This window comes from Paractinoplanes rishiriensis, from assembly GCF_016862375.1.
Lineage (GTDB): Bacteria > Actinomycetota > Actinomycetes > Mycobacteriales > Micromonosporaceae > Actinoplanes > Actinoplanes rishiriensis.
Genome location: NZ_BOMV01000048.1, coordinates 111304 through 168974 on the forward strand (window position 1 = coordinate 111304; position 57671 = coordinate 168974).

At 71.2% G+C, this 57671-nt stretch carries 44 protein-coding genes (1 of these 44 running past the window's edge); 17 read left to right on the forward strand and 27 right to left on the reverse strand.

The features are described 5' to 3' along the window. Nucleotides 1-9: 9 nt before the first annotated feature. On the reverse strand, nucleotides 10-2760 hold the full coding sequence (locus Ari01nite_RS20265) for an AfsR/SARP family transcriptional regulator (RefSeq protein ID WP_239162873.1): 2751 nt from the start codon (nucleotides 2758-2760) through the stop codon (nucleotides 10-12). A 112-nt stretch (nucleotides 2761-2872) separates the two neighbouring features. Here Ari01nite_RS20265 and Ari01nite_RS20270 point away from each other — a divergent pair, with 112 nt between their 5' ends. The 3 genes from Ari01nite_RS20270 (at nucleotide 2873) to Ari01nite_RS20280 (ending at nucleotide 7280) form a co-directional block, all read left to right on the forward strand. Beyond that, entirely contained in the window at nucleotides 2873-3391 is a 519-nt protein-coding gene (locus tag Ari01nite_RS20270; protein ID WP_203782834.1) for a DUF2690 domain-containing protein, read from the forward strand. A gap of 227 nt (nucleotides 3392-3618) precedes the next feature. Next, nucleotides 3619-6612, forward strand: a complete 2994-nt coding sequence (fxsT, locus tag Ari01nite_RS20275; RefSeq protein ID WP_369076771.1) for an FxSxx-COOH system tetratricopeptide repeat protein — start codon at nucleotides 3619-3621, stop codon at nucleotides 6610-6612. Nucleotides 6613-7016: 404 nt separating this feature from the next. After that, nucleotides 7017-7280: a hypothetical protein gene (locus tag Ari01nite_RS20280; RefSeq protein WP_203782836.1), complete on the forward strand. Its 264-nt coding sequence runs from the start codon at nucleotides 7017-7019 to the stop codon at nucleotides 7278-7280. 120 nt (nucleotides 7281-7400) lie between these two features. Here Ari01nite_RS20280 and Ari01nite_RS20285 read toward each other — a convergent pair whose 3' ends face one another. The 4 genes from Ari01nite_RS20285 to fxsT (Ari01nite_RS20300) form a co-directional block, all read right to left on the reverse strand. Further along, nucleotides 7401-7583, reverse strand: coding sequence for a hypothetical protein (locus Ari01nite_RS20285; protein WP_203782837.1), 183 nt, complete (start codon nucleotides 7581-7583; stop codon nucleotides 7401-7403). Nucleotides 7584-8167: 584 nt separating this feature from the next. After that, nucleotides 8168-9388, reverse strand: a complete 1221-nt coding sequence (locus tag Ari01nite_RS20290) for an HEXXH motif domain-containing protein (protein WP_203782838.1) — start codon at nucleotides 9386-9388, stop codon at nucleotides 8168-8170. Continuing rightward, nucleotides 9385-10617 (reverse strand): FxsB family cyclophane-forming radical SAM/SPASM peptide maturase, encoded by a 1233-nt coding sequence (locus Ari01nite_RS20295; RefSeq protein ID WP_203782839.1) that lies wholly within the window; start codon nucleotides 10615-10617, stop codon nucleotides 9385-9387. The genes Ari01nite_RS20290 and Ari01nite_RS20295 overlap by 4 nt, the downstream gene beginning before the upstream one ends. Nucleotides 10618-10672: 55 nt before the next feature. Next, entirely contained in the window at nucleotides 10673-13516 is a 2844-nt protein-coding gene (gene fxsT, locus Ari01nite_RS20300) for an FxSxx-COOH system tetratricopeptide repeat protein (protein ID WP_203782840.1), read from the reverse strand. 553 nt (nucleotides 13517-14069) lie between these two features. On the opposite strand from fxsT (Ari01nite_RS20300), the gene Ari01nite_RS20305 reads away from it, so the two are divergent. Then, entirely contained in the window at nucleotides 14070-17099 is a 3030-nt protein-coding gene (locus Ari01nite_RS20305; protein WP_203782841.1) for a COR domain-containing protein, read from the forward strand. A gap of 377 nt (nucleotides 17100-17476) precedes the next feature. Here the strand turns inward: Ari01nite_RS20305 and Ari01nite_RS20310 are convergent, their stop codons facing one another. The 3 genes from Ari01nite_RS20310 to Ari01nite_RS20320 form a co-directional block, all read right to left on the reverse strand. After that, on the reverse strand, nucleotides 17477-20281 hold the full coding sequence (locus Ari01nite_RS20310; protein WP_203782842.1) for an AfsR/SARP family transcriptional regulator: 2805 nt from the start codon (nucleotides 20279-20281) through the stop codon (nucleotides 17477-17479). Nucleotides 20282-20413: 132 nt separating this feature from the next. Beyond that, nucleotides 20414-21901 carry a dienelactone hydrolase family protein gene (locus Ari01nite_RS20315; protein WP_203782843.1) on the reverse strand — a complete coding sequence of 496 codons (1488 nt, stop codon included), beginning with the start codon at nucleotides 21899-21901 and terminating at the stop codon, nucleotides 20414-20416. Nucleotides 21902-21941: 40 nt separating this feature from the next. Continuing rightward, nucleotides 21942-22352, reverse strand: a complete 411-nt coding sequence (locus Ari01nite_RS20320) for an SRPBCC family protein (RefSeq protein ID WP_203782844.1) — start codon at nucleotides 22350-22352, stop codon at nucleotides 21942-21944. Nucleotides 22353-22383: 31 nt separating this feature from the next. On the opposite strand from Ari01nite_RS20320, the gene Ari01nite_RS20325 reads away from it, so the two are divergent. Beyond that, complete coding sequence (locus Ari01nite_RS20325; protein ID WP_203782845.1) at nucleotides 22384-23232, forward strand: carbohydrate kinase family protein; 849 nt, start codon at nucleotides 22384-22386, stop codon at nucleotides 23230-23232. Nucleotides 23233-23362: 130 nt separating this feature from the next. After that, nucleotides 23363-24646 carry a cellulose-binding domain-containing protein gene (locus Ari01nite_RS20330; RefSeq protein WP_203782846.1) on the forward strand — a complete coding sequence of 428 codons (1284 nt, stop codon included), beginning with the start codon at nucleotides 23363-23365 and terminating at the stop codon, nucleotides 24644-24646. Here the strand turns inward: Ari01nite_RS20330 and Ari01nite_RS20335 are convergent. The 11 genes from Ari01nite_RS20335 to Ari01nite_RS20385 all read right to left on the reverse strand — a co-directional run bounded on the left by Ari01nite_RS20335 (nucleotide 24634) and on the right by Ari01nite_RS20385 (nucleotide 36222). Then, nucleotides 24634-25890, reverse strand: coding sequence for a benzoate/H(+) symporter BenE family transporter (locus tag Ari01nite_RS20335; RefSeq protein ID WP_203782847.1), 1257 nt, complete (start codon nucleotides 25888-25890; stop codon nucleotides 24634-24636). The two genes, Ari01nite_RS20330 and Ari01nite_RS20335, sit on opposite strands and share 13 nt — an antisense overlap. A 176-nt stretch (nucleotides 25891-26066) precedes the next feature. Then, a complete protein-coding gene (locus Ari01nite_RS20340) occupies nucleotides 26067-27602 on the reverse strand; it encodes a HoxN/HupN/NixA family nickel/cobalt transporter (protein ID WP_203782848.1) in 1536 nt (511 codons plus the stop codon). Continuing rightward, a complete protein-coding gene (locus Ari01nite_RS20345; protein ID WP_203782849.1) occupies nucleotides 27599-28891 on the reverse strand; it encodes a tetratricopeptide repeat protein in 1293 nt (430 codons plus the stop codon). Before Ari01nite_RS20345 ends, Ari01nite_RS20340 begins: the two co-directional genes overlap by 4 nt. Before the next feature lie 59 nt (nucleotides 28892-28950). After that, complete coding sequence (locus tag Ari01nite_RS20350) at nucleotides 28951-30702, reverse strand: DUF4331 domain-containing protein (RefSeq protein WP_203782850.1); 1752 nt, start codon at nucleotides 30700-30702, stop codon at nucleotides 28951-28953. 184 nt (nucleotides 30703-30886) lie between these two features. Further along, complete coding sequence (locus tag Ari01nite_RS20355; RefSeq protein ID WP_203782851.1) at nucleotides 30887-31141, reverse strand: hypothetical protein; 255 nt, start codon at nucleotides 31139-31141, stop codon at nucleotides 30887-30889. A gap of 506 nt (nucleotides 31142-31647) precedes the next feature. Next, a complete protein-coding gene (locus Ari01nite_RS20360) occupies nucleotides 31648-32391 on the reverse strand; it encodes an energy-coupling factor ABC transporter ATP-binding protein (protein WP_203782852.1) in 744 nt (247 codons plus the stop codon). Then, nucleotides 32388-33149 (reverse strand): cobalt ECF transporter T component CbiQ, encoded by a 762-nt coding sequence (gene cbiQ / locus Ari01nite_RS20365; protein ID WP_203782853.1) that lies wholly within the window; start codon nucleotides 33147-33149, stop codon nucleotides 32388-32390. The genes Ari01nite_RS20360 and cbiQ overlap by 4 nt, the downstream gene beginning before the upstream one ends. Before the next feature lies 1 nt (nucleotide 33150). Next, complete coding sequence (locus tag Ari01nite_RS20370) at nucleotides 33151-33492, reverse strand: PDGLE domain-containing protein (protein WP_203782854.1); 342 nt, start codon at nucleotides 33490-33492, stop codon at nucleotides 33151-33153. Then, complete coding sequence (locus Ari01nite_RS20375) at nucleotides 33489-34181, reverse strand: energy-coupling factor ABC transporter permease (protein ID WP_203782855.1); 693 nt, start codon at nucleotides 34179-34181, stop codon at nucleotides 33489-33491. Before Ari01nite_RS20375 ends, Ari01nite_RS20370 begins: the two co-directional genes overlap by 4 nt. A gap of 177 nt (nucleotides 34182-34358) precedes the next feature. Continuing rightward, a complete protein-coding gene (locus Ari01nite_RS20380) occupies nucleotides 34359-34991 on the reverse strand; it encodes a response regulator (protein WP_239162874.1) in 633 nt (210 codons plus the stop codon). 61 nt (nucleotides 34992-35052) lie between these two features. Continuing rightward, complete coding sequence (locus tag Ari01nite_RS20385; RefSeq protein ID WP_239162875.1) at nucleotides 35053-36222, reverse strand: sensor histidine kinase; 1170 nt, start codon at nucleotides 36220-36222, stop codon at nucleotides 35053-35055. Between the two features lie 171 nt (nucleotides 36223-36393). On the opposite strand from Ari01nite_RS20385, the gene Ari01nite_RS20390 reads away from it, so the two are divergent. Continuing rightward, complete coding sequence (locus Ari01nite_RS20390) at nucleotides 36394-37650, forward strand: hypothetical protein (RefSeq protein ID WP_203782858.1); 1257 nt, start codon at nucleotides 36394-36396, stop codon at nucleotides 37648-37650. Here the strand turns inward: Ari01nite_RS20390 and Ari01nite_RS20395 are convergent, their stop codons facing one another. Continuing rightward, complete coding sequence (locus tag Ari01nite_RS20395; RefSeq protein ID WP_203782859.1) at nucleotides 37651-38826, reverse strand: sensor histidine kinase; 1176 nt, start codon at nucleotides 38824-38826, stop codon at nucleotides 37651-37653. 7 nt (nucleotides 38827-38833) lie between these two features. Further along, on the reverse strand, nucleotides 38834-39481 hold the full coding sequence (locus tag Ari01nite_RS20400) for a response regulator transcription factor (protein ID WP_203782860.1): 648 nt from the start codon (nucleotides 39479-39481) through the stop codon (nucleotides 38834-38836). 87 nt (nucleotides 39482-39568) lie between these two features. Here Ari01nite_RS20400 and Ari01nite_RS20405 point away from each other — a divergent pair, with 87 nt between their 5' ends. The 4 genes from Ari01nite_RS20405 to Ari01nite_RS20420 are packed head-to-tail and all read left to right on the forward strand — an operon-like array spanning nucleotide 39569 to nucleotide 42981. Beyond that, complete coding sequence (locus Ari01nite_RS20405) at nucleotides 39569-40054, forward strand: hypothetical protein (RefSeq protein WP_203782861.1); 486 nt, start codon at nucleotides 39569-39571, stop codon at nucleotides 40052-40054. Continuing rightward, nucleotides 40051-41094: an efflux RND transporter periplasmic adaptor subunit gene (locus tag Ari01nite_RS20410; RefSeq protein ID WP_203782862.1), complete on the forward strand. Its 1044-nt coding sequence runs from the start codon at nucleotides 40051-40053 to the stop codon at nucleotides 41092-41094. The genes Ari01nite_RS20405 and Ari01nite_RS20410 overlap by 4 nt, the downstream gene beginning before the upstream one ends. Continuing rightward, nucleotides 41091-41792 (forward strand): ABC transporter ATP-binding protein, encoded by a 702-nt coding sequence (locus Ari01nite_RS20415; protein ID WP_203782863.1) that lies wholly within the window; start codon nucleotides 41091-41093, stop codon nucleotides 41790-41792. Before Ari01nite_RS20410 ends, Ari01nite_RS20415 begins: the two co-directional genes overlap by 4 nt. After that, complete coding sequence (locus tag Ari01nite_RS20420) at nucleotides 41773-42981, forward strand: ABC transporter permease (RefSeq protein WP_239162869.1); 1209 nt, start codon at nucleotides 41773-41775, stop codon at nucleotides 42979-42981. Before Ari01nite_RS20415 ends, Ari01nite_RS20420 begins: the two co-directional genes overlap by 20 nt. Before the next feature lie 5 nt (nucleotides 42982-42986). Here the strand turns inward: Ari01nite_RS20420 and Ari01nite_RS20425 are convergent, their stop codons facing one another. From Ari01nite_RS20425 to Ari01nite_RS20435, 3 genes are read right to left on the reverse strand one after another with little or no spacing between them, the layout of a single operon-like run. Continuing rightward, a complete protein-coding gene (locus Ari01nite_RS20425; RefSeq protein WP_203782864.1) occupies nucleotides 42987-47825 on the reverse strand; it encodes a DNA repair ATPase in 4839 nt (1612 codons plus the stop codon). After that, complete coding sequence (locus Ari01nite_RS20430) at nucleotides 47822-49819, reverse strand: flotillin family protein (protein WP_203782865.1); 1998 nt, start codon at nucleotides 49817-49819, stop codon at nucleotides 47822-47824. The genes Ari01nite_RS20425 and Ari01nite_RS20430 overlap by 4 nt, the downstream gene beginning before the upstream one ends. Next, nucleotides 49819-50316, reverse strand: a complete 498-nt coding sequence (locus tag Ari01nite_RS20435; RefSeq protein WP_239162870.1) for a hypothetical protein — start codon at nucleotides 50314-50316, stop codon at nucleotides 49819-49821. Before Ari01nite_RS20435 ends, Ari01nite_RS20430 begins: the two co-directional genes overlap by 1 nt. Nucleotides 50317-50560: 244 nt before the next feature. On the opposite strand from Ari01nite_RS20435, the gene Ari01nite_RS20440 reads away from it, so the two are divergent. Both Ari01nite_RS20440 and Ari01nite_RS20445 read left to right on the forward strand, forming a co-directional pair. Next, nucleotides 50561-51787 carry an acyltransferase family protein gene (locus Ari01nite_RS20440; protein ID WP_203782867.1) on the forward strand — a complete coding sequence of 409 codons (1227 nt, stop codon included), beginning with the start codon at nucleotides 50561-50563 and terminating at the stop codon, nucleotides 51785-51787. After that, the gene (locus Ari01nite_RS20445; RefSeq protein ID WP_203782868.1) at nucleotides 51774-52763 is read left to right on the forward strand and encodes an SGNH hydrolase domain-containing protein; all 990 of its coding nucleotides are present in this window, start codon (nucleotides 51774-51776) and stop codon (nucleotides 52761-52763) included. Before Ari01nite_RS20440 ends, Ari01nite_RS20445 begins: the two co-directional genes overlap by 14 nt. A gap of 56 nt (nucleotides 52764-52819) precedes the next feature. Here Ari01nite_RS20445 and Ari01nite_RS20450 read toward each other — a convergent pair whose 3' ends face one another. From Ari01nite_RS20450 to Ari01nite_RS20460, 3 genes are read right to left on the reverse strand one after another with little or no spacing between them, the layout of a single operon-like run. Next, a complete protein-coding gene (locus Ari01nite_RS20450; protein WP_203782869.1) occupies nucleotides 52820-53464 on the reverse strand; it encodes a DUF3618 domain-containing protein in 645 nt (214 codons plus the stop codon). Further along, entirely contained in the window at nucleotides 53461-53871 is a 411-nt protein-coding gene (locus Ari01nite_RS20455; RefSeq protein WP_203782870.1) for a phage holin family protein, read from the reverse strand. Before Ari01nite_RS20455 ends, Ari01nite_RS20450 begins: the two co-directional genes overlap by 4 nt. A 60-nt stretch (nucleotides 53872-53931) precedes the next feature. Further along, complete coding sequence (locus Ari01nite_RS20460; protein ID WP_203782871.1) at nucleotides 53932-54522, reverse strand: DNA mismatch repair protein MutL; 591 nt, start codon at nucleotides 54520-54522, stop codon at nucleotides 53932-53934. Between the two features lie 36 nt (nucleotides 54523-54558). Between Ari01nite_RS20460 and Ari01nite_RS20465 the strand changes: the two genes are divergently transcribed. From Ari01nite_RS20465 to Ari01nite_RS20480, 4 genes are all read left to right on the forward strand, one after another. Further along, on the forward strand, nucleotides 54559-55245 hold the full coding sequence (locus Ari01nite_RS20465; RefSeq protein WP_203782872.1) for a response regulator transcription factor: 687 nt from the start codon (nucleotides 54559-54561) through the stop codon (nucleotides 55243-55245). 38 nt (nucleotides 55246-55283) lie between these two features. Further along, nucleotides 55284-56564: a sensor histidine kinase gene (locus Ari01nite_RS20470; RefSeq protein WP_203782873.1), complete on the forward strand. Its 1281-nt coding sequence runs from the start codon at nucleotides 55284-55286 to the stop codon at nucleotides 56562-56564. 87 nt (nucleotides 56565-56651) lie between these two features. Then, nucleotides 56652-57416 (forward strand): lytic polysaccharide monooxygenase, encoded by a 765-nt coding sequence (locus Ari01nite_RS20475; protein WP_203782874.1) that lies wholly within the window; start codon nucleotides 56652-56654, stop codon nucleotides 57414-57416. Between the two features lie 38 nt (nucleotides 57417-57454). Then, nucleotides 57455-57671 carry the start of a DUF305 domain-containing protein gene (locus Ari01nite_RS20480; RefSeq protein WP_203782891.1) on the forward strand. It continues 344 nt past the right edge of the window, so 217 of the gene's 561 nt are visible here — the first part of the coding sequence; it begins with the start codon at nucleotides 57455-57457; the stop codon falls past the right edge of the window.

A 57671-nucleotide genomic window follows, 5' to 3' on the forward strand; every position in this document is an offset into this window, starting at 1 on the left:
GGCTTGTTGCTAGAAGCTGGACCTCAGCTTGACGTGGATGTCGGTGGCGCCCTGCTGGTCCTGTTCGTCGAGGATGTCCACCGCCGCCTGCCACGCCACCCGGGCCGCCTTGGCGTCGCCCGCCGCGTCGTGGGTGTCGCCAAGGCGGTCCAGGGTGTCCGCCTCGCCGCGCCGGTCGCCGAGCCGGCGGTAGAGGTCGATGGCCCGGCCGTAGTCGGCGATCGCATCCGGGTATTCGCCCAGGTGGTGCCGGGCGTAGCCGAGGCTGTCCCAGGTCGCGGCCGCGCCGGGCAGGTTGCCGATCTCCTCGTCCAGGACCAGGGCCTGCTTGCAGATGGTCAGCGCCGACTCGTGCTCGCCGCGCTGGATGTGGCACCAGGCGGCGGCGCTCAGGGCGTCCGCCTCGCCGGCTCGGCGGCCGTTGGCGCGGTACAGGGCGATCGCCTGGCCCAGGCTGTCCAGCGCCGTGTCGTACTCGCCCTGTTCGGCATAGCTGTGCGCCAGCGTCATGTGCGCGAACGCGGCGAGAGGGCCGGCGCCCAGTTCACCGGCCAGCGCGATGGTCTGCCGCAGGTGCGTACGGGCCTCGTCGAGACGGCCGAGCCGGATCGCCGCGGTGGCCAGGAACCGGTGCCCGTGCACCTGGCCGGTCCGGTCGTCCGCGTCGCGGGCGGCCGCCAGACCGATCTGCTGTGCCGCGAACCATTCCTGCCAGTGGCCCTGGCGTTCCATGAAGGTGGCCAGCGCCCAGACGAGCTGCCAGGAGTGCACGGGAAGCCCGATCGCGGCGGCCTGTTCCACCGCGGCGAGCAGCACCGCGCGCTCGGCGACGAACCAGGTCAGGGCTTCGGCGTGGTCCGTGAAGCGTTCCGCCGTCACGCCGGGGTCGGCCGCCACCAGCGCGATCTGATTCCGGTGGCGATTGAGCAGCATGGTGGCCGCGCTTGCCGAGTGCAGGAGATGACCGAGTACGCGGCGCTGCGCCGCGAGCCGGTCGGCCGGGGCGTCCAGCGACCCCGAAAGCTCGGTCGCATAGGCGCGCAGCAGGTCGTGCATCGCGTACCTGGCCTGGGAATGCTCAGCCACGAGATGAGCGCGAGTGAGCTCCACCAGCAGTGGCCGCACCTCGCTCGTCGGAACGCCGGCCAGACTGGCCGCGGCGGCGAGCGAGAGATCGGGGCCGGCCCGCAGCCCGAGCAGGCGGAACAGCCGGCCGGCCGCGGGACTGAGGATGCGGTACGACCAGGAGAACACCGCGCGGACGTCGGCCACCCGCTCGCCGCCGTCGAACGCGTCGAGCCCACCCAGGTCCGCGGCGAGCACGCCCAGCGACCGGACCGGGTTGGTGACCGCGCGGGCCGCCACGATCGCCAGGGCCAGCGGCAGTCGCGCGCAGGACGCGGCGATGCGGTCCACGGCTTCCGGCTCGGCCGCGGCGCGAGTCGTGCCCAGCCGGCCGGCGAGCAGTTCCCGGGCCTCGTCCGCCGGCAGCAGGTCGAGCGGCACCGGGTGCGCGCCCTCGATGGCGACCAGCCCGGACAGCTGGTCGCGGCTGGTCACCACGACCAGGCAGCCGGGCGTGCCGGGCAGCAGCGGGCGGACCTGCTCGGCCTCCCGGGCGTTGTCCAGCACCACCAGCACCCGGCGGCCGGCGAACATGCTGCGGTACAGGCTTTCCTGCGCGGCCGGCGAGCTCGGGATCCGCTGCGGCGGCACCTGCCAGCCGTCCAGGAAGGCGCGGACCGCCTCGGCCGGCCGCATCGCCGAGCCGCCCGGGTCGAAGCCGCGCAGGTTCAGATAGAGCTGCCCGTCCGGGAAACGCGCGGCGACCTGATGGGCCCAGTGCACGGCCAGCGCGGTCTTGCCCACGCCCGCGGTGCCGGACACCACGCAGATCGGCACGGCGGGTGGCGTGCTGCCGGCCAGGACCGCGTTCAGCTCGGCCAGCGCCTCGGTGCGGCCGGTGAACCCCCGCACGCCTACCGGCAGCTGGGCGGGCACGTCGGCCCGGGGCTTCGCCGGCGACTCCAGGTCGCCGCGGAGGATCGCCTGGTGCAGTTGCCGCAGCTCAGTGCCCGGATCGGTGCCCAGCTCCTCGGCCAGCTGCTGCCGGACGGTCGTGTAGTGGTCGAGTGCCTCCGCCGCGCGCCCGGCCGCGTACTGTGCCCGCATCAAGGCCGCTGCCAGCGGCTCCACCAGCGGATACTCGGTGACCAGCCCGCTCAGCCGGGCGATCACCGCGCCCGGGTTTCCGGCCCGGGTCTCGGCCGGTCCCCAGTCCACGACGGCGTCCAGCCACTGCTGCCGCCAGCTTTCCCGCATCCGGTCGGCCCAGGCTCCGGTGAGTCCGGCGAGAGGTTCGGAAGACCACAGATCCAATGCCGTACGCAGCAGCACTGCGCGCTCCGGATCGTCCGGGTCGAGCCGGCGTGCCCGGTCGACGAGGCGCTGGAACCGGTGCAGGTCGACGGTGTCCGGCTCGGTGTCGAGCAGGTAGCCGCCGGCCCCGCGCAGCAGCCGGACCGGTTCGGCACCGTCCGCCGCCGCCTCCAGCAACCGCCGGATCCGGGTGATGTGCGTGTGCAGCGTCCGGCGGGCCTGCGGCGGCGGCTGCCCGTCCCAGACCCGGTCGACCAGCGTGTCGACCGGCACCGCCCGCCCGGCGTCGACCACGAGGACGGCCAGCACCGCGAGCTGCTGCCGGCGCGCCGCCTGACCGCACACGAGGGTGTCAAGCGGGCCCAGAATCCGGAAATCCATCCTCACCCATCGATAGTTAACAAATGGTCAAGCGTTCGGCCCACACATCCGTCGCAAGGTTTACATCGGCGGAGCCACGGGGGTTCCGCCGACTCGTGAGGGGAACACCACCATGAAGTGGTTCCGCCTACCGCTCGCTCTGCTCAGTTGTCTCGCCATGGCCGGGGCCGCCGCCACCACCGTCGTCGTCGCCACGGCCGGCCCGGCCAGCGCCGCGACCTGCTCCGGCAACGGCTGCAACGGCACCGACCCGCAGGCCACCGGCTGCTCCGCGAACGCCATCACGCTGTCCTCGGCCCGCATGATCACCATCCGTACCGGCGACGACGTCGGCTCGATCGAGATGCGCTACAGCCGCACCTGCCGCACCCAGTGGATCCGGGTGACGAGCCGGATCACCGACTGCTCGGGCGACCCGTGCACGAACATGGCTCGCGTCCGGCGGCCCGCGGGCGCCGACGGCGGGGCGATCTCGTACCAGGACAACGGGCGGCCCAACTCGGGCGCGGTGAGCCAGTGGTCCCGGCAGGTCTACACCCCGAACACCCGATCGTGCGGGACGGGCGCGATCGATACCGGGAACGACACCGGTGTTCCCAACCGCGTGAACGGCGCGGAGATCTGCGGCTGACCGGCCGGGGGGGGGTCACGCCGGCCGGAGCCTGCCACGAGCGGGCCCCGGCCGGCGGCTGTCAGATTGTCCACAGTAGAGAATTGGACGGGTTACGCGAAAGGCCAGGTCAGGCGCATCCTTTCGGGTACCCGACCCGTTGTACCGCCGAGTAGTCACCGACCTGGACAAAAAGGAGAGCCTTTCAGGGGTTCCCTCAATCATGATCCAAATTGGATACTCATCGGGTGAAAGACTCGGCGCGAGTATCCGCTGAGGCCGGCCGCGACGCTTTGGCGCGCCTGTTGGCCGCAGTTCCAGCAGCCCAGTTGGCAGCCGTCGCGCGCGACATCTTCCCGTTCCTGCCACTCCCAGCGGCGTTCGACTGGACCGACGGCCGGGTCGTCGTTGACAAGATCGCCTCGCTGGACCCGCCGTTCACCGGCGTGCCCCCGCTGGTGGCCTATGCGACGCGCCTCTCGCACGAGGTCGGGCGGCTGGACGCGGTAGGCCTCGGGCGCTGGGCCGACGCGGCCGGGCGTGAGGCCGGCATGAGCGAGGAACGGGTCCGGCAGCTGTACGCCGAAACAAGTCCCGCGAGTCGAAGTCCCGATCCCGCCCTGTCCGCAACCGCAGAAGGTTATCCTACTAAAGGCCATAAAACGGACATAGATTCGCGGAGCGAGGACTTGGTGTCACCCCTCAGCACGATTTCCGGCTCCGCCACCGCTGCGGTGGAGCAGTCGGACTCCGGGCGCATCTGGGGCAACGTCCCACCGCGCAACCCGGACTTCACCGGCCGAGAGAGCCTTCTGCTCAACCTGCAGCGCTCCCTGGAGGCCAAATCCAAGGCGTCGGTGCTGCCGCACGCGCTGCACGGCTCGGGCGGGGTCGGCAAGACCCAGCTGGCCGTCGAGTTCGCGTACCGGTTCGGTGAGCGCTACGACCTGGTCTGGTGGATCCCGGCGGAGCAACAGACGCTGGTGCTGCAGTCACTGGCCGAACTCGGCCAGAAACTGCGCATCCCGGGCACCCAGGAGTTCACCCAGGCGGCCTCGCTGGTGATCGAGGCGCTGGCCCGCACCGACCTGCGCTGGCTGCTGGTCTTCGACAACGCGAACGACCCGAACGAGCTGGCACACCTGATCCCGTCGTCGGGCGGGCACGTGATCCTGACGTCGCGGAACCCGGCGTGGCTCGACGTCTGGGACGCGGTCAAGGTCGACGTCTTCGACCGGCCGGAGAGCATCGAGCTGGTTCAGCGCCGGGGCACCGACATCACCGATGCGGACGCCGACCGGCTGGCCGAAAAGCTCGGCGACCTGCCGCTGGCCCTCGACCAGGCGGCGTCCTGGCAGACCGCCACCGGGATGACCATCACCGAATACCTCGACCTGTTCGACCAGCACCACGGTGAGCTGGTCGCGCGCGGACGCGACATCAACTACCCGGTCAGCATCGCCGCGCTGGTCAAGCTGGCGCTGGAGCGGCTGCAACGGGACTCGCCGGCGCTCGCCCAGCTGCTCGAGATGTTTGCGGTGTTCGGTGCCGAGCCGGTCTCCGTCGGCCTGCTGCGCCGGGGCCGGCTCGGTGACATCGCCCCACCGCTCGGCCGTGCCCTGCGTGACTCGACCAGGCTCGACCGGATGGCTCGTGACCTGCGAAAATTCGGACTCGCCAAGGTCGACGTCGAAAACCGGATCCAGGTGCACCGCCTGCTGCAGGTGGCGCTGCGCGACGTCCTCGACGGCGAGCGGCTCAACCGGGCCCGGACGAACGTCCACCGGCTGCTCGGTGCGGCCAACCCCGGTGACCCGAACGTCGACAGCACCCTCGAGCTGCACGCCGAGATCGCCCCGCACGTCAACCCGTCGGGCCTGATCTACGCGGCCGAGGAGGACAGCCGCCGCATCGCCCTCGACCAGATCCGGTACCTCTGGATCATCGGTGACAACGAGGGTTCCCGCCGGTTGGGCGAGGCCGCGGTCAAGGCCTGGCGCGAACGGGCCGACCAGCCCGATCTCGGCCCGGACGGCGAGCTGACGCTGCTCGCGACCCGGCACCTGAGCACCACGCTGCTCTCCCTGGGCATCAACGACCGGGCGCGGGAGCTGGCGGAATCGACCCTGGACCGGCTCCGCAACAATCCGGACTTCGGACCGGACCACGAGCACACGCTCTGGACCGCGGCCACCGTCTCGGCGGCGCTGCGGGTGGCGGGCGAGTTCCAGAAGGCGCTCGAACTCGAACGCGAGAACGTCGAGCTGTACGTGGAGGTCTTCGGCGCCGAGGACGTCCAGACGCTGCGTAACCGGGGCAACCTCGCGGTCAACCTGCGCATGCTCAGCGACTTCCAGGGCGCCTTCGAGATCGACGAGGAGATCGTCCAGCGGCTCGACGAGACGCTGACCGAGCAGGCCCGTCCGCTGCTGTTCGCCCAGTCCAACCTCGTGCGCGACCTTTACGGCCTGGGCAAGTACGACGAGGCACTGGCGCTGCAGCGGCGCACTCTGCCGACGTACCGCCGGACGATGACCGACCGGCACCCGGAGGTCCTGCTCGCGACCCGCACCTTCGCCATGGCGCTCCGCAAGACCGGTAAGTACGACGAAGCCCTCCAGGTCGCGCGGGACAACTACCGCGACTGCGTGGCCCGGTACGGCGAGGCACACCAGCACGCGCTGGCCGCGACGATGACGTACGCCAACACGTTGCGTGTCGCCGGCAGCCTGAGCGAGGCCCGCGGCCTGGCGATGGACGCGCTGGCCCGATACCGCCGGACCTTCGGCGACCGGCACCCACTGACCCTGGTGGCGCAGGTCAACGCCGCGGTGATCCAGCGCAGCATGAAAAACCTGGCCGAGGCGCAAAAGCTCGACAGGGACGCGTACGAGGCCATGGCCGACATCCTGGGTGTCAACCACGGTTACACGCTGTGCGCGGCGAGCGGGCTGGCCAACGACCTGGCCCTCGTCGGCGATGTCCAGGGCGCCTACCGCTGGTCGAGCGAGACGTTGGGCATCTCCCAGCAGTCGCGCGGTCCGGACCACCCCTACACGCTGCTGTGCGCGGTAAACGCCGCCTTCGACCGGATCGAGGTCGGCGAGGCCGCGGAGGGCGAGGAAGACCTGGCCACGGCGGTCGAGGCGCTGGGCGAACTGCTCGGTGCCACTCACCCCGAGACCCTCGACGCCCGGATGGGCCGGCGCGCCGAGTGCGACATCGAGCCGCCGCCCACCTGACGGCCGTTCGCGACGTTCCCGCAGGCTGATCCGGCCTGCGGGACCTCATCGCGCCCGCTTCACGGGTCCGTAACGACGCTACGGACCCGTTCCATCGCTCAAGCGCTGCCGACTTCCAGGAATGCGGAAGCCGCCAGGCTGCCCTCTCGCGAAGCCGTCCCCACCTGCGCATATGCGGGTCGCGGACGAGCATGTGCGCTTCGCGGGGTTCCTGCCTCATGATCCATATTGGATAATTGGTTGAGGCGTCCAGCGGTGTGATCCGCCGCTGAGGTTGACCGCGACGCTTTGGCGCGCCAGCTCCCGATGGACGGGAGCGACCCCCCGGCCAGGAGGTCGCTCCCTGTCCGCACGAATCCATGACAAGGCCCGCAGAAGACCAGTCGACAAGATACGGACGGAATATGGGCACGGTATCGAAACAGGATGACCCGAGCCAAGGGAACGACCACAAGAGGCAGGTGGTCACCTTGGTGATCACCCTCGGTTTCGTGGTCCTCGTGGTGGTCGCGGGCACCGCGTTCGGGCTCAGCGGCACCGACATCGGCGCGATCCTCGCCGGAACGGGAGCCCTCCTCGCAGCCCTCATCGGCACCGGCATCCATCAGGGCCGGGGCGGCGGAAACGGCGCGCCGCGAGGGGCGACCGACGGGCGTGGTGACCGCTGAGGCGGACGACCTCCGCGTGCCGGCCCGTGCCGGCGGTGCAGGGCGTCACCGTGAAGCCGCCTACCCAGCGTTACCGAGGTAGGCGGCCGATCGGTCAGGCCCGGGGTGACCAGCCAGAAATCAGGGCGCGTTGCCGAACGCTGCGTATTTCTCGTCCTTCGCTGCTTCTTCGGTCACGCGGCGTACAGAATTCCCGAGGACGTCGCCGCTGTTATTCAGTAACTCTTGTAAAGATTCGGCGGAAACGTTGAGAAGCCGTGGGGAGTCGTTCGATTCCGGCGACGGTGGAACGTTTTCGGACATGCTGCCTCCACTGCCTTTGCGGCGACCAGCGGCTCAACACCCGACAACCTCGGCGACCTCGGCGAATGCCGGCGCGATGTGCCTCCCGACTGCGACGCAACCGCCGCCCGGAGACCTGGCGGCATCGCATCAGCGTGGCGACCCGTCCGACTCCGAACCCCACGATACTTTGACGTTCAGCTCTTTCCCACCCCTCGCCTGATCCGGTGTTTCGGTCGGATCCATAACGGGACTGCTGCTGTGCGCCGCGTAGTTCTGTGCCCCGTACGACGCCTCTTGCCGGACCCGCTCAACCGCCCTGTCGAACGCGGTGTCTTTACGGTCGATAAGGTTTTCCAGCGGGACGTCAAGTAGTCGCGGGAGTGCGGTCACCTCATCGTCGAGGGGACGGTCGGAAGATGACACGATGATCCTTTCCGAGCTCGGCGATCGCCCGTGCAGGCGACCGGACAACGAGGTCGTATGAAAGGCGTTCCGGCTCTGGGAATCCGGGACGCTCGATGTACACAGCTACGAAGAGGCCGACGTGCTAGATCACAAGGATGACGCACGTTTTGCTTCTGGTGTTGCCGCTTGGGTAACGATCAGCAGGGCCCGGCGCGCCCGGGGGTGACCGGCGCGTCGAGAAGCCGTCGCAATGAGGTACCCAGGACCTCCACGAACTCGGCGCCGGCCACGGTCAGCTCTCGTGAAGCCGCCAGTGACCGGTAGGCGACGCTTACCTGCTCGCGCAGTTCAGTGAACTGGGCGCACGCCACCTCGGCCAAGTCGGGCTCGGCGGCGAGGCGCCGCCACGCCTCGGCGACGTGCAGGAAGGCGAAGACTCCTTGGAAGAGCCCCGAGGTGGGTCGTTTGTCCTTCTTCCAAGGAGCGTGGTGCCGTTCGGTACCGCCCGGCCGGTAGAGCGGCTCGACGTCGATCACCGCGCTCAGCTTGGAGTGGGCGAACTCGTGCACGATCGTGACGGCGAAGTCCTCGGCTGAGGCCGGCCGGCTCACCCCCATGGCGCCGACCGACTCGCGGGCTGTCGCGCTGCGTGACGACCGGTCGCGCATGTCGGCAAGCGGCACCACGGCCCGTAACCCGAGCGCGATCTCGGTGGCGCGTTCCGGCAGGTACCGGCAGATCAGCTGCCAGGCGCGGTCGAACTGTTCCTGCCAGTAGGCGGCCTCGGCGTCGTCGAGCCGCTCGCTGGGGGGCGCGTGGTAGCCGTCGCGATACGGACTCGCGTCCTCAAGGCGTACCGAACACTCCTGTCCGCCGTGCCGGGCGCGCAACCGGCGCAGCGGCCACCACGTGACGCCCTCGACGAGGGCGGTGGCGACACCCGAGGCACTCGTCACCGTGAGGCCGCCCGAGGTGTCGATGCGGACCGGCCCGGACGCCTCGTCGTCGAGAACGGCCGTACCCAGGGTGGGCAGCACCATCCGGCCCCGGTGCGCCCAGCCGGTCACCCGGCAGCCGCGACCGGACTCCACGGCGGCGGCCGCGGCGAGGTTGCCCAGCTGGAGGAATTCCCCCGGACGAGATTTCTCCCGGCTTGTCCGGCTCAGCCACGCGCCGACCATCGGGTCGCCGATCAGCCGCGCGATCCGGTCCGGGTCGGCGTCCTGGCAGGCGGCCAGCACGGCCACCGCGGTGTCGCGCTCCGCCGGCTCGCCGAGCCAGCTTCTGACGATGTGGACGAGAAGCAGCAGGTGAATGCTGACCCGGCTGGCATTCAGCTCGGCGATCGCCGATACGTCACCGGCGCCGCCGGCCAGTGCCGCGAGCTGATCCGAGGTCAGGCGGTGGTAGTCGTTCACGCCGGATCGTGCGTGGGAAGCCGTTCCAGGTCGGCGATGACACACGTCCGGATGTGCCGAATCAGCTCGAGCATGTCAGCACAGTAGACGGAAGGGTTTCGGAACCCGCGTCCGGCTCGGTACCTGTGCGCGTAGTGACCGCCGCCACAAATCTCACGTGACGGGCAAGCGCGGCAGGTGTCGCCGAGCGCGGCCAGACCGATCTGGCGAGCCACGATACCCGGGTGGTCGAGCGCCGCGTCGAAGGAGTCGGTCAGCACGTTCAGTCCGGTGTCGCAGGCGCCCGGGAAGGCCGACTTGAGCGAGTCGACCTGCTCGATCGCGCCGTCCGTCTCGACCACGACGACCGCGACCGGGCTGAGACCGACCTGTTCGGACCGGCTCGTGCCGCCGAGGAGGAGCGCCAGCACGTCCTCGAACAGGCGGATGCCGACCTCCTGCCGCGGCGCCCGATACCACCGATCAAAAACGGCGATCAACCAATCGGCGTACGGGGTGGGCCCGGCGCCCGGCGGGCGGGCCGGCGGTGTCTGCCAGTTGGCGTGCGGCAACAGAAGGTCAAGTGTCGGCGGCCGGTAGTCGAGCAGCGCCTCGTAGGTGGCAATCGGATCGGTCGCCGGGTCGATCGTGCACAGCAACCCGGCGAACGAGTCGCGGTGTTCCTCGCCGGCGAGCAGACGCAGCGCGCGGTCCACGGCGTCGAAGCTGCCCCGCCCGTTGGCGTGGCGTCGCCGCCGGTCGTGATCGGCCCGGGCGCCGTCCAGGCTTACGCCGATCTCGACCCGGTGGTCCCGCAGCGCGTCCAGGGTGGCCCGGTCGAGCAGTACGCCGTTCGTCTGCATCTGGACCCGCAGATCGACACCGTCGCAGGCGGTCCGGAAGCCGGTGATCAGGGTCGCCAGCCGGTCCATCCCGGTGAGCAGCGGCTCCCCACCGTGTAGCACGAGCCGCATCCGGTCGAGCCGATGCGTGCGGGCGAACGCGCCCATCCGGTCGGCGGCCGCCCGCCAGACCGGCTCCGCCATGAACACCGGCTTGGTGCGCCAGGACTGGTCGGCCATCTCGTACACGTAGCAGTAGTCACAGGCCAGATTGCAGCGCTGATGGACCTTCAGCACCACGTCCCGGAAAGGGACCGGCGTGTGCCCGGCCGGGACGTCGAGCCCCCGGAACGGCCACTCGGATGCCCCGGTGACCAGGGGCAGCACCGAGGAACGTTCGGTGGGCATGATGTCCCTCTCTGGCCGTCGGCGTCCGATTAGAGCTTACGGGCGGCGGTCCATGCTAGAACGGCGGCGGCTCGATGTCGCACTCCCCACGTTCCCCCCGCGCCGCCGCCCGCACCTGCGGATGCTCCGGGCCCAGCGCCGTACGCAGAGCGTTGAGAGCGGGCTCGAGGAGCGCGTTGGCGCCCTGCGGGTCCTGCTCCCGGGTGATGATCCCCAGGTTGATCGCGCAGATGAGCATGTCGGGGTGCTGGTCGCGCTTGGCCGCGCGGGCGTTCTCCAGCGTGGTGCGCAGCAGCCGGGCGGCCCCCTCGACGTCGTTGTTCACCACCAGGTCGTTCGCGAGCCCGACCGCCGCGGCGTGCACGTACGGGTGGCTGACGCCGACCCCGTCCAGCAGCTGCCGGTACGCGGACTCGCAGGTGCGGCGGGCGGTGTTCCGCTCGCCCATCATCCGCAGGATGATCGCGTGGTTGACCGCGGCGGCCAGGGCCACCGGGTTGGTCTCACCGAACCGGGCGCGATAGGTGTTCACCGTGCGCAGGCTGGTGGTGTACGTGAGCAGAGGTGCATCGGGCAGCCGGGCGGCCACCGCAACCCGGACCGCGTTCGCGTACGACATCGCGGCGGCCAGGGTGTTGCCGTTCTCGGAGCCCCACTCGCCCTGGCAGATCAGGTGATGCTGCTGGCTGGCCTTCAGGGCCTCGGCGATCCGGCCGGCCTTACGCAGCGCGATCGCGGTCGTCCGCGCGGCCAGCATCACGCTCGGGTGCCGCTCGCCCAGCTGGTCGCGCATCGCCGGGAGCATGTCCTCCTGCAGCTGCAGCACCTGCTCGTACTTGCCGAGGCCGAACAGGTCGCGGGCCAGGTTGGAGATGGCGAAGTGGGTGCGGTAGTCGTTCTCGCCGTGCGCCTGCCGCCAGAGGCGTACCAGGTCCTCGTCGATCTCCCGAGCCTTGTCGAACTCGCCGATCGCGCGGTGGCACAGGGCCATGTTGCTCCGGGCGCGCAGCAGCTCGACGTTGTTCGCGCCGCGGGTCCGCTGGTAGTACTCGATGCGGTAGCGCTCCAGGTTGGCGGCCTTGCCGTAGCTGCCGAGAATCCGGCTCACCATGGCCACGCCGTTCGCGGTCCGGGCGGTCCGGTCGTTGTTGGCGCCGAACCTCTCGTGGTTGTTGAGCCGGGTCCAGGCCATGTCGTAGAGCCGTTCGGCCTCGGCGTAGCGACCGAGAGCGACCAGGTTGAGCGCGTACCGGTCGATGCAGGCGAAGGTCTCGTCGTCGTCCCAGACATCGCCGGGGCCGGCCCACGCGCGCCGGGCCTCCGCGGTCAGCCGCAGGCTGCCGTCGAAGTCGCCGAGCAGGTACAGGTACCGGATCTGGTCGAGCACGACCCGGCGCATCGGCCGAGCCGCGTTCTCCACCAGGCCGGTCGGACCGATGTGCTGGCCGATCTGGGCGTGCATCTCCCAGGTCAGCGGATCGTCGGGGTCGTGCGGGTTGGCGGCGACCAGCAGCCGGCGGGCGTTGTCGTAGGCGAGCTGCCGGTCCGGGCCGAGCAGCGAGTCGCGGACGACCAGCTGGACCAGCCGGTGTACCTGCACCTTCTGGCCGCCGTCGGCCGCGGTGAGCAGGCCGTACCGCTCGAGCAGCTGCAGCGCCGCCTCCAGCTGGGCGTCCTGGGCGAGCACCCGGCCCAGCGGCGGCGGGATGGAGTGCTCCGCCGCGGTACGCAGTAGGGCCGGCGAAACCGGCTCGGCGCTCAGGCAGGACAGCATCGCGAGCAGCTGGCCCGCACCCGCCGAGACCCGTTTCACCTCGTCGAACGCGAGGCCGAAGGCGCCGGCCACGGTCTCCGGGTAGTCCCGTGCCTGACCCTGGCTCAGCACCGCGGTGGCCTGGCGGTCGAGCCGTCGCAGGTATTCCGGCACCGAGACGTTGGTGGCCGCTCGCATCGCGGACGCCTGCTCGAGCGCCAGCGGCAGGTCGCCCAGCCGGTCGGCGAGCAGGTCGGCGTCGTCGAAGCTGATCCGGCTGTTGCGTTGCAGCAGGGCGATGCTGTCCTGCCGGGGCAGGACGCCGACCGGCACGGTGCGGCCGTACTCGTTCCAGCTGCCGTCGCGGGTCGTCACGATCACGGTGCCCCGGCCGGCGGTCGGCAGGAGTTCGCGGATCTGCTCCGGCCCGATCGCGTTGTCGTAGACCAGCAGCCAGCTGAACGAGGCGCTCTCCAGCGCACCGAGGAGGTTGAGCACGGTCTGCCCGATGTCGGACTGGCTGATCTCGACCGTCTCGGACAGGCGGTCGGCCAGCGCCGCCAGCGCCGAGCGGGTCCGCGCCACCTGCTCGGCGACGATCCACCAGACCACGTCGTAGTGGTGACCCTCGCGGTGCACGAACTCGGCGGCCAGGCTCGTCTTGCCGACACCGCTGAGGCCGTGCAGGATCATCGGCCGCCAGGACTCGGAGTCGGACTCCGAGTCGGACTCCGGCGCGGACTTCATGCGTTCGAGCAGGTCCTCGCGGCCGGTGAAGCCGGGTTTGCGGGGCGGCACCGAACCGTTCGGCAGTTCCGTCGGGTGCGGTGTCTCGGGCTCGACAGTGGCGACCGGGCTCGGCGGCGCGCTGGCCCGGCTCTCGTTCCACAGGGCGAGGAAGCGCTGCACCTCGGCCTGCGGGTCGGGACGGTGCGCGGCCATCTCGGCCAGCACCCGGACCACCGGCTCCACCTTGCTCCATTTCGGGGTGGCGGTGCCGCTCAGCAGACCGTTCACCGTTTCGTGGCTGACCTTCTCGGTCATCTCGTCCCGATCGCGGATTTCACCGCTGATCCGGCGGTACGACGGTTGACCGGCGGCCCGCCAGAGAATGCGTAACTGCGCAACGAGATCTTCATGCGGCACCTGTCACGCTCCCCATAAGTACGCCCGCCCGCCACGCCGGACCACCGCTCGTCAGCGGTTGCGAGGAGCGGATTGCCCGCCCTCGCCACTCCGTGCCAGAAACTGTCAAGTTCTGAAAAGCAGCATTCCACAAGAGAGCGTTCCGACGACAGCCCGTAAAGTTTCGGCAGTTAGCGATTAGGACGTCTCCGTTGACCGCCGTCGATCTTTGGTGGCGCTGATCACTTCGCTGGCCGGGCACGCTTCCTGCCGTCCCGACCAGGACTTTTCCCTCTGCTGCCGATCTTTCCGGCCGCCTTTTCGATCTCGGTTCGCAACAGAACCGGAGCGATTCCCAGAGCACCCTCGTTCGGCTCCTTCGGTACGTCCTGTGGTGGACGGACGGGGGGTCGCCGGGCCGGGAAGGGCCTGGTCTCCGGTACTGAACGCCCGGACACTCGTCCCCCGCAACCCCGCGATGTCGGCCAATCGGGCAAATCACGCCGACTGTCAAGCAACGACAAGTGGATGAGGGCGGCCGATGCATGTGGACAGTCACCGGTACGGTCGGTGGGTGGTAGATGACTGGGCGTCCTCGTCCCGATTCGAGCAGGATATCCAGGCCGTCGCCGACGGCCGATCGGACACGCTCGATCTCGGCCGCAGTTACCACTATGGTGCGCCCCGCGAACTACCCGCCGCCGTTCGCCAACTGACCGGGCTGCGTACGTTGCGGCTGGGCGGCAGCGGCCTCACCGCGCTGCCGGGCTGGCTGGCCGAGCTGCCGGTGGAGACGATCGACGCGCGTGGGTGCCCGCTGCAGGAGATGCCGCCGATGCCCTGGGTGCGGTGGGCGCTGGACGCCGGCAAGCTGTACGCGTTCCGCCGGCTGATCGACCCGGGCCGGGTGTACGGCGCGGCCATCGGGCCCGGTGACGACGCCCCGGCCATCGCGCACCTGGGCCGGTTGATCGGTGAGCGCCGGCTGAGCCTGACCGAGCTGGTGGTGGAGACGCCGCGGGGGATGCCGTCGGCGACCTGGGCCAACCTCGCGGAGGTGGACCGGCACCTGGACGAGTTGATCGCGGGGCTGCCGCGGCTGCGGATGTTCGGGATCGTGGACTGTCCGCTGGGCCGGGTGCCGGAGCCGATTCGCCGGTTGCGCCATCTGAGCAATCTGCGGTTGTCCGCGGTGCTGCCCGAGGAGGTGCCCGATTGGCTGTTCGAGCTGCCCGCACTGGTGGCGCTCGACCTGAGCCACAACCGGCTGCCGCGGTTGCCGGAGACGCTCGGGCGGGCGCAGCGGCTGGCCGAGCTCGATCTCAGTTACAACCCGCTGCGGGAGATCCCGGACGAGGTGTGGCAGTTGGAGCGGCTCGCGTCGCTCGATCTGTGGGGCTGCCCGATCCAGCGGATACCGGCCGAGATCCTGAAGCTGACCGCGTTGACTGACCTGCGGGTCGACGAGACCCGGCCGGAGCTGACCGTGCCGCCGCCCGAGGTCACCGCCCGGGGGCTGGATGCGATCAAGAGCTACTGGACGCAGGAACGGGCCTCCGGCATGGACTACCTGTCCGAGGCCAAGCTGCTGATCGTCGGTGAGGCCGGTGCCGGCAAGACCACGCTGGCCAAGAAGATCCTGCATCCGTCGTACCCGCTCAACGTGGGTGAAGGATCGACGCAGGGCATCGCCGTACTCTCCTGGCGTTTTGCCTCCGCGGTCCGGATCGCCGAGGCCGACGGCGAGCGCGTGCTCGAACGGGACTTCCGGGTCAACATCTGGGATTTCGGCGGGCAGGAGATCTATCACTCCACACACCAGTTCTTCCTGACCAAACGGTCCGTCTACGTCCTGGTCTCGGACGAGCGCAAGGAGGACACCGACTTCCGGTACTGGCTCGAGGTGGTCAACCTGCTCAGCGACGGCAGCCCGCTGATCATCGTGCAGAACCGCAAGCAGGGCCGCATGCAGGAGCTGGACGTGCGGACCCTGCGCCAGGAATACCCGAACCTGGTCGCGACGCTGAGCGTAGACCTGTCCGACAACAGTGGGCTGGGCCCGACCATCGCCCGGGTGCGCCGGGAACTCGAGCTGCTCCCGCACATCGGCACGGCACTGCCCAAAACATGGCAGGACGTACGCATGGCGCTGGAGGCGGACGACCGGGAGTACATCACCGAGACCGAGTTCTTCCGGATCTGCGAGGACCACGGGTTCACCCGGCAGACCGACATGAAGCAGCTCGGCGGCTTCCTGCACGACCTCGGGATCTGCCTGTACTTCCAGGAGGACCCGCTGCTGAGCCGCACCGTGGTGCTGCAGCCGGAGTGGGGCACCGGCGCGGTCTACCGGGTGCTCGACGACCCGCAGATCATGGCCAACCGGGGCGTGTTCGACGCCGACGACCTGCGCCGGATCTGGCACGAGCCGATCTACGAGCCGGTCCGCGACGAGCTGGTGCGGCTGATGGCGAAGTTCTCGCTGTGCTTCCGGGTCCGGGCCACCGACCGGTACGTGGCGCCGCAGCTGCTGTCCAAGGTGCGCCCGACCTATCCGTGGGACGAGCCGAGCGACCTGACCCTGCGCTACCTGTACGACGTGATGCCCAAGGGGATCGTGCACCGGCTGATCGTCGAGCTGCACGACCTGATCGAGGACGAGGCGGTCTGGCACACCGGCGTGGTCTTCCAGTACGAGACCGGCCGTGCCGAGGTGATCGAGGACTACCGCCGGCGCCGGCTGCAGATCCGGTTGGCCGCCCGCAACTCCCGGGTGATGCTCTCGGTCGTCGACCGGGCCCTCAACATGATCCACAAGTCCTATCCGGACCTCAAGGTCGAGCGGTTGCGCCCGTGCAACTGCGAGGCCTGCGTGGCGGCCGAGGAACCGACCATGTTCAGCATGCGCGAGCTGGTCGACTTCGCCAGGGCCGGACACCCCATCCAATGCCGTACGAGTCATCAGCTGGTCGACGCGTCCGGCCTGCTCAGTGAGCTGTGGCAGCCGGACGACGGCGGCACGTCGCGGCGGGCGTCCGGGCCGGGCGAGGTGTTCGTCTCGTACAAGTGGGGCGGGGACGCCGACGACATGGTCGACGAGATGCAGGGCAAGCTGGCCGCGCGCGGGCTGGTGGTCACCCGCGACCGGGACGAGTTGCGCTATCGCGATCCGATCCAGCAGTTCATGCGGCGCCTCGGCGCGGGCAAGGCGGTCATCGTGCTGCTCGACGACGCGTACCTGCGCTCGAAAAATTGCATGTTCGAGCTGACCGAGGTCGCCGACCGCGAGGACTTCCGCCAGTCCGTGTTCCCGATCGTGCTGCCGGACGCCAACATCTTCGACCCGATCGGCCGGCTCGAGTACGTGCGCTACTGGGAGGACAAGCGGGTCGAACTCGACCAGGCGATGCGGGCGGTCGGTCAGGAGAACCTGCAGGGCATCCGCGAGGAACTCGACCTGTACGAGACGATCCGCAACGCCATCGCCCGGATCACCGACGTGCTGGCCGACATGAACACCCTCACCGCCGCAAAGCACGTCGGCGGCGATTTCGCCGAGCTGTATCGGGCACTCGGCGAGAAAGTCGGCGGGCGCACCCAATAACTGCCGCATAAAAGCGTTGACGAGGGCCGCGGAGTCGACGATCCTAGAAGTCCAACACCGCACCGAGTATTTGAGGGGAGTCCGGAAATGAAGTCGCATCGCGTTTGCTCATACTCGGCACTCTCCCTGCCCTGCCTGCCGTCTGAGCTGCCCCTTCGCGGCGGCGAGGGTGGCAGCGAGTTCGTGCGGTGGAGTGGGTAGAACGCAGCGTCCGCGTCTACGCCGTCCACCTCGAGCCGAGGACCGGGCGGCTTTTTAATTCCCGCAATGGTGCCGCTGAATGGCGCCTCCATTTCCGATTCAGGGTCGGAAGGTTGGGGGTTCGAATCCCTCGCCGGGTACGCAGTACGGGTTTCCTCCGCGCGGCCTGGGTGGTGTCACAGCTGTGAGGGCAGTCGCATCGCTGGCTCTGCCGGCAGCGCCGCCAGCTTGGCGGTGATCTCGTCTACGTCGGTGTGTTCCAGTTCGCCGAGGATTGTTACCGCGGCTGTCCACGCCGTTCGGGCGTCGTTCGGGTGGCCCGACGCCTGGTGGGTGTCGCCCAGGTGGACCAGGATCTCGGCCTCGGCGTGGCGGTCGCCGATTTCGCGTACCACCTCCAGGGCGTGCTCGTAGCACTCCGCCGCCTCGGCATACCTGCCCAGGTGATGATGGGCGTAGCCCAGGCTGTCCCAGACGTCGGCCTCGCCGCGGCGGTCGCCCACCTGGGCCTGGAGTTCCAGGGCCTGGCGGCAATAGACGATGGCCTCTTCGTATTCGCCCAGCATGTCGTTGTACCAGCCCAGGCCGCTCAGGGCGATCGCCTGGCCGCGCAGGTTGCCGGCCGCCTCGTACAGGGCCAGCGCCTCCCTCGTGTGGGCCAGGGCCTGCTGGTAGTCCTGTTCGCGGGCGTTCAGGTAGGCCAGGTTGTTGTGCACGTTGGCCTGGCCGGCGCGGTTGCCGCTCTGCACGCACAGTTCCAGCGCCCGGTGCAGGTGGGGGCGGGCTTCGGCGGGGCGGCCGATGTCGATGTTGCTGCGGGCCACCTCGCGGTAGGCCAGCGCGCGGGCGTTCAGGTTGTCCAGGCGGTCGGCGGAGCGCTCGGCGTTCGACCAGATCGCCACCCGGTCGTACCAGTGGCCACGGCGGAACAGGAACGTGTCGATGGCCCAGGCCAACTGCCAGGCGTACGTGTCGAAGCCGTTGTCCGCCGCGTGTTTGGCCGCGGCCAGCAGCACCGGGTGCTCGGCGGTCAGCCAGTCCATCGCGGCCCGGTGGTCTGCGAAGGGGTGGCTGTCCGCGGCCGGGTCGCCGAGCGGGATCTCGATCGGTTCGCGGACGGGGTAGAGCACCCGGTCGGCCGCGTACGCGGAGTGCGCGTAGTGGTCGAGCAGGCGGACCGTGGCCGCGCGGCGGACGGCGTCCGGGTCGTGCGTCTCGGTGAGGTCGGCGGCGTAGGTGCGCAGCAGGTCGTGGCACACGTAGCGGCCGGGCGCGCGTTCCAGCAGCAGGTTGGCGTGGGTCAGTTCGGCCAGCAGCCGGCGGGCCGGTGCGGTGGGCAGGCCGGCGAGGGCGGCCGCGGCCGCGACCGAGACGTCGGGGCCGGGGTGCAGGCCGAGCAGGCGGAACAGCCGGGCGGTCGCGGGGCTGAGCGCGGCATACGAGCAGGCGAACACCGCGCGTACCTGCGCACCTGGATCTCCGGTGTCCAGGGCGTCGAGGCGGGCACCCGTCTCGTGCAGCTCGGCGGCCAGGGCGGCCAGCGGGAAGCTGTTCTGCAGCGCCCGGGCCGCGGTGATCGCCAGCGCGATCGGCAGGCGCGCGCAGGCCGCGATGATGTCCGCGACCGCGCCCGGTTCGGCGTCCGTGCGGTCCGCGCCGAGGCGGCGGCGCAGCAGGTCGCGGGCCTCCTCCTCGGGCAGCACGTCGAGCGGCACCGGCCGGGCGCCCTCCACCGCGAGCAGGGCGGTGAGCTGGTTGCGCGAGGTCACCACGGCGACCGCCCCGGCGGTGGCCGGCAGCAGCGGACGCACCTGCTCGGCGTCCCGGGCGTTGTCGAGCACCACCAGGATGCGCTTGCCGGCCAGCTGGCTGCGGTAGAGCGCGGCCTGGCCGTCCAGCGTGGCCGGGATGCGGCCGGGCGCGACGCCGAGCGCGTCCAGGAAGCCGCGGACCGCGTCGGCCGGGTCCATCACCCGGCCCGCCGGGTCGAAGCCGCGCAGGTTCACGTACAGCTGGCCGTCCGGGAACTGGTCGGCCACCCGGTGCGCCCAGTGCAGCGCGAGCGCGGTCTTGCCGACCCCGGCCATGCCGGCGACGGTGACGATGGCCACCGTCGAGGTCTCCCGCAGACGGGCGTCCAGCTGGTCGAGATGTTCGGTACGCCCGGTGAAGCCGGACACGTCGGCCGGCAACTGGGCGGGCGCGGCCTCGGCCGGCCGGGGCTCGGCCGCCGGCTCGGTGCCCTGCAGTATCGACCGGTACGCGGCCTGCAGCTCGGCGCTCGGGTCGGTGCCCAGCTCGGCCACCAGGTGCTGGCGGATCGACTCGTAGTGGGTGAGTGCCTCGGCCGGGCGTCCTGCGGCGGCCAGCGCCCGCATCAGCACCACGGCCAGCGACTCGGTCAGCGGATGCTCGGCGGTCAGGTCGCTGAGCAGGGTGATGGCTGCACCCGGGTTGCCGACCTTGAGCTCGGCGTCGCCCCAGTCCACCGCGGCGGCCAGGTATTCGCGCTGCCAGGCCAGCCGGGACTGAGCCATCCACGGGCCGCGCAGCCCGGCCAGCGGCTCGCCGCGCCACAGCTCGACCGCCTGCCGCAGCAGGTCGACGCGCAGCTCGTCGGGGCACTGCGGGGCGCGGGCCTGCGCGGCCAGCAGCCGGAACCGGTGCAGGTCGACCTGGCCCGGGTCGACGTCGAGCAGGTAGCAGCCGGCCGCGAAGACCAGCGGGACCGGCGGCCGGCCCGGCTCGCCGGCCTGTTCCAGCATCTGCCGGATGCGGGTGATGTGCGCCTGCAGCGACGGCCGGGCGCCGCGTGGCGGGTCCTGCCCCCAGACCCGGTCGATCAGCGTGTCCACCGGCACCGACCGGCCGGCGTCGGCGAGCAGCCCGGCCAGCACCGCCCGCTGCTGCGGCTGACCCGCGTCGACGCGTCGTCCGTTCGCCCACACCTCGGTCGGCCCGAGCAACCGAAACTCGATCAATTGGCCCCCATCGCCCCTCGGCCGTCGCGTCACAAGAATTCCACAAGCGCTCGGACCAGCGGCATCCGCGATGGTGTATCCGTAACGGGGGCGGTATACGGTCGCCGGGCGCACGGAAGCGCCCGGTTACCGTTACCGAGCGGACGAAACGGGCAGGGTGCAGACGATCGGCCAGGCCACGATGAGTGCGCCGACCGTCGCGATCAGCCAGGTCGGCGCCGCGAGCCGGTGCAGCACCGCACTCCAGACCGCCTGCCACAGCAGCAGCACCGCGAGCAGCGGCACCACCAGCATGATGAAGCCGTGGGTGAGGCCGGCGACCGCCGCCGCGGTCAGCACCACGACGGCCACCGCGTACACCGCCAGCACGCCCGCGAAGCTGCCGCCGGTGACCTTCTCGGCGCCCAGGGCGAGCACCGCGAAACCGGCCCAGACCAGCGGTAACAGCCACCATCGCGCGCTCACCGGCACGGCGTTGGTCAGCCCCAGGTGCACCGGCACCGCGATGGTCACCGCCGCGTACAGGACCAGCAGCGGGGTGGCGAGCGCGAGCCGGCGCCGGCTCAGCGCCGTCGTGGTCACCCCGGATCCAAACCATTTGCCGTACGCGACCAGGAGCGCGCCGGCCACTGCGGTGTACCCGATCACGTAGTTGGCGACGGCCAGCGGCAGCCGGTTGGTCGGCAGCACCACCGCGGTCAGGGCCGCCACCACGGTGGCCGCGCCCGCCAGCACGACGGTGCGCCCGAGCCGGCCCCAGCCCGGCCGCGGCCCGGCCGGCACCGTGCCACCGAGCACCAGCCGTCCCACCGGGTACAGGCCCACCACCAGCGCCAGCAGCAGGAACCCCGACCCGGACAGCCGGCGGACCGGCGACGGCACCGACCCGTCGGCGGCCGGCATCCCGAAGCTCCGGTCCAGCCACTCGACGGTTTCGCGGTGCGTGCGCTGCGCGTACAGGATCGAAATGTGCTCGACCGCAGGCACCGTGACCAGCGACCGGTCCGGACCGCCGAGCTGCGCGGCGCGCTCGGCCTCGGCGTGGAAGCCGGGGAACTCCAGGGCACCCACCAGCATCAGCAGCCGGGACGGACGGTCGTCTGCCAGGGCCGACGCGCTGGGCAGCGAGATCGCGACGGTCGCGGTGATGTCCGGGTGCGCCACCGCGTAGCGGGTCACCGCTGAGGCGCCCATCGAGTGCCCGACCAGCGCGATCCGGGCCGGGTCGACGTCCGGCAGGCCGCGCAGACGGCCGACCGCGACGTCCAGGTCACGCTGCAGCGCCGCCGTCGAGTCGTCGGTGTTCGCGATGCTGTCCGGCAGCGGCCGGGTGTTCGCGCCGTGCCCCGAGAAGTCGAGCAGCACGACCACGTACCCGCGGGCCGCCAGCGAGTCGCCGAACTGGGCCATCAGCTTGGCCGAGCCGGCGAAGCCGTGCGCCACCACCACGCCCGGCCGGCGCCCGCCGGCCGGCGGGTGCACCTCGTCGAGCGGCACCCCGGCGACCGTGACCTGACGCCGCTCGGCGTCGCCGCCGGCCCCGGTCAGCAGCCAGGCGCCGACGCCGGCCGCGACCAGGATGACCAGTACCGCCGCTGACGTCAGTCGATCAATCCGCACGCACGGACGGTATCGCGCCCTGTCGATTGGCCCCGTCGATTCAGGCGGTGCGCTGGAACGCCGCGTTCTCCTGCTGGATGGCCCGCCGCAGAGCGGGACCGAGAATCGCGCCGAACAACCCGGCGCCCCGGCCGATGACCTCGATGCCGAGCGTGTTGCGGGTGCCGCCGTCGACCGGCTCGAGCCGGTGGCTGCCGATCATCCGCAGGCCCATCCGGTGCGTCTCCCAGGCGAACTCCTGCCGGTCCACCAGGCGGGTCACGGTCCAGACGGCCGCGCTCTGGGCCGGCTGCTTGATCCGTGCGGTGCTGCCCACCCGCAGCGGTCCCGGGTCGAGCCGCTCGACGCTCTGCATGGTCGGCATGAACGTGGGCCAGGCGGCGACGTCCGTGGTCAACTGCCAGACCCGGTCGACCGGCGCCTCGATCAGGACGCTGTGCTGGTAGCGCATGTCGTGACTGTACGGCGGGCAGGATGGCGAAATGCAGCCCGTTCTCATCGCCGGTCCGGTCCTCTGGTGCCTCGTCGTGCACGTCGACGAGTTCCCGGAGCCACGGCCGCATTCGATCTACGCCCGGAGCCGGTACGAGACGCTCGGCGGCACCTCGGCCGGCAAGGCGCTCAACCTGTCCCGGCTCGACGTGCCGGTCACGCTCGCCACCGCGTTCGGCGACGACGACGCGGGCCGGCAGATCGCCGCGGCGCTCGACCGGCCGGGCATCGAGGTGCGGGCGGTGCCGAGTCGCACCGGCTCGGAGCAGCACTGCAACCTGATGGACGGGTGCGGGCGGCGGTTGTCCATCCAATTGAACAAGGCGGATCCGGTCGAGCCGCTCGCGGTGTCCGACGACGCGATCGCCGAGGCAGCCGCGGTCGTGGTGGATCTCGCCTCGTACGCCCGGCCGATCCTGGGCCGGGCCCGCGCGGCCGGCCGGGAGGTCTGGTGCGATCTGCACGACTACGACGGGGTGAGCGACTACCACCGGGACTTCGCCGGCGCCGACCACATCTTCGTCAGTGCCGACCGGCTGGCCGACCCGGAGGGGTTCCTGCGGGCGCGGGTGGCGGCCGGGGCGCGGTTGGCCGTCTGCACGTACGGTGCGGACGGCGCGGTCGCCCTGGAGCGGGGTGGTGACCTGGTGCGGGTGCCGGCCGAACCGGTCGACGAGGTGGTCGACACCAACGGCGCGGGCGATGCGTTTTTCGCTGGTTTCCTGGCTGCCCGGCTGCGCGGCGCCGGTCTCACCGAGTGCCTGCGCGAGGCGGCCCGGGCTGGTGCGTCGGCTGTGCAGTCGCGCGAGCTGGCCGGCGTACGTGATCAGCTCGATTGACGGTCATTGATGGTGGACGTAGCCTGTGGCCGGGAAAACGGTGTCACGCGTTTCCTCGAGGGCGAATTATCGGCGGCTGTCTCGGCTGCTCCTTCTGCCTGCGTTTTCCCCTCCGGATGGAGAAAAATCGATGAAACGTCGTGTCGCCTGGTTAGGCGCCGCACTCCTGGCCGTGTCCTCGCTCGTGGTCATGCTGAAGCCGGCCTACGCGGCTACCGGATGCCGTGTCACCTACGCGGTCACCAATCAGTGGACCGGGGGCTTCGGCGCCTCGGTCACCGTCGTCAACCTCGGTGACGCGCTCAACGGCTGGCGGCTGACCTTCAGCTTCCCGGTCGCCGGGCAGAGCGTGACCCAGGGCTGGAACGCCACCTGGACCCAGTCCGGCCAGGGCGTGACCGCCAGCAACGCGAGCTGGAACGCCGCGCTCGGCACCAACGGCAGCACCAGCCTGGGCTTCAACGGCGCCTGGACCAGCTCCAACCCGGTGCCGGCCACGTTCCAGCTGAACGGCACCACCTGCACGGGCTCGGTCGCGCCCACCACCGGCCCGACCACGACTCCCACCACGACGCCCACCACCGCTCCCACCACGGCGCCGACGACCGCACCGACCACGCCGCCGACGACGCAGCCCACCACCCAGCCGACCGGTGAGCCGTGGAGCCCGCCGTCCAACCTGGTCTCCCCGCTGGCTCAGGTCTGGTCGCACCAGGAGTCGACCTACAACAACGGCAACCTGTACGCGTTCCGCAACTACGGCTGGGACCAGCTGTTCGCCAACAACGGCAGCATCAACTACTGCGTGCGCTGGGACTCCAGTGCCCGGGTGACCGCCGCCCAGCGGGACTCCATCCACGCCGCGCTGCAGAAGCAGTACCAGAAGTGGATGGACGCGATGCTGGACAACGGCCAGGGCTGGAACAACTGGCCGTACAAGCAGGTGCCGGTGAAGGTGGTCGGCTGGGCGGTCCGGGACCGGGCCCAGCTCGAGTGGACCGACACCTCGGTCGACATCTACGTCAACAACATCCGGGAGAACGCGCCGCAGTGCAGTGAGCCGTGCGGCCGCTTCTTCAACCAGAGCGGCAACTACCCGAACTGCCCCGGTGGGGTGGCCCGGCACTACGACCACTCGCTGTGGCTGACCGACGGCTTCGGCGGCGGTGCCGGCGGCGACTGGGGCCAGCGGATGGGCCGCGAATACTTCATGGGCGCGGTGAACTCCGAGAACATCCATATCTTCCTGCATGAACTCGGGCACACCTACGGCCTGGACGACTTCTACGACTGGGACCCGACCCCCGGTCAGGGCTTCATCATGAAGGCCGGCAGCGCCAGCCAGATCACCGAGTTCGACAAGTGGATGTTCCGCGACTGGTGGCGGCACCTGAAGAGCCGCTACGGCCGCTGAGCCGTCCGATCCTCCGGCGCGCGCTCGTCCTCCGGGGCGGGCGCGCGCTGCTGTTCGGCGCCGGCCTTGAATGCGCCGGCCTTCTTGAATGCGCCGGTGGCCAGCGCCGTGAGCAGGCCGGCGAGCAGGCCCCAGAATGCGGAGCCGATCCCGAGCAGCTTCAGCCCCGACGCGGTGGCCAGGAAGGTGACCACGGCCGCCTCCCGCCAGCGGTCGTCGGACAGCGCCGAGGTGAGTGAGCTGCCGATGGTGCCGAGCAGCCCGATGCCCGCGATGCCCAGGATCAGCGCCGCCGGCAGCGCGGCCAGCAGCGAGCCCACGGTCGCGCCGAGCGCGCCGACCACCAGATAGAAGACGCCGGCCCAGACCCCGGCCAGGTAGCGGCGCCGCGGATCCGGGTGCGCCTGCGGTCCGGTGCAGATGGCCGCGGTGATCGCCGCCAGGTTGAGCCCGAACGCCCCGAACGGCGCCAGCACGAGGTTGGTGGCCCCGGTCCAGCCGATCAGCGGCGACACCGGCACCCGGTAGCCGTCGTTGCGCAGCACCGCGACGCCCGGCAGGTTCTGCGAGGCCATGGTGACGATGAACAGCGGCACACCGACCCCGATCGCGGCCTGCCAGGAGAACGCGGGCATCGTGAAGACCGGCGCGGCCCAGGCGAACTCAACCGCCCGGAGCTGCCCCTCGAGGGCGGCCGCCGCGACCCCCGCAGTGAGTGCGGCCAGCACGGCATAGCGGGGCAAAATCCAACGACCGAGGAGGTACGTGGCGAACATCGCGAACACCAGCGCGAAGTCACCCTCCATCGACCCGAACGCGCCGATCCCGAACTGCACGAGCACACCACCGAGCAGCGCCGCGGCCAGCGGCAACGGAACCCGATCCATGATCCGCGCGAACCACCCGGTGACCCCGCTCAGCGTGATCAGCGCCGCCGAGATCAGAAACGCGCCGGTGGCCTCCCGCAGCGACATCCCGTCCAGCCCCGTGGCGAGCAGCGCGGCCCCCGGCGTAGACCAGGCGGTGACGACCGGCGCCCGGAAGCGCAGCGACAACCCGATGCAGGTCAGCCCCATGCCGACGCCGAGCGCGAGCATCCAGGAGGCGAGCACCGCGTCATCGGCCCCGGCGGCCCGGGCCGCACTGAACACGATCGCCGCCGAACTGGTGACGCCCACCACGGTCGCCAACAGCCCCGCCGTGACGGCCGGCAGGGGAGCGATGCGGGAGATCGGATTCGCCATGGCCCGCCAAGGTTAACGACTCGACAAGATCGGGGCTTGGCGGCGGGGTGTCGGCGCGATTCGAGGCGACTCGGGTGGGGCCGGCTTCGTTCTTCGGCAGCTTGGCCCTCCCGGCTTTGCGGCCGGGAGGGCCAGCCGTGCCGGCCACGGGGGTGAGCCGGCAGTGTTGGTCCTGGTCAGGCGACGGCTCGCACCCCCATGCCGAGTCCGACCAGGACGACCAGGGCGGCGGTGGCGGTCGGCGCGCTTGCCGAGATCCGGCCGCCGAGCCGGGCCAGTAGGCCGCTGACCCGGGCGGTGGTGCCGCCGCGGGAGATCAGGTGGCCCAGCCGGCGCTGGGCCACGACCAGCAGGAGGCCCACCGCGGTCAGCGTGCCGGCCATGCCGATGCCGTACGCGAGTACCAGCAGCACGCCCAAACCGGCGCGGCCCAGGCCGATCGCGCCCAGCAGCACCACTAGCGCCGACGGGCTCGGCACCAGCCCACCGGCCAGACCGATCCCGGCCAGCCCGAGCCGCCCGCCCGGCCGCCCACCTGAGTTCCCGTCGTGACCGTGGGTGTGGGGGTGGCCGTGGGCTGAGTCGCTGTGGTGGTGCGGGCCGTCGTGGGTGTGGTGATCGTCGTGCGTGTGGCCGTGGTGGTGGCCGAACAAGCCGTGGTGGTGGTGCGAACCGTGCCCGTGCCCGTGGGCGTGGGCGGGGGAGCGCCGGCTTCGCAAGGCCGACACCAGCATTCCGACGCCGACCGCTACCACCAGGACGCCGGAGGCTACGCCCAGCCAGGCCAGCAGGCGTTCGCCGACCAGGGCCGTCGAGGTGCTCAGCAGCAAGCCGACTAGCAGCACGCCGCCCGTGTGGGCCAAGGTCACCGTTCCGCCGACCGTGAGGGCGTCGCGGACTCGGCCGCGGCGGCCGGCGAAGTAGGCGGCCATCACCGTCTTTCCGTGGCCGGGCAGGGCCGCGTGGCCGGCGCCCAGCAGGATGGCCAGCAGGAACGCCAGGGTGACCACGACGGGTGTCAGCTTGCCGCCCAGGGCCGATTCCACCTGGCGCTGGGCGGCGGCCAGCCAACCGGGACCGGGCGCCGTGGGTGCGGCCTGATTGGTCGCTACGGAGCTGGTGACGCCCTCGCCGCCGGTGCGGATGGTGGCTTCGCGCACGTCCGGTGGGGAGGTCAGCGGGTCGCGGGGATAGGTACGGAGTTCGTCGCTGATGCTCTCCGCGGGGACCGTGGACTCCTCGATGCGTACGCCGGCACCCTTGGCGGTCATCTCGCGCCAGCCGATGCTTCCGGACCGGTAGGCGTTCTGGACGCGTACGGTCAACGGCTCGGTGAGCTGGGCGGGTGCACTCAGCCGGCACCCCAGACGGCTGGTCGGCAGGCCGGCCGAGCCTGGCGTGAGCTGGTACGTGGGCTCGGTGACCGTCCAGATCAGACCGTCGACGGTGAGCGCGCCGGCCAGACGGGTGCACTCCGCGGTCGCATACCCGGCCACCCCGTCCGCTTCCACCTGGGGTTTCGCCTGCAAGGTGGGTATCTCGGCGAAGTCGACGGCGGCCAGCACGTCGATGCGGTCGGTGCGCAGGGTCAGGCCGGTGTAGGTGTTGACCGAGAAGTTGCCCAGCGGGTGGGCCTGCGCGGGACCGGCCGGCAGGGCCAGCACACCTATCGCTGCGGCGGCCGCCAGGACGGCGATCCGGCGGATGGTCATCGGGGGCCTCCGAGGGCGGCTAGGGCGCGGCGGGCGGTGGGGCCGTCGGTGAGCGAGAAGTACGGGTTGACGGCCAGCGCGCGGGCGAACTCGGTGCGCGCCTGGTCGGTCCGGCCGAGGCTCAGGTGGATGGCGCCGCGGTGGAACGCGTAGCCGGCCGGGCCGGTGGAGGTGCGTTCCGCGTACGGCAAAGCCTCTTTGTCCCGGCCGGCCGCGTGCAGTGACCAGGCCAGGGTGTCGGCCACGTCGGGGTGCTTGCGGCGGGACCACTCGGCTCGGGCCGCGGTGACCGCGTCGGCCGGTTTGCCCTGTGCCAGCGCCAGCGCGGCGGTGGCCAGGCCGTCGGTGCCGCCGTTCGCGGTGAACAGCTGGTGGGCCGCGGTGGCCAGCGCGAGCTGCTGGTCGGCCTCGGAGTGGCGGCCGGCCACGCGCAGCAGTTCGGCGTACTCCAGCAGGTAGGACGGGCCGGGCAGGCGGGCGGTCAGGTCGGCGTACCCGGTGATCGCGGTGCTCAGGTCGCCGCGGGCCGCGGACACCCGGGCCTGGCCGCGCCGGGCCGCGACCGATGACGGGTCGGCGGCGAGCGCCGCAGCGTACTCGGTCTGGGCAGTTTGGAGCTCGCCGCGGCCGAAAGCCAGATCACCCAGCTGGGCCCGGCAGAAAGCTACGTCGTGCGGGTCGAGCGCGTCGGTCAGCGCCCGCGTCATCAGGCCGGTGGCCTGGTCGAGCCGGCCGCGGAGTTCCAGGTCGTAGGAGGCCCGGGCATAGGCGGCCAGGCCGGGGCGCAGGTCCAGCATCCGCTGCACCGCGCCGGTTGCGCCGGCGGCGTCGCCCAGCTGGGTGAGGGCGTCGGCCAGGACGCCGTACGCATCGGCGTCCGCCGGGTCCACCCGCAGCGCGGCGCGGGCCCGGTCGCGGGCGCCGGCGAAGTCGTGCCGGGCGTTGGCCAGCGCGCCGAGCACCACGAGCGCGTCGCCGTTGCCGTCCCGGCGCACCGACAGCGAGCGGTTCGCGGCCTGTTCGGCCTGCGGGTACAGCTCCGGGTCGGCGGTGACCCGGGCCCGCTCCAGGTAGGCGCCGCCGAGCGTGGCCCACGCCGACCAGTCGCCGGGAACCTCGCGGAGGCGCTGCTGGGTGCGGGCGATCCGGGTGGTCAGCGGGTCGGCGGGCCGGGCCGCGGCGGCCGCGGAGTCGGGGGTGGTGCGCGGGCGGGCCAGTACCCCGGCGGTCACCAGCACGGCGACCGCGAGCAGGGCCAGCAGGCTGAGGCGGATGAGCGTACGGCGCATGGGTGGGTCCTCCAACAAGGGGGTGGGTGCGCCGCTGAGGGCGCACCCACCCGGTCCGGTTACAGCCGCTGGGTGGTGTCGGGGTCCTGGTACGGCCGCGGCGGCGCGACGACCGCGGCGGGCCGGCGGCGGCGACGCAGGAACGTCCAGAGACCGAACGCGAGGATCAGCGCGCCGATGGTGCTGGCTCCGGTCGCGTACGCCACCGGCTTGGTCGTCCAGCTCTCGCCCTGGTCGGCCATCGAGATGCCGGTGATGCTGCCGACCGGGGACTGATCCGTGTCCGGAACACCGGCATCCGCCGGGCCCGGCTGTTGCTGCTGCTGTTGCGGAGCGGCGGGGGCTGCCGGCGCACCGCTGCCACCGCCGGCCGTGTTCACGGCGACCCCGTTGGGCAGGGCCACGTACGGGAACCGGTCGCCGAACTGCTGGTCGTTGGCGTCCACCTTGTCGCCGGCCGCGAGCGCGTCGACCAGCTTGCCGGTCTGCGCGGCGCCCACCACGGCCTGGAGTTCGATGTCGACCGCGTCGTCGGTGAGCCGCCGGCCGTTGGGGAAGCCCTGGAGATCACCGCCGAGCACGCCGAGCCGGTTGGGTTGCCCGGCCACCGGCACCGACAGGTTCAGTCGCAGCATCTCGGACGGGCGGAACCGGTTGGCCTGCACGTCCGCGTTGTTGAGCTGCGAGTTGAGGTCGGCCTTGATCGGCCCGTTCGCCTTGGTGGTGATGCCGGTCAGGAAGATCTCGACCAGGTCGTTGCGTGGCTCGGCCGGCGCCGGAATGTTGTAGATCGCCTGGATCAGTTTCGGCAGTTCCGGATTGGTGACCCGCTTGACCACGGCCGGGATGCCGGCGTCCTTGTCCGGCGACAGCGAGTTGAAGGTGTCCTTCAGCCCAGCCGGTAGGACCACCTCGTTGACCAGCGGGTTGCCCAGGCGGGAAACCTGCACCCGGCCGCCGGACGACGTGCCGTCGGCGGCCCGCAGCCGGGGACGCTCGGTGGTGGTCCACAGTCCGATCACCGGGTTGCGCTTGGCGTCGCCCCGCAGAGCCACGTCCTTGAACGGGACCTGCAGCGCGATGGTGTTGACGTTGTAGCCGGCCAGCGTGTCCTGACCGGTCTCGCTCAGGTCACCGGCGTACAGCAGGTTGAACACCCGCAGGTCGAGGAAGAACGGGTCGTCGGCCTGGCCCGCGAAGACCTTCCAGCCGCCGGGCAGCTGCCGGGTCGCCTGCTGGCGCAGCTTGCCGTAGTCCGGCATGGACGCCTGACCGACCCGGGACGGCGCGACCGGCGCACCCTGGGCCCGGGTCTTCCAGGACTCGCCGTTGAACCGCGACTCGAGCGTGTAGGTCTGCCGGAACAGCAGGTTGTCGTCGTCGAGCGAGGTGACCGGACCGTTGTTGTAGAGGAACGTGTTGTTGCCCCGCTTGTCGATGCTCTTGAACGACCAGCGGAACTCGGCGTCCGGCTTGGCGTCGCCGTCGTTGTCGACCTTGATGTTGTACGTCGCGTCGGTCGCGAACGGGTAGAAGTTGGGGCCGCCGTTGGGCTCGGAGAACGGCTGCCAGTTGGCGATGAACGTGACGTAGTCGGGCCGCTCGGGGCTGACGAAGGCGTACAGGTCGGTGTTGTCGACCGCCGGGTCCGCCGCGATCAGCGGCGCCTCCCGGTGACTCGACGCGGTGGCAGCCCCGGGGCCGAGGCAGTACACCGAGCCGGCAAGCAGCGCGCTCACCCCGAGCGCGGCCGCCGCCCGCCGGCGCCGGGAGCCGTGGCGTCCCCGCGTCGTCGTCGGGTTGACCGTCATGGTGGATGTCCTTCCGTGCCGTGACTCTCTCGGCACGGGTTCGCACCCGCGGGCCTGCTGGCTGGGTCCGTGTGAGATTCCCGTCGCCGACCCATCCACGCCGCCCGCGGCTGCGAAGAACCTCAATGACTGTCGGCCTGTGCGGGCGAGCCATGTTGAACCAGCCCGCCCGCAGCAAGGTCATCTAGGGCCGTCGAAGCGCGTACGCGCCCGCAACGGCAAGTGCGCCGACCATGATCACGCCAAAGACGATGATCGCGACCACCAATGCGGTGGAGGTGTCCATGGAGTCCGGACCCGCCGCGGTCAAGATGCCCCCGAGGCCGACCGCTGAGCCACCTGCCACGCCGAGGGCCGTCTTGATGACTCCCACATGACCGTCGTGATTGCTCGCTGGCTGCCTCGGCTGTTGTTCGATGCTCTTGGGCTTTTTAGCCATGCTGTCTCCTGGTGGGACCGTGAAGGGTGCCGAAGTCGATTGACATGACGGCCCGCCTGCCCGCGAAACCGTCGCTGCTACTACGAACGCCTGGTTACGACCGGCCGGGCCGGCTCTGACTCTGCTCATGCCGCTGGGTACGCACCGTCCATCTGGGCGGGATCAAACATCCGGCGCCGATCGACGATGATATTTGTCACATCGCTGAGCGAACCGCGCGGGATGTACGTACACCAGGGACAACACGTCCTGCAGGGTGGCTGGCCGCTATCCACTTGCGAATCGACCTTAAGTAAGTCTTAAGTGGGCAGGGTCGACACTTCGAAAAGCCGGAGCCACTGGCCAGACGGCGTGATCTCCCTCACATCAGTGAGGTCGAACGCCGTTCTGGACGTACTCCACGTTGTCGCTCGTTCCTCGGGATCGTGAAGGGTGCCGAAGTCGATTGACATGACGGCCCGCCTGCCCGCGGGCCGTCGGCATCTGAACTCCTGATCCTGCGGACCTCAGCGGGTCGGGGCGAAACCGAACGGCAGCTCCAGCCGGTGCCGGTGCAGCAGGTCGGTGTCGGCCAGCAGGTCGGGCGTCGGGCCGTCGGCGGCGATGCGGCCCCGGTCGAGGATCACCGCGCGGGGGCACAGCTGGAGTGCGTACGGGAGATCGTGGGTCACCATCAGGATCGTGATGGGGAGCGACTCGAGGATTTCGGCGAGTTCGCGGCGGCTGGCCGGGTCGAGGTTGGACGACGGCTCGTCGAGCACCAGGATCTCGGGGCGCATGGCCAGCACGGTCGCCACCGCCACCCGGCGCCGCTGGCCGAACGACAGGTGGTGCGGGGCGCGGTCGCGGAACTCGGACATGCCCACCGCGGCCAGTGCCTCGTCGACGCGCTGGTTCAGTTCGGGGCCGCGCAGGCCGAGGTTGGCTGGGCCGAAGGCGACGTCCTCGGCCACCGTGGGCATGAACAGCTGGTCGTCCGGGTCCTGGAAGACGAGGCCGACCCGGCGCCTGATGTCGGCCAGCCGGGCGCGGTCGGCCGGATCGACCCGGACGCCGGTGATCTCGACGCTGCCGGCGCCGTCGTGCAGGATGCCGTTCAGGTGCAGCACGAGCGTGGTCTTGCCGGCTCCGTTCGGCCCGAGCAGCGCGACGCGTTCGCCCGGGTGCACGGTGAGATCAACACCGTCAAGAGCAACACTGCCGTCCGGGTACGCGTAATGCAGGCCGGCCACGCGCAGCGACGGCGTCACGACAGCACCGCCGCCAGCGCGATCCCGGTCGACGCCACCGGCAGCAGCGCGGCCGCCACCCACTCGTGTGCCGGTGCCCGATGCTCGGTGAGCTGCGGCAGCCGGCCGGAGTAGCCGCGGGAGACCATGGCCAGATAGACCCGCTCGCCGCGCTCGTAGGTGCGCAGGAACAGCGCGCCGACGCCGACCGCGAACGCCCTGACCTGCCACAGGAAGCGCGGGTCGTAGCCGCGGGACAGCCGGGCGATCCGCATCCGGCGGGCGTCGTCGGCGAGCACGTCGAGATAGCGCAGCATGAACGTCGCGATCTGGGTGAACACAGCCGGGCAGCGTAGCCGGTCCAGGCCCAGGATCAGGTCGCGCATCGTGGTGGTGGCGGCCAGCAGCAGCGAGGCCAGCACGCCCAGGGTGCCCTTGGCGACGATGTTCCACCCGCCGTACAGGCCGTCGATCGAGAGCGACATGCCGAGCCAGTCGACCCGCTCGCCCGGCCCGGCGAACGGCAGGACCACCGCGAGCAGCACGAACGGCAGCTCGATGGTGGCCCGCTTGAGCAGCCACCAGGCCGGCACGCGGGCCAGCACCGCCACGACGGCGAGCAGCCCGGCGTATCCGGCGAAGGCCGCGAACTCGGTGCGCGGGGTGAGCACCACGACGATCGTGAACAGCACCGTCGCGACGATCTTCACCTCGGGCGCGAGGCGGTGCACCACGCTGTCCCGGTCCAGGTGGAGCGGATGCGCGTGGCCGGCGCCCACCCTAGGCGTCTTCCTTTTCGCGCCGGCGGGCCAGCCAGAACAGGCCGCCGCCGACCGCGAAGGTGATCAGCACGCCGGTCACCCCCGCAACGGCAGTGGAGAGGAACTCGTTGTCGATGCCGCGGATGCCGTAGTCGGCCAGCGGGCTGTCGCCGAGTTGATGTTCCTGCTCCTGCTGAAGCATGCAGGTGCCGCCGGTGATCTCGTCGTCGGCGTTGAAGGTGCAGCCGTCGCGGGCGGTGGCGTCCAGTCCGTCCGGGCTCGACGAGGCGAAGCTGCTGACCACGCCGGCGAGCAGGAGCGAGACCAGCAGGCCGGCCAGGAGGAACCACTTCTTCTTCACGCGTACGCTCCAACCTTGGCCGGGGTGCGGAACCTGCGCAGTGCGTAGACCAGGTCGGGCCGCACCCGCGCCACGGTCGCCACGGTGATCGCGGCGATCAGGCCCTCGCCGATGCCGATGAGCGTGTGCACGCCGGCCATGGCCGCGGCGATCGTCGACAGGGACAGCTCGGTGGTGCCGCCGAGCGCGTACTGGAGCACGAAGCCCAGCGACGCGACCACCACGCTGACCACGGAGGCGATGAACGCGGTGACGCCGACCCCGTACGCCGTCTTGGGCAGCACCCTGAGCAGGCCGACCACCACCAGATAGGCGACGGCGACGCCGAGTAGCGCCATGTTGAAGATGTTGAGTCCGAGCGCGGTGAGCCCGCCGTCCGCGAAGAGCAGACACTGCACGAACAGCACGGTGGCGATGCAGAGCGCGCCCACCCAGGGGCCGACCAGGACCACCGCGAGCGCGCCGCCGAGCAAATGCCCGGAGACGCCCGGCAGCACCGGGAAGTTGAGCATCTGCACCGCGAAGATGAACGCGGCCACCAGCCCGGCCATCGGCGCGAGCCGATCGTCGAGGTCGACCCGGGCCCGCCGCACGCAGTAGGCCAGCGCCACCACCACAACGACCACGAAGATCGCCGAAACCGGCCCGTTCACGATCCCGTTGGCGATGTGCATCGCCTGCGTTTCCATGCCGCCTCCCGACGCCGCACCGGGCCGAGGCGGCCCGCACAACGCCAGCATATGAGGGGCTTTAGCTATTGCATAGAGTAGGCAATAGGGATTACGTCAGCCCTGGCGGTGCTGCCCGCGGGGTCGTGGGCACGACCAGGGCGGCGGCCAAAGCCACGACGCCGGCCAGGCTGGCCGTCAAGTTCCGGAGTCTGGAAAACCGGCTCGGATCAGGCCGGATTCGTAGGCGAAGACGACGGCCTGCACCCGGTCGCGGAGGCCGAGTTTCATCAGTACCCGGGCCACATGGGTCTTGACCGTGGCCTCACCGACGACGAGCGCGGCGGCGATCTCGGCGTTCGACATGCCGCGCGCCACCAGCCGCAGCACCTCGGCCTCCCGTGGGGTGAGAGCGGGTATCTCGGTGGGTGGCCGCGGCCCGGGCTGCGCCGTGAACGCCGAGATCACCCGGGTGGTCACCGCCGGGTCGAGCAGCGCCTCGCCGCCGGCCACCACCCGGATCGCGGCGATCAGGTGTTCCGGCGACGACACCTTGAGCAGGAAGCCGCTGGCACCGGCGCGCAGCGCGCGATACAGGTTTTCGTCGGTGTCGAACGTGGTGAGCACGATGATCCGTGGCGGGTGCGGACCGGCCAGCAGGGTGCTGGTCGCGGACAGGCCGTCCTGCCGCGGCATCGCGATGTCCATCAGCACGACGTCCGGACGCACCCGGCGGGCCAGCGCCACCGCCTCGGCCCCGTCACCGGCCTCGCCGACCACCGTCATGTCCGGCTCGGTCTCGATCACCATCCGCAGGCCGGCCCGAACCATCCGCTGGTCGTCCGCGATGACGACGCTGATGCTCACCGGCCGGCCCCGCCGACGAGACAGGTCATCGGATCGCTCCCGCCGGCAGGGGGAGGCGGCAGCGGACCGCGAAGCCGCCTTCGGCCCGCGGCGCCGCGGTCAGGTCGCCGCCGAACAGGGCGGCCCGCTCGCGCATCCCGATCAGGCCCTGGCCGCCGCCGGTGCCCGGGCCGGCGGTCGGAACCGCGGCCGGCGGGCCGTCGTTGGTGACCGCCAGGTGCAGGCCGTCCGGCCGGAACGCGACCTCCACCTCGGCCCGCGCCGGGCGGGCGTGCTTGAGCACGTTGGTGAGCGCCTCCTGGACGATTCGGTAGGCCGACAGGTCGACCGCCGGCGGCACCGTGACCGGCTCGCCCTCGCGACGCACCGACACGTCCAGCCCGGCGTCGCGGACCTGCCCGATCAGCTCGTCCAGCCGGTCCAGGCCGACCGGCGGCTGGCTGGCGTCGGAGCCCTCGCCGCGCAGCAGCCCGAGAGTGCGCCGCAGCTCGCCGACCGCGTCCCGGCCCGACTCCTCGATGCTGGTCAGCAGCTCGGCGTCGACCGGCATCCCGGCCGCGAGCCGGCGCCGGACCGCACCCGCCTGGATCACCATGACGGTCACGCTGTGCGCCACCATGTCGTGCAGCTCGCGGGCGATCCGGACCCGCTCCTCCATGACCGCCTCGCGGGCCAGCCGTTCGCGGATCGCGGCCCGCTCGGCCGCCGCCTCGGCGGTGCGCCGGGCCTGCACGGCCAGCGCGACCCCGAGGCTGTACGGCGCGGCCGGAAAGAACAGCGCGGCCATCGGGTCGGTCGGGTCGGCGGAGAGATACATCACCGCGGTGACCAGGACCAGCGCCGCGCCGGCCAGGCCGCGCCACCGGCGGTCGCCGCCGAGCGGGGGCACGTGCCGGCCCACCGTGTACGCCGCGATCATCATGGCCACCATCTGCCACAACCGGAAGTTGACCGTCTTTTCCGGGCCGACCCACGCCTCGGTGTAGAACGCGTTCATCGGGCCGATCACGTGCGGCACCATCCCGATCAGCGGGATCACCCGGCGCACCACGATCAGCGCCGAGAACAGCGCCAGCAGGTATGGCCACCAGGCGCCGGGCATCCGGATCAGAAACTCCTCGGCCAGCCCGAACGCGGCGAAGCCGGCGGCCACCGCCACGTCGATCGGGCGTACCAGCCCGAGCCGTTCCCGCATCACCCGCCGACGGTACGGCGTGACCGGCCTTCGCCGAACCCGTCTGCGGGATGACACTCCCGTCCGCCTCGAGGCGGACCCGGGTTCCGCCCGGATGCGGGTTACCGCAGCGCCGCCGGTTCGTAGCGTCCCGGACCGGATGCCAACCACGGCTTTGAGGAGGGACTTTCGATGTGGCGTAAGGCTGCCGCGGCGAGTCTGGTGCTGGCCCCGATCGCCCTGGCGATCGCGACCGGCGTGGACCCGGCGCTCGGGGATGACCAGGGGTACGGGATCTACCGGGCGCACCCGGACGCGACACAGTGGCACTCGTTGCTGCTGCACTGGGCCTGGGTGCTGTTCGTGCCCGGCCTGCTCGGGCTGCTCGGCCCGGTGCGCAAGCGGGGCGCGGTGCTGGCCGCGGTCGCCTGGGTGTCGGTGATGATCGGGCTGGCCACCTTCGCGGCGCTGATGGCCGTGGACTTCGCGCTGCTGGCCCGCGAGCAGCACGGGCTCACCGACGCGCAACTCACCGCGGTCGACGACCAGTTCGGCGAGCTGGGCTGGGCCACCTGGGGCTGGCAGGTGCCGGGCCTCGCTGGCTGGGCGCTGTCGCTGATCGTCACCCCGCTGGCCGCGGCCCGGGCCCGGGTGATCAGCTGGTGGGTGGCCGGTGCGGTTCTCGCCGGCACGGTGCTCTACCTGCTGTTCGCGATCTCACCGGTGCCGCTGAGCCTGACCGGGCCGGTGGTACTCGTGGTCGCGTACGGGATCGCCGCCAAGCAGTTGCTCGCCGGTGGCCCGGACCGGACCGCCGAGCCGGACACCTTCGGCGCTCTCCGGCGCCGGTTCGGCCTCGTCTGCCTGGTGGCCGCGCCGGTGTCGTTCGCGGTGGGGATGGCGACCGTGCCGCCGGGCGACGACATCGTGGGCCACCCGGGGCTGACCCAGGCGAGCGGGTTCTTCCTGCACCTGGCGTGGGTGCTGTTCGTGCCCGCGGTGCTGGCGATCGCCGGACGCGCCGGCCGGGTGACCCGGGTGATCGCCGGGGTGACCGTGCTGGGGCTGCTGAACTTCAGCGGCCTGATGGTGGGCGACTACGTCGACCTGGCCAACCGGCAGGTGCTGGGCGCCGCCGACGCTGACCGGCTCAGCGAGATCATGGGCGGGTACGTGCTGTTCACGGCCGGTTGGGCGCTGCCCGGGATGGCGCTGGCGCTGGTCGGGCTGGTCGCGGTGGCGATCTCCGCGGGGGTCGAGCGGGTGCTGCGGTGGTGGGTGCCGGCGCTGGTGGTGGCCGGGATGGCCGCGTTCCTGCTGCTGGGGATCGGGCCGCTCGGCGTGGTCGGACCGGTGTTGCTGATCGGCGGGTTCGGTGCGGCGGCGATGGCGCTGCGGCGCACCCCGGCTGAGGTGCCGGTGCCGGCTGAGCCGGTACGTTCCCGGTGATCAATGCGCTGGTGCGGCGGGCTCAAGCCGCGCCGCACCAGCGGAGATCCCGAACGTCGCGGTCATCACCAGCCCGCCGCCGGGCCTGGGGTCGGCCTCGACCGTGGCGTCGTGGGCAGCGGCGATGGCCCGCACGATGGACAGGCCGAGGCCGTGGTGACCCTCCCGGCCGGCGGTGCGGTCCAGCCGCTGGAACGGTTCGAACAGGTCGGCCACCCGGTCCGGTGGGATGTCCGCGCCGGTGTTCTCGACCCGGAGCACGGCGCTGCCCGTGCGTACCCCCGTGGTTATTTTGATCTTGCCGCCCGGGACGTTGTAGCCGACCGCGTTGTCCACCAGGTTGGCCACCAGGCGCTCGACCAGGGCCGGATCGCCGGTGGTCCAGGCCGGGTCGATGCTGGTGTCCAGACGGACGCCGGCGGACCTCGCGGCGGACCGGTAGGCGGTCAGGGTGCGCTCGGTGATCGCGGCCAGGTCGACGTGCTCGCGGTGGTCCAGGCAGCGTTCGCTGCCGGCCAGGGTGAGCAGCGACTCCAGCATGGCAGCCTGCTGCCGGCGCAGGTCGAGGAGGCGCTCGAAGAGGGCGCGGTACTGCGGCAGGGTCGCGGTGCGGTCGGTGAGCATCTCCTCGATCAGCGCGTGTTCCACGGTGAGCGGGGTGCGCAACTCGTGGGCGGCGTTGGCAACGAAGCGTTTGTGCGCGTCGAGGGCGGTCTCGAGCCGCTGGAGCAGGCCGTCGACGGTGTCCGAGAGGTCGCGCAGCTCGTCCCGCGGACCGGTGGCGGCGAGCCGGTCGTGCACGTTGCGGGCCGAGATCCGCTGGATCGAAGTGATCATCGTGCGGAGCGGGCGCAGGATCCGGCCGGCCAGCACCCAGCTGAGCAGCACGGTCAGCACCGCCATGATCGCGAGCGCGACCAGCGACCAGCTGAACATCTCCTGGAGGTCGGCGGCGCGCATCCGCTGCGCCTCCTCAGTCATCCGCCGGGTGACGTCATCGAGCTCGGTCGGCACGGGCATCGGGCCGGCTCCGCTCTGGTGCGTGCGGAACAGGAACCGCTGCCGAGCGTTCGCGACCAGCAGATAGGTGATCGTCAGCAGGACCGCGCCGCTCGCGATGAACAGCACGCCGAGCAGCAGGGTGAGCCGCGCGCGGACTCCGGTGGGCAGTCGCACGGCGGCCTCAGATCCGGTAGCCGCTGCGCGGCACGGTCTCGATCAGCGGCGGGTCGCCGAGCTTGCCGCGCAGCCGGTTGATGGTCGCCTTGACCGTGGTGGTGAACGGGTCGGCGGCCTCGTCCCAGACCCGGTCCAGCAGTTCCTCGGCCGGCACCGCCCGCGGCCGCGCGGTCAGCAGGTATTCCAGCACGGCGAACTCCTTGGGGGTCAGCGGCAGCCGGACGCCGCCCCGGGTGGCCACCCGCCGGGCCGGGTCCAGCTCCAGGTCGTCGTGTGCGAGCACGGTCGGCAGGGCGGGCTGGGAGCGCCGGCCGATGGCCCGGACGCGGGCGATCAGTTCCGCGTACGCGAAAGGTTTTGGCAGGTAGTCGTCGGCGCCGAGGTTGAGACCCTCGACCCGATCGGCGACAGTGCCGGACGCGGTCAGCATCAGCACCCGAGCCGGACCGCCCTGCGCCTGTTTGCAGACGTCGTCGCCGTGCACCACCGGAATGTCCCGGTCCAGCACGATCACGTCGTAGCCGGTCACCGTCGTGTGCTCGAGCGCCTCGCCGCCGTCGTAGACCACGTCCACCGCCATGCCCTCGCGCCGCAGCACCCGCCCGATCGAGTCGGCCAGCTCGACCTGGTCCTCCACCACCAGCACCCGCATCCGACCAGCCTGCCGGTTCCGGCGTCACGTCGCGGTCACAAACTCGCGGACCGGGCTGTGACCGACACGTCCGTAGAAATCTGCGGCATGCGAATGAAGATTGTGGTGGTGGCCGGCCTGCTGATTCTGTTGAGCGGCTGTGCCGACAAGGAACCTGTGGCGGCGCCTTCCGCCGACGAACGCGAGTCGCAGGCGATGAAGTACTCGCAGTGCATGCGGGACAACGGAGTGCCGAGCTTCCCCGATCCCGTTGACGGGCGACTCCAGATCCAGATCCGCAAGGGTTCCGACCTGGACCCGGACAGCGAGGCTTTCCAAAAGGCCCAAGAGACATGCAAGCCGTACGCCCCGGCAGGTCTCGGCGAGCAGCAGGCGAACGGGGCCCAACAGGCCCAGATGCTCAAGTTCGTGGCCTGTATGCGGGAGAACGGCGTACCGAACATGCCCGACCCGCAGCCGGACGGCCGGATGCTGATCGGCGGCCCGGACGGCGGCGGCGTGGATCCGGAGTCGCCGGCGTTCCAGGACGCCCAGGCGAAGTGCCGGGACCAGATGCCCGCGGGAATGCGGTGAGCACGGGCCGCTGGATCACGGCGGGCGTGGCGCTGGCCGGAGTCGGTCTGGCCGGGCTCTTCTGGTCCCGGTCGGCGTCCGGCGAGGCGCCGGCCCCGGCCGCCGTCTCCGCCGCCACGGTCGAAGTGCGGCAGGGTGCGCTGTCCGGGCAGGTGAACCAGACCGGCACGTTGTCGTACGCGGCCCGGGCCGACGGCAGCGACTACCCGATCGTCAACCAGGCGTCCGGCCTCTACACCAAGCTGCCCGCGGCCGGTCAGGTGATCGGCTGCGGGCAGGTGCTCTACTGGGTCGACGACGACCCGGTGCTGCTGCTCTGCGGCAACCGCCCGCTCTACCGCGACCTGTACGAGGGTCGCGAGGGCTGGGACGTGGCACTGGTGAACCGGGCCCTCTCCCTCGACGGCGACGAGTTCACCTGGGAGACCGGGAACGCCCTGGCGGAGTTGCAGGAGGACCGCGGCGCCGAGGAGACCGGAACGCTGCGGGTCGGCGCGGCGGTCGTGCTGCCCGGCCCGGTCCGGATCGCCGAGGTGACCGCGACCCTGGGCACCCGGGCCCAGCCGGGCGGCCGGATCGGTGCGGCCGTGACCACCGCCCGGCAGGTCGTGGTCGAGCTGAACGCGTCGCAACAGGCCCAGGTCAAGGTCGGCAACCGGGCCCGGATCACGCTGCCGGACAACCGGGTCACCGCGGGCCGGGTGAGCCGGATCGGCGCGGTGGCCACCGCGGGCAAGGAGGGCGAGGGCGCGACCGTGCCGGTCTATCTCACCCTGGACCAGCCCCGGGAGGCGGGCGCGCTGGACGCCGCACCGGTGCGGGTGCGGATCACCACGGCCGGGGTGAAGGACGCGCTGATCGTGCCGGTCACCGCGCTGATCGGGGTGGACGGCGGCGGCTTCGGGGTGGAGCGGGTCACGGCGGCCGGGGTACGCGAAACCGTGCCGGTCAAGCTCGGCCAGTTCGACGACGCGGCGGGCATGGTGCAGGTGACCGGGCCGTTGGCGGTCGGCGACCGAGTGGTGGTGCCGTCGTCGTGAGCGGGCCGGTCCTGGAACTGGTCGACGTCGTGAAGGCGTACGGTGACCAGCCGGTGTTGCGGGGCATCAGCCTGCGCGTGGACCCCGGCGAACTGGTCGCGATCGTCGGGCCGTCCGGCTCCGGCAAGTCGACGTTGCTGCACGTCATCGGCACGCTGGAACGCCCCAGCGGCGGCGTGGTGCGTATCGACGGGGTGGACGTGGCCGGCCTGGACGACCGGCGGCTGGCCGATCTGCGGGCGAGCCGGATCGGCTTCGTGTTTCAGCAGTTCTTCCTGAGCGCGCACGCCACCGCGCTGGAGAATGTGGCCGACGGGATGCTGTACGCCGGTGCCGACGTACGGACCAGGCGGCGCCGCGCGGCCGAGGCGCTGGACCGGGTCGGCCTGGCCCACCGGATGCGGTTCACCGCCGCCAAGCTGTCCGGTGGGGAACGGCAGCGGGTGGCGATCGCCCGGGCCCTGGCCGGCCGGCCCGCGATCGTGCTGGCCGACGAGCCGACCGGAAACCTGGACAGTGCCGCCGGCGCCACCATCGTCGACCTGCTGCACGAACTGAACGCCGAGGGCGCCACCATCCTGGTGATCACCCACGACAACCAGCTGGCCGCGTCCCTGCCCCGGCAGGTGCACGTGCTGGACGGCCGGCAGGTTCCGTACGGCCAGGAGGTGATGACCCGTGCGGCTGCGCCTCAGTGACCAGGCCCGGGTGGCCAGCGTCGGTGTGCGGGCCCGCAAGCTGCGGGCCGCCCTCTCGGCGCTGGGCATCGCGATCGGGGTGGCCGCGATCGTGGCGGTGCTGGGCCTCTCGTCGTCGTCCCAGGCCGGCCTGCTGGCCGAGATCGACCGCCTGGGCACCAACCTGCTCACCGCCGACAGCGGCCGCTCGTTCGCCGGCGCCGAGGCGCAACTGCCGGTGGAGGCCCCGGCCCGGGTCGGTAACCTGGCGGCGGTCGAACAGGTGGCACACACCGCCGCGATCGACGACGCCAAGGTCTACCGCACCCCGCTGATCCCGGCGGTTTCCACGAACGCGCTGCAGGTGCGCGCGGCCAGCCTCAACCTGCCCGAGGTGGTGGCCACCGGCATCGCGCAGGGCCGGTGGCTGAACGAGGCGACCGCCACCGAGCCGGTGGTGGTGCTGGGCGCCACGGCGGCGAGGCGACTGGGCTTCGACCGGGTGGTACCGGGCCAGCGGGTGTGGCTGGGCGGCCAGTGGTTCTACGTGGCCGGCATCCTGCGGCCCACCCTGCTGGCGTCCGAACTGGACACCAGTGCCCTGGTGGGCTACCGGGCGGCGGAGCGCTACCTGGACCACGTCACCGTGGCGTCGGGTGCGGCGCGGGCCGGGCCGCCGGGCACGCTCTACGTCCGGGCGCAGACCGCGCGGGTGGCGCAGGTGCAGTCGGTGCTGGCGCAGACCGCCAACCCGCAGTCCCCGAACGAGGTCGACGTCAGCCAGCCCTCCGACGCCCTGACCGCCCGCGCCGCCGCCGAGGGCGCCTTCGACAGCCTGTTCCTGGGCCTGGGCGTGGTGGCCCTGATAGTCGGCGCGGTCGGCGTCGCCAACATCATGATCATTTCCGTGCTGGAACGACGCTCGGAGATCGGTCTGCGACGGGCGCTCGGCGCAACCCGCCGCCAGATCCGGGGCCAGTTCCTGGCCGAGGCGATCCTCCTGACCCTGATCGGCGGGGCGGCCGGGGTGGCGGCCGGGGTGCTGTCCACCGTGGTCTATGCCCGAAGCAGGTCGTGGCAGGTGGTGGTGCCGGTCGAGGCGTGGGCGGGCGGCATTGTCGCGGCCATCGTGATCGGCGCGATTGCCGGGTTGGTGCCGGCCTTGCGGGCCGCCCGCCTCTCCCCCACCGAGGCACTGCGCTCCGTCTGAGCCGCCTACCGGTGCAGGCGGGTGATCGCCGAGGACACGTCGCCGACCCGGTCGGCGAGCAGCCCGACCGCGCCGACCGCGCGGGTCATCGGGTCGTCCTCGGCGCCACCCAGCGCCTTGGCCCGCAGGTAGGCTGCCTTCACCTCGGCCCAGCGCTCCTCCTGCGCCGGGCTGAGCCGGCCGCGCAACTCGGCCAGCTTGAGCAGGTTGGCCTCGGCGCCCGAGGTGAGGGTCTGCGCCTCGCCCAGGTAGTGGTCGTCGAGCACGCCCTCCAACTCGGCCTCGTTCATCGCCGGGACGATGCGTTCGGCCAGCTTGTTCATGTTGCGGTAGGAGCCCTGGAGACGGAACGGCGGCTCGGTGCGGGACTCGTCGGCCTGGCCGGCCGAGGCGATGTACGCCTGGTTGTTGCGCAGCACCACCCGCTGCACCCGGCGCATCTTGCGCAGCACCGACAGCACCTGCTCGAGCTCGGCCGCCGAGTACGCGTACGCCAGCCGGTCCGGTCGCACCGACTCGTCGCCCTCGGCCAGCCGGATCAGCAGCGGCAGGTCACCGCGTTCCCGGGTGGCCAGCGGCGCCAGCACCGCGTTCGCGGTGAGCGAGTTTTCCAGGTAGGAGAGCTCGAACGCCTCCTCGCGACCGGCCAGCACGTCGCCCAGGTTCCACACATCGGCCCGGTTGGCCAGCATGTCGGGGATTCGGAAGCGCTGCCCGCTCTCGGTGTACGGGTTGCCGGCCATGCACACCGCGAATCGCTTGCCGCGCAGGTCGTAGCGTTTTGTCTGGCCCGCCCAGACGCCCTCCATCTGGCGCTGGGCGTCGCACAGCGAGATGAACTTCTGCAGCAACTCGGGCGAGGTGTGCTGGATGTCGTCGAGATAGAGCAGCACGTTGTTGCCCATCTCGAGCGCGAACGAGATCTTTTCGACCTCCAGCCGCGCGGTCGAGTTGGGCGCCGCGGCCGGGTCGAGCGAGGTCACGTCGTGCCCCAGTGCCGGCCCGTTGATCTTGACGAAGACCAGGCCGAGGCGGTTCGCGACGTATTCCATCAGGGTGGTCTTGCCGTAGCCGGGCGGTGAGATCAGCAGCAGCATGCCGGACTGGTCGGTGCGCTTCGCGTCGCCGGCCGCGCCCAGCTGGCGGGCCAGGTTGTCACCGATCAGTGGCAGGTAGACCTCGTCCAGCAGCCGGTTGCGGACAAAGGTGGTCATCACCGACGGCTGGTATTCGGCCAGGCGCAGGCGGTCGCGCTCCGCGGTGGCCAGGGCGGTCCGTCGTTTCTGGTACGCCCGGTAGGCGGGCACCGTGGTCTCCCGGAACCGGCGTGTCTCCGCCAGGAAACGGTCGAGCCTGATCGGCAGTTTTCGGCCAGCAATCTTCGGGTGTACGCCGAGCAGGCCGTCGACCGTGGCGTCGAGCGCGGCGGCCGAGTCGTAGCGGGTGAGCTGGCTGCCGGTCAGTTCGATGGCGACCGCCTCGAGCAGGTCGTCGGCGGTGCCGCTCCCCGGGTGCGCGGCCCGGAACGCCGACAGCCACCCGGTGATCAGCTGTCGCCGCTCGGCCACCGTGCTGAGTCCGCGCAGGTCGTCGAGGTATCCGCGGTCGGTGCGGTGGAACCGGTCGAGGAATGTGCGCGCGCCGGCGCTCGTCACGAACCCGGCCTGGCCGGCGGCCAGCTCCTCGACCAGGTATTCGCCGACCCCATGACCACCGACCCCATGACCACCGACCGTGCCGCCGGCCGCCGTGTCAAGCTCGGCGGCCAGCTCGGCCAGACCGTCGGCGGCGCCGAACGCCTGCCGGGCCCGGGCCAGCGAGGTCGCCCGTACGGTCCAGGCCGAACGCTGCTCCGCGGTGGCGTCGAAGGCCCAGAACAGCTGGGCCGCGACCCGCACCGACGGCAGGTAGCGCAGCAGGCCGGCGGCCGCGTGCAGACGGATCACGGTGTCCAGCACCAGGGTGGCGTCGGCGTCGTGCACCCCGCGTTCGTAGCCCTCGTCGATGCGCGACTCGGCCTCCCGGCGTACCAGGTCACGCAAGGACCCGTCGGCCAGCGCGACGGCCACACCCGCCGGATCGGCCGCGAAGATCGCGGCGGCCAGGTGCTCGGCCCGGTAGATCTCCCGATTTTCGGAGACCAGCGACTGCTCCCAGAACGGGCGGGTGTCGGCCACGAACGAGGCGTCCCGGATCGGCGCGCGGTAGTCGGTGCCGGTGATCGTGAAGGCCAGCTCGGCGCCGTCCGGCACCAGCGTGAGATCGACGGCCTGGGTGTTGACCGCGAACGTGTGCCGGCCGAGGCGGATCGTGGTGCCGCCGTCGCCGTAGAGGTCGAGGCGGTCGCGCAGGGACCGGCCGGCCTCCTGACGGGCCGCCTTGACCCGGCCGTCGAGCTCCTCGGCCCGCACCGCGTCGCCCAGAGTGCGCAGCTCGGCGGCCACCGAGCGGAGCTTGCCCACCATCGGGTCGGTGGCGAAGTAGGTGTTGACCTCCTCCAGCGTGGCCAGGCCGGCGACCCGGCGCTGCACGCTCGCGAGGGTGCGCTGGGCCGAGGTCACCAGGCGGTCGGCGCGCCGGGCCCGCTCGTCGAGCAGGCCCTGGCGGCGGGCCGCGAACGCCTCGTAGAGCTCGGAGCGCTTGGCGGCCAGCGTGTCGATGAAGTCCTCGAACTCGCCGAACCGCGACTCCAGCGCCTCGACCTGCAGCATCAGCTTGGCCGACTGCTCGTCGCAGCGGTCCGGGGTGTCGGCCGTCGCCAGCCCCGCGGTGATCGCCTGGCCGAGCAGCGCGAACTCGGCGGCGAACGCGGCCCGGCCCTCGACGCCGGCCAGTTCCCGGCGGCGGGCGTCCAGCGTGGCCCGGGCCCGGTTGACCCCGCCGAGCACCTCGCCGATCCGCTCCAGGATCGCCACCCGGACCGTGGCGTCGGCGATGTCGAGCCCGCCCACCACATCGGTGACCACCTGGAGGCCGTCGGCCTGCTCGGTGAGCCGGGTCGCGACCGGCTCGGCGGCGGCCACCGTGGGGATGGCCGCGGCGTCGGCGACCAGCTGCTCGACGGCCTGCTGATAGCCGGCGAACGCGTCCTCGCGGCGCAGGAACTCAACGGCCCGGCGCGCGGTGGCGTCGACCTCGGCGGACAGCTCCGCGGCCAGCGCGTCGAGCCGGGCCAGGTCGACGTAGCGCAGCTCGCGCAGCGTCACGGCGTGGCCCTGCTGTTGGCGCAGCGCGGCGAGCAGCCCGATCCAGCCGTCGGTGCCGGCCGGCGCGTCGGCCCGGGCGCGCCGGATCAGCGCGGTGGCGCCAGCCTGCGCCTCGTCGACCGCGGCGGTGGCCTGCGCGGTGAGCGCCTGCACCGACTCGAACTCGTCGAGCACCTGCTCGGCGGTCGCGCGGACCTCGGACAGCGGGGTGGCGAGATCTTCCAGGTCGGACTCGCCGAGCCAGAAGTAGTGGTCGAACAGCCGGGTGCAGGCCGCAATGATCGCCTCGAACACCGCCCCGGACGGGGTCATCTCGTCGACCATCCGGGTCACCGTCAGCGCATCGGCGATGCCCCGCACCAGGTCGGCGTTGCCGATCCGCTCCAGCGGCCCGGTGCCGGCCGGCTGCGCCGCCGCGAACGTGTCGGACACGTACGGCGTCTGCCAGATCTGCATGGGGTGGACCCGGGTCGGCTCGTCGGAGTCGTGCCGGAAGGCGATCAGGGTGCCGTTGTCGAACAGCGAGTAGCCGTGGCACGCGATCGGGGTGGCGACCTCCTTGCGGATCACGTTGTACGGCAGCAGCAGGTAGCGGCCGGCGGCCCGGGCGTGGAAGACGTAGAGCACGTCCTCGCCGTTGACCGAGCGCACCACCCGCTCGAACTCCAGATCGGCGGTGTCCGCGTCGAACGTCTTGGCCACGCCGGTGGCCAGGTAGTAGCCGCCGGGGAAGATGATCCCCTGGTCCTCGGGCAGCCGCTGGCAGGCCTGCCCGATGCCGTCGAGCCGCTGCACGTCCCGGGTGCGCGAGTTGAAGACCAGGTAGCGGTGCTGGGTTTCCTTGTACGGCAGGATTTTCAACAGGATCAAAGGACCCACGACCGCGTACGCGATCTCGGCGTCGGCCAGGCTCTGCAGCGGCTCGGTGACCGGCTCGTTGAAGACGCCGGCGCCGTCCTCGGTGTTGTTCTCCACCTTGACCGTGAGGTTGCCACCGACCGTCTCGACGAAGACCTGGTCGAGGATCGACACGTGCGGGTGCCGGCCCAGGATGTGGTTCTCCCGGGTGGTCAGGGTCCACTCGAAGTCGTGCTGGGGCGGGAAGACGTGGTCCCGTTCGCCGCGGCTGTCCACATATGACACATTGCCGTCGGTCGCCACCCGCCAGCGCAGCACCTTGAGGTCGTCGGTCCGCGCCCCGGTCTGGAACACCGCCAGCAGCAGTCCCTCGAGCCGGCGCAACTGGAGCAGCCGGGTCTCCCGGTAGTACCGGTACAGCTCGGCGAAGTCGCGCTGGAAGCCCTCGTCGTCGAGCAGTCCGGGCTTGGTGGCCGCGGTGAACTTGCCGTCGGCGTAGTCGTGCACCGCGAACACGTCGGCGACCGCTGTCTCGGACTTGAGCCCGATGAAGACGTTGTAGCCGAAAAGCATGGTGCCGCCCACGTGCACGACGTCGCGCGGAACGCAGTTGTTCTCGGTGCGGATGCGCTCGGTGCCGGCGAGCCGCATCTGCTGCCCGCCGAACGTCTCGATCCGCTTGTCGTTCAGCGCCTCGGCGCGCGCCGCCAGCTCCTTGGCCTGCGCGCCCAGGCGGGCGCGCAGGACCTCGTAGGTGCCGGCGTCCAGAGTTTCACTCACCGGGCGGCCGGCACCTTCGCGTCGGCGATGCCCATCTCTTTCGCGGTGGCCAGCAGCTCACGCAGCTTGCCGGTGTCGCCGTTGCCGGCCTTGATCTGCTGGCTCAGGAAGGCCGCCAGACTGAGGTTGGCCACGTCACCGGTGGAGACCGAGCCGAGAGCCCGGGTCAGGTCGCCCATGAAGTCGCCGTTGCCGTCGAAGTAGCGCGAGCCGAGCGCCTGCGCCACGGTCGAGTTGCCGACGAAGCCGTCCACGCTCTTGCCCAGGGTGATCGAGCCGAGCAGCTTGTCGAAGAAGATCGAGTCGCCGCCGACGATGTCGATGTCGGCCTTCTCCAAGCCGGCCGCCAGAACCATGGCCTGCGACTCGGCGATCTCCTTGTGCACGTGGATGCCGGCCAGCCGGATCTCCTTTTCCATCTCCAAGCGCAGGCGGTATTCCTCGTGTTCGCGGGACGCCTCGTCGAGGGCCGCCATGGCACCGGCCTTGTCGGTGAGACCCTCGGCCTCGGCCAGCAGCTTGGCCTTGATCGCCTCGGCCGCGACCAGCGCCTTCTCGCGGTCGACCACGGCCTCGGCGCGGCCGGTCTTTTCCACCACCTCGGCGTTGCGCTCGCGGACCTGGACGTCGGCCAGGCCGGCCGCGGCCACCTCGGCCTGCACACCCTCGGCCAGCCGGATCTTGGCGCGGGCGTCCAGCTCGGCCGCCTGCTGCCGGGCCTCGGCCAGCAGCAGCTCCTCGCGGGCCCGGAACTTCGCCGCGGTCTCCGACGCCTCGGCCGCCTTGATGTCCTTGACCAGGGACTCCTGCGCCTCGGCCTCGGCCTGGATGATGACCGCCTGGCGGGTGCGCTCGGCCTCCTCGATCACCCGCAGCTTCTTGATGTTCTCCTCCTGCTCGGCCACGGTCCTTTCGACCGCGATCCGCTCCCGGATCACCTCGGCGATCAAGCGCTTCTCGGCCTCGACCTCCTTGTCCTTGGCGATCGTGGTGAGCTCGGTCTCGCGCTGCCGGGCGATGACCTCGAGCATCCGGTCCTTCTCGATCCGCTCGGTCTCGATGGCGATGACCCGCTCGCGGTTCTTTTCGGCGACCGCGATCTCGCGGGCCTTGTTTTCCTGCTGCACACCCAGCTGCTGGGCGGTGCGCAGCTCGGCACCCTCGGCGCGCAGCCGCTCCTCGGCCCGGGCCAGCGCGATCTCGGCGTCCTCGCGGGCCCGGATGGTCTCGATCTCGCGGCGCTGCTTGATCTCGGCGTCCGCCTGCCGGCGCTGGAGCTCGAGGATGGCCTCCTTGGCCTCCACGTCCTGCCGGGTGATCTCCTTCTCCTCGTTGCGCCGGTAGTCGTTGGTCTTGACCGCCTCGATCGCGGTGAGCTCGGTGATCTTGCGGATGCCCTGGGCGTCCAGGATGTTCTTGCTGTCCAGCGAGTGCAGCGGGGTCTGCTCAAGGAAGTCGATAGCCGCGTCCTCGAGGCTGTACCCGTTCAGGTCGGTGCCGATCACCGAGATGATCTGGTCACGGAAGTCGTTGCGCTTGGTGTAGAGGTCGACGAAGTCGAGTTGCTTGCCGACCGTCTTGAGCGCCTCGGAGAACTTGGCGCTGAACAGTTCCTGGAGCGTGATCTCGTTGCTGGCCCGCTGGGTGCCGATCGCCTGGGCCACCTTGATGACGTCCTCGGTGGTCTTGTTGACCCGCACGAAGAACGTGATCCGGATGTCGGCCCGGATGTTGTCGCGACAGATCAAACCCTCTCGACCGGTACGTGAGATCTCGATCGTCTTCACCGAGATGTCCATGACCTCGGCCTTGTGCAGCACCGGAAGGACGACCGCGCCGGTGAAGGTGACGTCCACCCGGCGGACCTTGGAGACGATGAGCGCCTTGCCCTGTTCGACCTTGTGGAACATGCGACTCAGGAAGAGCGCAAGACCGATGGCGACCAGAACGATGACTGCGACGAGAATGCCGAAACCGGTGGAGATTACGTCCATCAAATATCCTTCGTTGCGATATCAGCGGGGATGACCCAGAAGAACTCGCCCTCGGGGTCGAAGTCGTAGAGCAGTGCGACGGTGCCGGCGCGCAGGTCGTCGGTGCCGGCCTGGCGCACCTGGACGATCGCCGAGGAGCCGTCGCCGGCGTGCACCTCGGCCTGTCCGAACGTGCCGGTCACCCGCCCGGTGCGGATGATGCAGGTGTGGCCGACGAAGTCGGCGCGGGACGGATTGATGCCGACCGGCCGGAACCGTCCGATCAGGAGGGTCGCCAGCCGGGTGAGCAGCCAGGCGGCGACCAGGGCGGCGATCAGCGCCACCCAGCCGGGCAGGAATTCGGCGCCGGCCAGGCTGCCGAACCAGGCGAACGCGACGAGTAGCGAGAGCGGAACGGTGACCGGCACGCCGCCGAGACCGGCGAAGTCGAGCGTGCTGTCGTCGCCGACCGCCTCCGGGTCGACGCCGCCGGTGATCACCACCAACCAATAAGCCACCACAATTACCAAAAGCGGCGTGAAGAGCACGGTGGGGAAGCTGAACGCAGCCTCGAAGAACCCGCCCATTGCCTGTTCGTGCCCCCGTTCCCCGTGTTGCCGGCCCCCATGGTGACAGGCCGGGTCAATGCGCGCTAGCACGAATTCCACACGCTCGCTGCAATTCGGAGAAAGGTCCGCTGAACGCGGGGTCCAGTGCCAAAAGGCCCGTTTCCGCCTGTCTGGGCGATTAGCGTTCCCGGCGATGATGCAGATGACAACCGAGGTACGTCACCCGGCCGCGCACGACCGCGCGGCCGGGCCGTCCCTCCGGTTCCGTCCGGACGTCGAGGGCCTGCGCGCCGTGGCGGTCGCCGTGGTCGTACTGTTCCACGCCGGCGTCCCCGGAATCGGCGGCGGCTACATCGGGGTCGACGTCTTCTTCGTCATCTCCGGCTTCCTGATCACCACGCTGATGCTGCGCGAGGTGCACGAGACCGGGAATCTGTCGCTGCTGCGCTTCTATGCCCGGCGGGCCCGGCGGATTCTGCCGGCCTCCACGGTCGTGCTGATCGCGGTGACCCTGGCCGGCTACCACTGGCTGGGCTTCCTGCGCGGCGACGAGATCGCCTCGGACGCCCGCTGGGCGGCGCTGTTCGCGGCGAACTTCAACTTCGCACAGCAGGGTGTCGACTATCTGACCTCGCAGGCCGCGCCGTCGCCGCTGCAGCACTTCTGGTCGCTGGCCGTCGAGGAGCAGTTCTACTTCGTCTGGCCGGCCCTGCTGGCCCTGCTCATCTGGCTCGGGCTGCGGCACGCCACCCCGGTCGTGCTCGGCCTGGCCGTGGCCGCCTCGCTGGGCTTCTCGATCTGGCAGACCGGCACCACCTGGTCGTATTTCTCCCCGGCCACCCGGGCCTGGGAACTGGGGGCCGGCTGCCTGCTCGCTCTGGCAGCCGGCCGGCTGACCCGGATCCCGCCCCGGATCGCGGCCGCGATGGCCGGTGTCGGGCTGGCCGGGATCGTGGTGGCGGCGCTCAGCTTCGACAGCACCACACCCTTTCCCGGGTACGCGGCGGCGCTGCCGATCGTGGCGACCGTGCTGGTGCTGGCCGGCCGCGGGGACGCCCTGCTGGCGGTCCGCCCGATGCAGTGGCTCGGGCGGATCTCGTACTCGCTCTACCTCTGGCACTGGCCGGTGCTGATCGTCGCCGAGCAGGCGTACGGTCCGCTGTCCGGGCCCGCCCGGTTCTGGCTGGTTCTGCTCAGCGTGGTGCTGGCCGCGATCACCTACGCCTGCATCGAGAACCCGGTCCGGCACAGCCGGCACCTGCGGCGCTCCCACCTGCGTACGGCGGTGGTGGCGGTGCTGCTCATCCTGGCGCCGCTCGCGGTGGCGCAACTGACCACGATCACCTCGCCCGCCGGCGCGGGCGGTGGTGCCGAGCATCAACCCCGGTTAGGAGCGCCGCTCCCACATGTCCAGCCCTGAGCCCCGTCGTCGTCTGCCCTACCTGCTCGTCCTGCTCACCGTGCTGGTCGCGGGTGCGGTCGGCTGCGGCGGCGAGAAGCAGTCGACGGGTACGAGCACTGAGCAGCCGGCGCCGCGGGTCGAGTTGTCGACCGTCCTGGCCGCGGTCCGCAAGGCGCCGGCAATCCGCACCGTGCCGCCAGACCTGACGCCGTCCATCGCGACGGCCGGCGACGACATGGGCTTCGACAACGAGAAGTGCGAGGTCGCGCCGCAGGTCGACCGGATGCCCGACCCGTGCGTCTTCGGCGACCCGGCCAGCGCGTTCCGGGTGGTGCTGTACGGCGACTCGCACGCCGGCATGTGGCTGCCGGCCATGATGCCGATCGCCCAGCGCCGGGAGTGGCGCCTAGAGTTCTACGGCAAGCCGGCCTGCCCGACACCGAAAGTAACGTTCTGGAACGAGCAGGAGCGGCGTCCGTTCACCGAGTGTGACCGTTTCCGCGACTTCGTCCTGAGCCGGTTCCAGGCCGACCCGCCCGATCTCGTGGTGGTGACCAACGAGAGCTTCGGCCGCAAACTCGACCGCGGTGAGCCGATCACCGCGTCGCAGTGGCAGGAGGGGCTGCGGCAGACGCTGGCCACCATGCGCCGGGCGGTACCCCGGGTGATCGTGCTGGGTGACACCCCGGTGCTGGACGAGAGCGCGCCGGACTGCCTGGCGGCGCACGGCGCGAACCTCGCGGCCTGTTTCACCACCAGGGCGAAGGCCACCGAACGGGTGTGGAACGACGCCGACAAGGCGGCCGCGGAGGCGACCGGCTCGGGATACATCCCGGTACTGCCGTGGCTGTGCAGCGCGGTCTGTACCCCGGTGATCGGCAACGTCGTGGTCTACCGCAACCGGTTCCACCTGTCCGCGACGTACGCCCGGATGCTCAACGGGGTGCTGGAGGACGCGCTGTTCCAGACGCACCCCGCCGATCAGATGCCGTAACGGCCCGGCCCGTCACCGCGGGCCGGGCCGTCCGGTGCTTCTCTGCCGGCTACCGATTACCGGCGGCGGCGCAGGATCGTGGCGGCGATGGCCGCGATGCCCATGGCCGCGGCGGCGAGCACCGCGAACGGGAGCGGGCGGCGGGCCACGGTGGCCGGGTCGCCGTCGGTGAACTGGTGCTTGGCCCGATCGGCCGCCTCGGCGGCCGACTCGGCCACCCGCGACGCGGTCTCGGTGGTGGTCTGCTGCACCCCGGCTACCGTTGCGCGGTGCGTGGTGCCGGCCGCGGCTGCGGCGCGGTTGGCCTCGGCCGTCCTGGTGCCGGAGTCGGCGGCGGCCCGGTTGGCCTCGGCCGTGCGGGCGGTCGCCGCGTCCCTGATCTCGGCTGCCTTCTGCACGGCGGCGCCCTTGGCCGCGGCCGTCTTGCCGGCGGCGGCCTCCTTGACCTGGGCGGTCTTGTCGGCAGCGGCCTGCTTGACGTCGGCGGCCTTGTCCTTCACCTCGGCGGCCTTCTCCGCCGCGGCCTGCTTCACGTCCGCCGCTGCGTTCTGGACCTGGGTCTTCTTGGCCGTGGCGACCTGCTTGATCTGCGCCTTCACGTCGGTCTTGGCGGCCAGCGCGGCGGCCGTCTCCTGCAGCTCGGCCCGGGTTTCGGCGATCTCCGCCCGTACCTCGTCGGCGGTCCGGTTCTCGGCGCTCATGAGCGGCGTCCCTCCTTGATCGCGGCCTTGACCGCCTCCACGTCGCGCCGGCCGCTGGCCATCGCGTCCTTGGGCTCCGGCGGCAGCGCGCGCTGCACCTGGCTCTTGCCGATCAGCGCGGCGATGCCGGCCGCGGCGAACAGCACCACGGTCACCACCAGGGCCGCGACCCAGACCGGCAGCACCAGGGCCAGGGCTGCGCCGACGGTGACCAGGAGCGCGCCCAGGCCATACAGCGCCAGGACGCCGGCGCCACCGAGCAGTCCGGCCCCGGTGCCCGCGCGCTTGCCCTTCTCCACCATCTCCATCCGGGCCAGCGTCAGCTCGTCCCGTACGAGCGTCGAAACCTGCTCGCCCAGCTGCTTCACGAGTTCCGAAGTCGGTTGGTGCTCGGTGTGCGTAGTCATGCGTGCATCCCTCCTTCTGCCGATCCCTTTACCCGGCAAAACAGGAGGTAATCGACCCGATTACTGGCCGATCTCGCTGACCTGGGAAAACGGACGATCATCCCACCAGGTCGCGTGAATGATGAAGCTGTGCCCGGTCTCGTTGAAGTAGACCGCCATGTTGTCCGGGGAGTCCTGGACCTTCTGCACCGCGTACCCGTCGGCGGGCGTCGCGGTGACCAACTCGACCACCCCGTCCGAGGTCATCCGGATCACCGCCTGCCCGCCCTCGACCTTGAAGGAGCGGACGAACGTGCGCAGGCCGTCCGCCGCGGTGGTGACCGTCCAGCCGTCCTCGGTGGTGGTCGGCGGCGTGGTGGCGCGGCCCGGCGCGGACGTGGTCGCGGAGCCGGACGTCGGCGTGGGTGCGGTGGTGCGCGGCTTGCGAGAGGTCGGGGCGGTCGTCGGTCGCGACGGAGCGTCACCGGGGCCAGTCACGCTGGGCAACGGTGCCGGGAAGCTCGTCGCGTTCGCGGCCGGCAACTGGGCCAGCGCGGTGTCGGCCGGCTCGCTCGTGCGCAGCACCGGCAGGATCGCCACGCTGCCCAGCACGATGCTGGTCGCCGTGGCGGCGCACCAACCGGCGACGGGGGCCAACCGGAAACTTCCCATCTAGTTATCGTCTCACTTACACCTATGGTGTACGCCATGGCGTTGATCCTGCTGGTCGAGGACGACCGCATCATCACGGCCGCCCTGTCCCGCGCCCTGACCGACGCCGGGCACGTGGTGCGGCCGGTGGGCCGGGCCGCCGACGCCCTCAAGATCGTTTCCGCGGAACGGCCCGATCTGGTGATCCTCGACCTGGGGCTGCCGGACATCGACGGCACCGACGCGCTGCGGATGATGCGCTCGGTCTCCGACGTACCGGTGATCGTGGCGACCGCCCGCCGCTCCGAGGCCGACATCATCAGCCTGCTCAGCGCCGGTGCCGACGACTACGTGACCAAGCCGTTCTCCGGCGGGCACATCCTGGCCCGGATCAACGCGGTGCTGCGCCGGGCCCGCACCGCGCCCGAGCAGGCGCCCCAGGAGATCACCGTCGGCGAGTTGGTGATCAACCCGCGGCAGCGCCGGGCCGAACTGGCCGGTCAGGCGCTCCAGCTGACCCGGCGCGAGTTCGACGTGCTGGCCTACCTGGCCGAACGCGTCGGGCAGGTGATCAGCCGCCGGGAGCTGATGAACGAGGTGTGGAACCAGGCCCGGATCGGCGAGGAACAGACCATCGACGTGCACATCTCCTGGTTACGGCGCAAGCTCGGCGAGACGGCCGCGCAGCCGCGGTTCTTGCACACCGTCCGCGGGGTCGGCGTCATGATGGTCGATCCCCAGTGAGGTGGGCCCAGTGAGGTGGGACCAGTGAGGTGGGCCCAGTGAGGTGGGCGCTCAATCGGCTGGCCCTCGCGATCACCTCGATGGTGGCGCTGGCGTTCCTGGTGCCGCTCACCCTGGCCACCCGGCAGATCGCGTACGACCGGGCGATCAGTGACGCGCGCCAGCAGGCCACCTCACTGGTGACCGTGCTGGGGGTGGACGCCGATCCGACCCTGCTGACGAACGCGGTCGCCAGCACCACCGCGGGCAGTCGCGGCCGGCTCGCCGTGCACCTGCCCGATGTCGCCCCGATCGGCGTCTCGCACACCGTGGCCGGGCAGGTCGCCGGGGCCGCCCAGGATCGCAGGTCTGCGCTCGCGACCGTGCCGGACGGCGTCGCCTACCTCCAGCCGACCGTGCTCACCGACGGCCGGACCGTGGTGGTCGAGGTGTTCGTGCCGGACGCCGAGACGCGCCGCGGGGTGTGGCCGGCCTGGCTGGTGCTCGGCGGGCTCGCGATCGTGCTGGTGGCGGGCTCGACGCTGCTCGCCGACCGGCTCGGCAGCCAACTGGTCAAGGCCACCCGGCAGCTCGCCACCTCGACCCGGCGGCTGGGCGGCGGCGACCTGGCCACCCGGGTCGAGCCGGCCGGACCGCGCGAGCTGCGGGACGCCGCCGCCGCGTTCAACACCATGGCCGACGACCTGCGCAGCCTGCTCGACAAGGAGCGGGAGCTGGCCGCCGATCTGTCCCACCGGCTGCGGACGCCGCTGACCGCGCTGCGGCTGGACGCCGAGGCGATGCCGCCCGGCCCGGTGGCCGACCGGATGCGCCAGGCCTGTGACCTGCTCGACGAGGAGCTCGAGGCGATCATCACGGGCGCCCGGCTGGGGGTGGAGGCGCGCGGCCGGGAACGCACCGACCTGGTCGAGGTGCTCGCCGACCGGCTGGCGTTCTGGTCGGTGCTGGCCGAGGACCAGGAACGGCCCTGGCAGGTGGTCGGCGGCGAGGTGCCGGTCATGCTGCCGCTGCCGCGCAGCGAGCTGATCCTGGTGGTCGACGCGATGCTCGGGAACGTCTTCTCGCACACCCCGGACGGGGTCGCGTTCCGGGTCACGGTCTCGCCGGACGGCCTGCTGGTGGACGACGCCGGACCGGGCATCGCCGACCCGGCCATGGCGGTGCGGCGCGGGGTGAGCGGGGCCGGCTCGACCGGGCTGGGCCTGGACATCGTGCGCCGGGCCGCCACCGAGTCCGGCGGCGAACTGGTGATCGAACGCAGCCCGCTGGGCGGCGCCCGGGTCGGCATCCTGTTCGCCGCCCGGTCCGCGGTTTCATGATCCCTTCCGGCTTCTTTAAGGAACCTTTATGGCTCCGCCCCATAGCGTGCTCGCCGTACCTGGCCCCGAAAGCTACGGAGAGCAGCCATGCGCAGGAAGATCGCCTACCCCCTGGTCGCGCTCGGAATGACGGTCGGCTCCACGCTGACGGTGGCGTCGCCCGTGCTGGCGCACGGATACGTCTCGACGCCGCCGAGCAGGCAGGCGCTGTGTGCGGCCGGCACGGTCAAGGACTGCGGGCCGATCCAGTTCGAGCCGCAGAGTGTCGAGGCGCCGAAGGGTGCGAACCGCTGCGACGGCGGGGTGCAGCAGTGGTCGGTCCTGTCCGACGAGTCGCGTAACTGGCCGGCCCGGCCGGTGGGCTCCTCGGTCACGTTCACCTGGGTGCTGACGGCGCGGCATCGTACGGCCGACTTTGTGTATTTCGTCGGTGGTACGCAGGTGGCCCGGTTCGACGGCGGCAACGCCCAGCCGGATGCGGTCGTCACGCACACGGTCGACATGTCGAAGTTCCCGGGGCGGCGGACGGTGCTCGCGGTGTGGAACATCGGGGACACGATCAACGCCTTCTACAGCTGCGTGGACCTGAACGTCGGTGGAGGAGCCGGAGCTGCTCCGACAGCTGCTCCGACCACTGGCGCGCCTGCTCCCGCGCCGACTGCCACGAAACCGACCGCCGCACCGACGTCCGCTCCGGCGAAGGCTTCGGGGACCTGGGCCGCGGGCACCTCCTACCGGACCGGGGACGAGGTGACCTTCAACGGGGTCCGTTACCAGTGCCGGCAGTCGCACACGTCGATCAACAGCTGGGAGCCGTCGATCTACACCCTCGCCCTCTGGCTGCCGCTGTGAAGCGCCGGGTACTCCTCGCGCTGGCCGCACCGCTGCTGCTGACCGCCTGCGGTACCGCGTCGCCACCCGCCGCCACGTCGTCCGGTGCCGGGAGCGCCGCGGTCAAGTCGGTGGCCGAGATCCAGGCCGGCGCCGAGTTCAACGACACCGACGTGATGTTCCTGCAGATGATGGTCCACCACCAGAAGCAGGGCCTGGAGATGACCGCGACGGCCGCCGAGCGGGCGAAGAGCCCGGAGCTCAAGGTGCTGGCCG

Excerpts from the sequence above, each read along its gene's own strand:
- Ari01nite_RS20265 (WP_239162873.1), bottom strand. The coding sequence starts at position 2,760 with ATGGATTTCCGGATTCTGGGCCCGCTTGACACCCTCGTGTGCGGTCAG.
- Ari01nite_RS20270 (WP_203782834.1), top strand. The coding sequence starts at position 2,873 with ATGAAGTGGTTCCGCCTACCGCTCGCTCTGCTCAGTTGTCTCGCCATG.
- Ari01nite_RS20280 (WP_203782836.1), top strand. The coding sequence starts at position 7,017 with ATGGGCACGGTATCGAAACAGGATGACCCGAGCCAAGGGAACGACCAC.
- Ari01nite_RS20285 (WP_203782837.1), bottom strand. The coding sequence starts at position 7,583 with ATGTCCGAAAACGTTCCACCGTCGCCGGAATCGAACGACTCCCCACGG.
- Ari01nite_RS20295 (WP_203782839.1), bottom strand. The coding sequence starts at position 10,617 with ATGCCCACCGAACGTTCCTCGGTGCTGCCCCTGGTCACCGGGGCATCC.
- Ari01nite_RS20320 (WP_203782844.1), bottom strand. The coding sequence starts at position 22,352 with ATGCGCTACCAGCACAGCGTCCTGATCGAGGCGCCGGTCGACCGGGTC.
- Ari01nite_RS20325 (WP_203782845.1), top strand. The coding sequence starts at position 22,384 with ATGCAGCCCGTTCTCATCGCCGGTCCGGTCCTCTGGTGCCTCGTCGTG.
- Ari01nite_RS20330 (WP_203782846.1), top strand. The coding sequence starts at position 23,363 with ATGAAACGTCGTGTCGCCTGGTTAGGCGCCGCACTCCTGGCCGTGTCC.
- Ari01nite_RS20335 (WP_203782847.1), bottom strand. The coding sequence starts at position 25,890 with ATGGCGAATCCGATCTCCCGCATCGCTCCCCTGCCGGCCGTCACGGCG.
- Ari01nite_RS20340 (WP_203782848.1), bottom strand. The coding sequence starts at position 27,602 with ATGACCATCCGCCGGATCGCCGTCCTGGCGGCCGCCGCAGCGATAGGT.
- Ari01nite_RS20345 (WP_203782849.1), bottom strand. The coding sequence starts at position 28,891 with ATGCGCCGTACGCTCATCCGCCTCAGCCTGCTGGCCCTGCTCGCGGTC.
- Ari01nite_RS20350 (WP_203782850.1), bottom strand. The coding sequence starts at position 30,702 with ATGACGGTCAACCCGACGACGACGCGGGGACGCCACGGCTCCCGGCGC.
- Ari01nite_RS20355 (WP_203782851.1), bottom strand. The coding sequence starts at position 31,141 with ATGGCTAAAAAGCCCAAGAGCATCGAACAACAGCCGAGGCAGCCAGCG.
- Ari01nite_RS20375 (WP_203782855.1), bottom strand. The coding sequence starts at position 34,181 with ATGGAAACGCAGGCGATGCACATCGCCAACGGGATCGTGAACGGGCCG.
- Ari01nite_RS20380 (WP_239162874.1), bottom strand. The coding sequence starts at position 34,991 with ATGGTTCGGGCCGGCCTGCGGATGGTGATCGAGACCGAGCCGGACATG.
- Ari01nite_RS20385 (WP_239162875.1), bottom strand. The coding sequence starts at position 36,222 with ATGCGGGAACGGCTCGGGCTGGTACGCCCGATCGACGTGGCGGTGGCC.
- Ari01nite_RS20390 (WP_203782858.1), top strand. The coding sequence starts at position 36,394 with ATGTGGCGTAAGGCTGCCGCGGCGAGTCTGGTGCTGGCCCCGATCGCC.
- Ari01nite_RS20400 (WP_203782860.1), bottom strand. The coding sequence starts at position 39,481 with ATGCGGGTGCTGGTGGTGGAGGACCAGGTCGAGCTGGCCGACTCGATC.
- Ari01nite_RS20405 (WP_203782861.1), top strand. The coding sequence starts at position 39,569 with ATGCGAATGAAGATTGTGGTGGTGGCCGGCCTGCTGATTCTGTTGAGC.
- Ari01nite_RS20430 (WP_203782865.1), bottom strand. The coding sequence starts at position 49,819 with ATGGACGTAATCTCCACCGGTTTCGGCATTCTCGTCGCAGTCATCGTT.
- Ari01nite_RS20440 (WP_203782867.1), top strand. The coding sequence starts at position 50,561 with ATGATGCAGATGACAACCGAGGTACGTCACCCGGCCGCGCACGACCGC.
- Ari01nite_RS20445 (WP_203782868.1), top strand. The coding sequence starts at position 51,774 with ATGTCCAGCCCTGAGCCCCGTCGTCGTCTGCCCTACCTGCTCGTCCTG.
- Ari01nite_RS20450 (WP_203782869.1), bottom strand. The coding sequence starts at position 53,464 with ATGAGCGCCGAGAACCGGACCGCCGACGAGGTACGGGCGGAGATCGCC.
- Ari01nite_RS20455 (WP_203782870.1), bottom strand. The coding sequence starts at position 53,871 with ATGACTACGCACACCGAGCACCAACCGACTTCGGAACTCGTGAAGCAG.
- Ari01nite_RS20460 (WP_203782871.1), bottom strand. The coding sequence starts at position 54,522 with ATGGGAAGTTTCCGGTTGGCCCCCGTCGCCGGTTGGTGCGCCGCCACG.
- Ari01nite_RS20465 (WP_203782872.1), top strand. The coding sequence starts at position 54,559 with ATGGCGTTGATCCTGCTGGTCGAGGACGACCGCATCATCACGGCCGCC.
- Ari01nite_RS20475 (WP_203782874.1), top strand. The coding sequence starts at position 56,652 with ATGCGCAGGAAGATCGCCTACCCCCTGGTCGCGCTCGGAATGACGGTC.